This window comes from Thermoanaerobacter sp. X514 (assembly GCF_000019065.1).
Lineage (GTDB): Bacteria > Bacillota > Thermoanaerobacteria > Thermoanaerobacterales > Thermoanaerobacteraceae > Thermoanaerobacter > Thermoanaerobacter pseudethanolicus.
On sequence record NC_010320.1, the window covers coordinates 2,399,214 to 2,456,884 of the forward strand.

Here is a 57,671-nt window from a genome sequence, read left to right on the forward strand (position 1 = left end):
ATGTATATTTTCCGTAATAGTATCTATTGAACTCTTGATCTCATTAAAAGCAGCATATGTAGTTTCCACATGATGTGCTTGGTCCTCCGCAATTTCCTTTACCAAATTTGCTTTTTCAACTGTCTTGTCTGTCTTTTGCTCTATTTCACTTATAATCTTGGCTATTTCACTGGCAGCTTGTCTTGATTGTTCTGCTAAATTTCGAACTTCTTCTGCAACAACTGCAAACCCACGACCTGCCTCACCAGCTCTTGCTGCCTCAATAGCAGCATTTAAGGCAAGCAAATTGGTCTGGTCTGCAATTCCCGTTATCACTTCTATAATCTTTTCAATATGGTGAGAATTTGCTTGCAATTCATTTATCGCACTAACAACTTCATCAATTGACTCTTTTGTAACATCAGTTTTTTCTTTCAAAGAATTTACTGTGTGCATGCCATTTTGACTAAGCTTATCAGCATTTATAGTAGACTCTTCTACGGCTTTGAAAAATTTAGCGGAATTATCAATACTATTCCCAATATTCTGCACCATATCGGCTGCATTAGAAGTATCTTTTGCTTGTTCAGAAGCTCCATTTGCAATCTCTTCCACTGCCTGAGAAATTTGTTCAAAAGTCATATTCCCTTGTTCAATAGACTTAAAAAGAGCATTTGCTGTATCTTTAGTGCTTTGAGCAAAAGTAGAGACGTCTTGTAAAATTGCTCTTACATTTTCCATCGTCCTATTAAAAGTCGTTAGTAATGTACCAATCTCATCTTTTCTCATTAAATCTACCTTAGCTGTAAAATCTCCTTCTTGTGCTTTTTTAAGTTCTTCAATTAATTTTTTAATAGGTCTTGTAATATTTAATGAAATAATTACTGATAAAATTAATGACAAAGCAAAACTAACACTTGCTACTGTAACAAAGACATGCATAACTTTATCGTCAACCGCAAAATAATAAATAGCCCCCACCGGTATGGTCGCTACTATAAGAAATGAAATAGCAAGCCGCCAAAATATGCTTCTCATATGTGTTCCCCCCTTTATAGATTATATTTTCACCCCACCACCCTGCTACTTTACACCTCACCTACCAATCAATTTAAGGATGTATTCAAACAATACTCCTCCAAGGTAAATTCCTATAATGCCAGCTATTCCTGGTAATACATTTGGAGCAGGAAGTGGCAATTTCAAAGATGAAAAAATTAACCCTACAATCATTCCAGTAACTAATGCTAACAATGTTTCTTTCACATTAACACCTCACTTTATTTTTATCGGTATTTTTATTATTTACTTTAACCAATTTTATATTATATCACAATTTTTTGTTATTTGTCAGACGTCTAATCACTTTTTTAGTGAAAATAATATGATATAATAAAAAGGCCTTACCGTTTATTGTAAGGCCTTGGTGCTATCATTCTTTCCCTCTTTGTACTACTGTTGCAGCTTGCTGGAGAGGATCCCACACTGAGTTATATGGAGGTGCATAGGCAAGGTCCAAAGCTTGAAGGTCATCAATAGTCATACCGTGGAAAAGAGCTGTAGCAAGAACATCAATTCTTTTGTCTACACCGCCACCCCCTGCAATCTGACCTCCCAAAAGCTTGCGATTATCTCTATGGAAGTGAAGGCGAAGAGTCAAAACTTCATCTTCCCAAGGATAATAATGGCTTATAGGTCGTGCTTTAATAGAAACAGTCTGATATGGCACACCTAAAGCATCGCATTCCTTTTCACTTAAACCACTTCTAGCTATTGTGCGATCAAAAACTTTTACAATAGCCGTACCGACAATGCCTGCAAATCTTGCATATCCACCCGCCATGTTCACACCGGCAATACGCCCTTGCTTATTAGCCGTAGTACCTAATGGCACATAATCTGGCGCATTTTTTATGCGATGAAAATGAGTAGCGCAATCCCCTGCGGCAAAAATATCTGGAATATTTGTTTGTAGGCGTTCATTTACAAGAATCGCATTTCGAGGGCCTAACTCTATACCAGCTTCTCTGGCAAGCTCACTAACTGGGCGAACTCCTATAGAAATAATGACTAAATCGGCTGGGAAAGAACCATTTTTTGTCACAACTGCCCGTACTCCCTTTTCATCCCCTTCTAAACCTACAACTTCTTCATTTAAGTACACTTCCACGCCGTGTCGCTTAAGAGTATCCTGTACAATTTCAGCAATAGGAGCATCAAAAGTCGGAATAAGCTGAGGAGCTAAATCCAAAACTGTAACTTTAAATCCCCTTGTATGTAATGCTTCAGCTGTTTCTAAACCAATATATCCTCCACCAATGACTACTGCTTTTGTAGGAGTATGCTCTTCAAGCCAAGCTAAAAGCTTTTCTGCATCTCCCATAGTTTTCAATGTGAAAACTCCAGGCAAATCGCGCCCTTCCCAAGGTGGAACAATTGCTGCACTTCCGGTCCCAATAAGGAGAACATCATAGGGAACTATAATCTCTTCTTTTTCTTGCCTACGATATACACGAACTTGTTTGTCTTGTGGCTTAAACTGCAAAACCTCATGATACAACCGCACATCAATATTGTAGCGAGAATGAAAATCCTCAGCAGTACGAGCGATAAGCTTCTTTTTCTCAGCTACTACTCCCCCTACAAAATAAGGAAGTCCACATTGGGCATAGGAAATAACTCCTTCTTTTTCAAAAACAATGATTTCCCCTTCCGGGTCTTGTCTTCTAATTTGTGAGGCAGCACTCATTCCAGCAGCATCGCCGCCCACAATTACATATCGTTTTGCCATGGTTTCCCTCCTTTTATGTACTTATGTCCACATCTTTATTATACTCTCATACCTTATATTTTTTCAAACTCTTTAAAATTGTGAACTATATCGCCAATAAATTGGCAAGCTTAGTGGTCCCGATATAACCATGTTGAAAGTCCCATCGTACGCAACTGGGGTATCCAACCCCACTACTGCTGTGGCAGGTTCCCCTACCCTTTTATTTTAACTATCAAGAATAAGTAGTTGTAAGTAATAACTTATGAGGAGGAATTGAGATGGATTACAGCATAAATTTTATTAATCTTAATCGGCTACTTTCCTAACTCCTCTGTTAATTCAATTATTTCATCTATTACACTGCCAATATACTCAATTGTATCCAATAATGGCTTTTCTGTAGTTATGTCTACACCCGCCATTTTAGCCAGTTCAACTGGTGTCTTAGTTCCACCTGCTTTTAATACCTCTTTCCAGTCCTCCAATGCCTTTTGCCCTTCCTGCAAAAATCTCTTATTTACTTGAGTGGCTATAGTAAGCCCTGCGCTGTAAGTGTAAGGATACAAACCCATGTAATAATGAGGCTGTCTCATCCAAGTAAGCTCTGCTCCTTCATTAATTTTTACTGCGTCTCCCCAGAATTTTTCTAATACCTCTCTTTTTATTTTATTTAAAGTAGGAGCTTGAACAGAGCCACCTTTGTCGATTATTCTGTATACCTCTCTCTGATAGGCTGCTTCTAATAAGTGAGTTACAAAATTATGGTAATAGGTACGAGATATCAAAGTAAAAAGCACCCATCTTCTCATCCTTTTATCTTGTGTATTTTTCATTAGATAATTAGCCATAAGCAATTCGTTCATAGTAGAAGGGGCTTCTATGAAATAGAGAGAAGGCCTTGAATCAAATATATTTTGGTACTGATGAGCTAAATAAAAATGCCCTGCATGCCCTAATTCGTGAGACAGTACAAATACTTCTCTCATTCTATCAGTCCAATTAATCAATATAAAAGGATGAGCTCCATAGGGAGTAGAACAAAAGGCCCCTGTAGATTTGCCTTTGTTTTGAGGAAAATCTATCCACCTTTCCTCGAAGGCCCTTCTTACCATTTCTCTATAATCTTCTCCAAAAACCGATAGTCCTTCTTCTATGTACTTTTTCGCCTCTTCAATCGTTATTTCCGGTTCAAACTCAGGGTCTACCTCTAATTTTAAATCTGCAAAAGTCATTTCCTCTAATCCGTGTATTTTCTGCAAAAGTTTTGCAAACTTTCTCATATGAGGTGCCAAATGTTCCATTATCAAATCAATCTGCCTATCATATAATTCCCTATCTACTTCTTGATGAAATAAAAGGCTGTCAATTACAGAATCAAATTTTCTCAAAGTCGCTATTGTCTTCTCCTTTTGCACTTGTGTCTGGTAAACCGCAGCTATAGTATGCTGATATTCTCTTAATTTTTTAGAAAAAGCCTCAAAAGCCGCTCTCCTAACTTTTGTATCGTTTTCATACTCCCATTTACCTTCAAATAGTGCAAAACTTAAGGGATAATCTTTTCCGTCAACTGTAAAGGTGCCAAAATCCATATCCGCTAATTTTGCCATATTGTAGATATGATAAGGTGCTTCTAAAACACTCGAAAGAGCAGATAAAGTTTTTTCTACTTCTGGAAGAAGAGCATGTTTTTTCTTTCTGATTATTTTTCTGAGGTAATTGGCATTCTCCTTTGATTCTTCTATAGCTTGATTTATTATTTCTTCATCTAATTCTATAATTTCTGATTCTATAAAACTTATCCTGCTTTCAATATCAGAGGCTATGTTTGAAAGTATTGTCCGTCTTTGTAAATTTTCTGTATTAGTCTGGTCAACTGAAACAGCAAGATGTGCATAAGAACCTGCAAGAATCATTAGTTGTGCTAACTTTTTTAGCTTATCCAAGCAGTTGTTAATCATTTGAGGAGCATCAAGCTTTCCTTTAAACTCTTCTTCCAACTCTTTTGCGAGTTTTTGAGCCTCCTCTACTGCCTCCTCATATTCCTTTTCCGTTTTAAAAATTCCCGACAAATCCCACGTCAACCTTACATCTACGTCTTTTCTTTCTAACAATTGCGTACTCAACAAAATTTCCCCCTTCTAATATTTTTTTTACATCTAAACAAATTATAATATTCTTACAAAACTATTGCAATAAAACCTCCTAATCAGGTAACACTCTAAAGTGTTAAGGAGTTTTTACCATATACAGTTTTATTTATTCTTTACTCATGGTAAATAAAACAAATTCAACCCGAATTAATTCGGGTTGTGAGGTGTTAGTAGATGACAATACCTAGAATCGCAGCCATAACTATTATTATGAGCGGATTTATTTTCAACAGGTACAGCCCAACAAAGACCACCGCCGCCACCAGCATATCTTTAATGCCGGTAAAAGAGCTCTTTCCCACGGAATAAGCCGCCTGGACGATAAGGGCGATAACCGCCGGCCTGACTCCCTTAAAAAAGGCATCTAGCCAAGGTAAGTGACGGTACCTAATTATCAAGAGGGCAAGGATGATTATAATCAGGAAAGAGGGGGCCGTAACTCCAATGGTGGCCGCCGCCGATCCCCAGAATCCTCCTACTTTATACCCCACAAAGGTAGCCGCATTTATGGCTATGGGACCGGGGGTCATCTGCGAAATGGCTATTATATCTAGGAATTGGTCCACCGAGAGCCAGTGGTGGATGTCTATAATCTCTTTTTTAATGAGGGGAATCATCGCGTAACCACCGCCGAAGCTGAAGGCTCCCACTTTAAAAAACGCCCAGAAAAGGCTTAAATATATCATTTATCTCCACGCTCCTCCGGATCCCGAAGTCTGTTTTGCAAGAACATTCCGGATATTCCTGATACTAGGATCACTATTATAGGATGAAGGTCAAAAATCAGGAGGGCTGCCAGAGAAAGGACTGCTATTATTACGCCCACAGGAGTTTTAAAAGCGGCTTTGCGAAGGTTAAAAGCAGACGCCAGTATGAGCACCACTATGCCCGGGTATATCCCCTTGAAGGCTTTTTTCACGTAGATGCTGGATTTAATGTCGTCGTAGAACAAAGCTACAAATAGTATTATCAGAAACGACGGAAGTATGGTCCCCAGGACGGCTATGCAGGAGCCCAAAAACCCGTACAGTTTATAGCCTATGTATATGGAAGTATTTATGGCCACTGCCCCCGGGGCCGACTGGGTCACAGCAATTATATCCAAAAATTCCTCTTCCTTTATCCATTTCTGCTTATCCACCATTTCTACCTTCATAAGGGGTATCATGGCAAACCCACCGCCTAGAGTAAAAGCGCCGATTTTAAAAAAAGCCCAAAACATGAGCAAAAGTTCCCTCGGCTCCAGCTTTTTTATTTTCCCATTCAATGGATATCACGTCCCTTTTTATAATTTCTCTTTCAATCAATTATATCACGATTTTTTACCTTACCAGATGGTATACTTAATATAAAAAAGAGTATCAGTATATATCAGTATAAGTGTTAATTATAAAATTTGAAAACCAAGGAAAGTATGAAAAATTAAAATAAAGGGCGGGCATTCAAAAAATACCCACCCTAACTTTTAACAAAAGAAACATGCACTTTATCCCTTCATCACCATTTCCTTTATCTTCATAAGTCTTGTGCGGCTTGAACGTTCGTTTTCGTCCAACTTCATTGTGATGTACTTTATAGTATTTTCAAGCTGCGGTATTAAGACATATTCTAGGGCGTTTACCCTGCGGCGAGTTTTTTCAATCTCATCGGCCATGAGTTGACAAGCCTTTTCAAGCTCAGCCAATTTTAGCATCTTTGGAAGCATGGTCGCCAAAGTACGTATGGCTGCGTCCATTTCCGCTGACGTGTTCGCAAAACCGTAAGGGTAGAGATTTTTACTCTCCTCCTGTAATATCTCTAACTTTGGTACGTTGACGCTCATGATGTTCTCCTTTTTGACGTTTATACTGACCTTAGCAGAGGGAATCATGAGACTCTCTTCAACAACGTTGGCGGACATTTGGCTTCTTGCCATGGTGAAACTTTTAAAAGCACCGATGAGTTCAGCCTCAACCTCCTCCCGCAGAGCTCTATTCTGTTTTACCATGTCCAAAAATTTCTTCACAAGCTCATCCTGCTTGTCTTTCAAAAGCTTGTGGCCACGCTTTGCGGTCACAAGCCTTTTTTTCAAGCTGGTAAGTTCCATTCGGGTAGGATTTACATGTATCATTGTCATTATTCTCCTTTTTCAGGAAGATATTTGTCAATATATTCATCTCTTACTCTTTTAAGCTCGGCTCTCGGCAATATCGTCAATAGATCCCACCCTATCGCCAGAGTCTCCTCAATACTCCTATCCTCGTCTTCTCTCTGGGCCACGTACCTGGCCTCAAACTCATCGGCGAATTTTGCATAAAGCTTATCGGTATCGGAAAGAGCGGCCTCACCCAGGATTACCGCCAGCTCCTTCGCCTGCTTCCCACGTGCATAGGAGGCAAATAGCTGGTTCATAAGGTCAGCATGGTCTTCCCGAGTCTTGCCTTGGCCAATACCTTTATCCTTAAGTCTTGACAGAGACGGAAGCACATCTATCGGCGGATAGATACCCTTCCTGTAGAGATCGCGACTTAAGATTATCTGACCTTCAGTAATATACCCGGTGAGGTCGGGTATCGGGTGGGTCTTGTCGTCTTCAGGCATGGTCAAAATGGGTATCTGAGTAATAGACCCTTTTCTCCCCTTTATTCGGCCTGCCCTCTCGTATATCGTTGCAAGGTCGGTATATAGGTAACCGGGATAGCCTCTTCGACCAGGAACTTCTTTCCTTGCAGCCGACACTTCTCGCAAAGCCTCGCAGTAATTGGTCATATCAGTCATGATAACAAGCACGTGCATCTCTTTTTCGTATGCCAAGAATTCCGCGCAAGTCAACGCCATACGAGGAGTAGCTATACGTTCGATAGCCGGGTCGTTAGCCAGGTTGATAAACAGTACAGTGCGATCTATAGCCCCGGTACGCCTAAAATCTGATATAAAGTAGTCAGCTTCCTCAAATGTTATGCCCATTGCCGCAAATACTACCGCGAACTTACTGTCAGTACCAAGTACCTTAGCCTGTCTTGCTATCTGCGCTGCTAGCTGGGCATGAGGCAGACCTGAACCCGAAAAGATCGGAAGTTTCTGTCCTCTTACCAAAGTATTCAGCCCATCGATGGCAGATATCCCTGTCTGGATGAACTCAGAAGGATAATCTCGGGCCGTCGGATTAATAGGATTACCGTTAATATCCAGCCGCTTTTCTGGTATGATCATTGGTCCTTTGTCCCTTGGACGACCCAAACCATCGAAAACCCTGCCCAACATATCGATAGAAACCCCGAGCTCGATGCTTTTTCCGACAAACCTTACTTTACAGTCGTTTATATTAAGCCCCGTAGAACCTTCAAACAGCTGAACAAGTGCTTTATCCCCGTTGACCTCAAGCACCTGTCCCCTACGGATTTCCCCCGAGCCGGTCTCAATTTCCACCAGCTCATTGTATTTGACACCTTCCACTTTTTCAACCAGCATTAACGGGCCGACAATTTCTCTAACGGTTTTATATTCTCTAAGCATCGGCTGCACCTCCCTCGATGAGGCCTTGCATAGCCTTTTTTATCTCCTTCTCTATTTCGTCGAAAACAGTCAACTTCGACTCTTCAACATATTTAGCACGGGCAATTTTCTCGCGTACTGGGTGCTTCTCTATTTCCGAAAACGGGACACCTTTTTCAAGAGCTTTCTGCGCTTCTTGGTAGAATATCATTATAAGCTTAAGCATTCTGTACTGCTTTTCCATTGACGAGTATGTGTCCACCTCGTGAAAAGCGTTCTGGTGTAAGAAATCTTCCCTGATGGATCTGGCAACTTCTAGCACTAGGCGATCTCTGGTGGAAAGAACGTCGATACCCACTAATCTTACGATTTCCTGGAGGCTTGCCTCTTCCTGTAGTAGCCTCATAGCCTCACTGCGCAGCTCTCCCCAGTCACTGCTCACGTTTTTGTTCATGTAGTCTTCCACAACATCGGAATACAACGAATAGCTCGTCAACCAGTTAATAGCCGGGAAATGGCGCGCATAGGCCAGCTCCGAATCCAGTGCCCAGAACACCTTCACCACGCGAAGGGTTGCTTGAGTAACCGGCTCTGACAGGTCGCCCCCTGGTGGGGATACAGCACCTACTACCGTCAAAGCTCCCTCCCGATTGTCACTGCCCAGGCATATGACTCTGCCAGCTCTCTCATAAAACTCCGCAAGCCTCCTTGCAAGGTATGCTGGATAACCTTCTTCCCCCGGCATTTCTTCAAGCCTTCCGGACATTTCACGCAATGCCTCGGCCCAGCGGGACGTTGAGTCTGCCATCAAAGCCACGCTGTAGCCCATGTCCCTGAAGTATTCGGCGATGGTTATGCCAGTGTATATAGACGCTTCGCGCGCTGCCACAGGCATGTTAGAAGTGTTGGCAATAAGCACTGTTCGTTTCATGAGAGGTTCCTCTGTTTTGGGGTCCTTAAGTTCTGGGAATTCAAGGAGTACGTCGGTCATCTCGTTGCCCCGCTCACCGCAGCCGATATATACCACTATTTCAGCATCGGCCCACTTGGCTAGCTGGTGCTGAACCACAGTTTTGCCGCTACCAAAAGGTCCAGGTATGCACGCCGTACCTCCCTTAGTAACCGGAAAAAGGGTGTCAATGACCCTTTGTCCAGTGGGCATCGGAATTTCGGGGGGCAGCTTCTCTTTGTATGGCCTAGCCTTTCGAACCGGCCATTTCTGCATCATCGTGATTTCCACTATCTGTCCAGAATCGGTTTTTATTCTGGCAATAGGCTCGGTTACTGTATATTCTCCTTCCCTGATGTCTTCGACAATACCTGAAATAGCAGGAGGAACCATTATGCGATGTTCAACTATAACTGTCTCCTGCACTGTGCCGATAATATCGCCACCACTGACCTTGTCGCCAGACTTAACTTTAGGCGTAAATTTCCACTTTTTCTCGCGGTTCAGAGAAGGCACATCTATGCCTCTTGTTATAAAGCTGCCGACTTTTTTTTCTATAACGTCAAGAGGTCTCTGGATTCCGTCAAAAATGCCTTCCAGCATTCCCGGTCCCAGTTCGACGCTGAGGGGTTCCCCTGTGGACACCACAGGGTCCCCAGGGCCCAGTCCAGAAGTTTCTTCGTATACCTGAATTGATACCCTCTCTCCGCGTATTTCAATGATTTCACCTATAAGACCCTGATTACCCACCTTTACCACGTCGAACATCTTGGCTTCAGGAAGTCCCTCAGCTACCACAAGGGGGCCGGAAACTTTGGTTATTATACCCTGGCTCATTCCCTTCCCTCTCTTTCAAAAATGATATCTGCTCCAATAGCTTTTTCCACAGATTTTCTCACGTCATTTATACCGATTCCCAGAGTACCTCGGTTGCTGGGAATCAAAGTAATGATTGGCAAGATTTTATTCCTGAAAAAGTCTATTTTATCCCTTATCTTTTCTGCTAGATGTTCAGTTATGAAGATAACGGCGTAATTCTCCCGAGCTAGTTTCATGAGTGTATCCGATGCTTCTACCTCATCAATGGCCCGGAAAGTATCAATACCCGTTGACTTAAACGAAAGCACTGTATCGTGGTCTCCAATTACTCCTATTTTATACATAGACATCCCTCAGCCTTTCCCTTATCATGTCTTGAGAAATTCCATTAATTTTCCCCACAATTAAAACCCTCAATATTTTGAGTTCGTTCTCTTTGGCCCCAAGATAACCCACAACGGTTTCTAAACCAAAAGGCTTATATAGCCCCCTTCTGAGCATATCAAGTAGGAAATCGTCGGCCAACTTCTCGTAGGCCGCTGGACTACCTGTTGACATCCAGTTTTCCAAGCCTTCTTTAACAACCATAAAATACTTGGAAGATGCCAGTACCTCAATTAGCACTGGCACTGGTTCTTGAAACATTTTCTCGAAAAACTCTGGATCAATACTGCCACCGGGCAGGAGAGATTTCTCCAGGGCCCTTAAATCGGCCTCCATATATTTCAACCTGACCATCGTTTTTATATTTGTGAGATCTACCATCGCGGCCAAATAACTTTTAAGAAAATCGTGGCTTATGTCTTGGACCAAAAGATTGAGTTCTTCATATAAAGCCCTGTCCAGTATGAGGTCCACCTGTTGCGGGTCCAGGGTTTCTTCGTAAACTTCGGCAGCCCTCTCAAAAGCGGCCCGCATCAACTTCGGGAGGGCTACATCCTTCTCTCCTTTATTCAACCTTAAAAGCTCATCGACAGGGACTTCTCCCAAGGTCGAAAGATTTTTCGGCACATCAATGCCGAGTATTCTACTTTTTAAAAGGACTTTTAGATTATGATAGTCGTACTTTAAGGTAAAAAACCTTACGGCCCTATGGTCTTTCAAAGAGCCTTTTATCATCTCCAAAGTTTTTTTCATGCTATTTTCTAAAGCCTTTTCGAAATCATATATATTTTCCAATTCTTCAAAATCTGAAGCATAATCTGTCTCGCTGAGGACCCTGATGACTGCATCCATGTCCTCTACCTCAAGAATCCTCTCGACAATGGCCCTGCTCAACAGCTTGTTTTCCAGAGACCTTATTCTGCCCGATGCATATAAAAAGTCCTGTTCTACAACCATCGCAATCACTCCTCAAAAAGTATTCGGGCCACTTCAGTCTCTAGTTCTTCCCTTTGAACCTTGAGCAGATAATCAAAGGTACAGTTTATCTCGACCGTCGCCGATTTTAATATGAATCCGCCTTTTATGGCTCTTTTTTCTCCCGAAAACCTAATATTGCCTGCTTTCCCTTGCTTTTTCAGGGCTTCGTTAACTCTCTCAAGTAATTCAGGAGTTATCTTTTCCTTATCAGCCTCGGAAACAATAATTTCCTCATTACCGTCAACGGCAGCGGCCAAAATCATGCGGTAAACCAGGTCCCTGTACTTTTCAGACTCTAGATTTAAAAGTTTTTTTTCCGCACTGACGAATGCTTCGTTTATCAAAGCCTGTTTCGCTTCCAAATAGCGCTTTCTCTCTTCCAGTTCGGCAATAGACAGGATTTTCCTCTTTTCCTCTCTGGCCACCTTCTTGGCCTTTTTCTCGGCTTCGGCTTCTAGTTGTACAGCTTGTTTCCTCGCCTTTTCCAGGATTTCAGCTGCTTCTTTTTTTGCTTTTTCGATTATCCGATTTTTTTGCTCTGTGGCCTCTTCAAAAATTTTTTCTTTAATCTTTGCAATACCCTGCATTATAAGCACTCCTTATGCCAGCTTTAAACCAAAAAGCATTAATATCGAAGCGAGCAGTGCCAGCACCGCGTAAGTTTCAACCATAGCAGCATAGGTTATACCTTTAGCCAGTTCTTCAGGTCTTTTTGCAACTATTCCTACCCCAGCAGCCGCAGCTCTAGCCTGAGAGATAGCTGAAAGCAATCCTACTATAGCTATAGGAAGGCAGGCCGCAAAAACTAACAGTCCCTGATAGGTAGTAAGAGGCAACAAATTTCCTCCCAAGATTCCTATCCTTTGCATTACCACAAAACCGGTGAGCAAACCATAAATTCCTTGGGTTCCAGGTAATGCCTGTAATATGAGGGTCTGGCTAAATTTACTGGGGTCTTCGGTAACTACTCCCGCAGCAGCTTCACCTACCATACCGACTCCTTTGGCTGAACCAATCCCTGGCAGAAAAACCGCCATAGCTGCTCCTAACAATGCAAAAACTTGACCAAGTGTGATATCCATATAAACTCCTCCTTCAAAAGTTTGATTTTTTAAATTAATTTTACCTATCTTCCAAATCCACATATTTTGTTTCTATTCTCAGGGGTTGGAAGGGTTTGCCTCCGCCCTCGTAGAACTTACCGAAAAATTCAATATACTGCAGTCGACTACTATGGACATAAGCACCTAAGGCATTTACTGCCACGTTGAAAAGGTGACCTCCTATCAACACCAGCAGCATCGCAATATATCCGAATATATTTACTCCTAACATTCTCGCCATGGTATTGATAACGGTGGCTATAACGCCTGTTGCAAGGCCCAACGCCAGCAGACGAGAGTAAGAGAGCACGTCACTTAAATAACTAGTAACATTGTAGAGGCTTAAAAGTCCCGACGTAAACTTTTTTAAAATGTTCTTTTGGGACCTCCCCTGCGTCAGCACAAGACCCACAGCACCAGCAATAGCCATATATTTTGCTATTCCTGCAAAATTCGGAAAAGCCATCATCACAAGTCCCGTCAGCAACACCAGCCACAGTCCTTCATCCATAAAGGCATCGACAATCTTCCCTTTTCTTATATTTTTATAGGCACTTAGAATTATACCTGTATATATCTGTATCAGCCCTAATCCAAAACTCAAAAACAAAACAGCCAACGGATTGTCAAGGGGATTCAACCAAAGCGGTTTAACCTTAATAAGGTCACCAAACCAGCTGCCAAAAATCATCCCCCAGATAAAAGTTGATATTCCTCCCAGGAACAAAAGTTCAACTAGTTTTTTACCCATCCCCTTTAGTTTGAGCTTCCAGAGGGCAAGTCCTGATAGCAAGGATAATACCAGTCCGTAAGCGGCGTCACTGACCATCATACCAAAAAATACAAAATAGAAAGGTGCCATAAACACGTTGGGATCTATTTCCCTGGGATTGGGAAGACTGTAGAGCTCGGTTATTATCTCAAAAGGCTGTACTAACCTCGGGTTTGACAAAACCACTGGTATGTCGTCCTCTTCTGACGGTTCTGTAAAAATTATGTGAGCAGCACTGGTGACGGAGGTGATCGCCTCTTTTACAGCTCCCACCGAAGGCTCGGGAACCCAGGCTTTCATCAGGAAGACTTTTTCAGTACCTGCCATTTTCATGAAGTTCTCTTTTTTCTGTCTTTCCACAAACCAGTAATCGTAAAGAGCCTTTATGTCTAGTAGCCGATTCACTAGCGTAGAGATTTCTGCCTTTATTCTTTGCCTTTCGGTTTCGATGGCTTTTAACCTTTCCTGAAGCTCGGCAAGTATCTTCGCCGGAGTCCCTGTAAATCCCTCAAATCTCTCTGTATCAACGGAAAATTCCTTAAATACTTCTTGAATATCCGATTTTGCCGAAACGTGATAGACTATTAATAAAAAGCCCTCTTCCCGACCTTCCTCTACCGGGATTATCTCCACGGCTAGTTCTTTTTCAGCCATTTTATCCCTGAATGCTTTAAAATTCTTTTTTGAAACTACCACAGCTCGTGCTTCCACACTACCGGTTTCACCTAGTTCCTCTACAGGGATATCCAATCGCTCCCAAGGTTTAATTAATTCAACCTGGTTTCTTATTCTGGATTCTTCCGTTTTGAGCCTAGAAAGTTTCTGGTCAAGGCCAGAAAGTGAGTCTATTAGATCAAAAACTTCCCTCTCCCGATTAAGGAGATCTTGCAATTTCTCCCTGCTTATCTTGGGTCTACCGTAGATTAATGGATTTAACTCCTTGCCATAAGGTTTCAAAAAATCAATAGCATATTTTAGTCTACTAAGCTTTAATTCGAGCTTCGATAGCTCGTTACCCACTTGCTCTGGAAATTTATGTTCTGTAATGTCTATATCAATATCTTCTTCTTTCAAATCTGCAATTTCAGCTGCTCCCAATTTCTGCAGGACACCAACTATTTTGTCCCGCTCCTCGTTCAGACCAAAGAGATACATTTTTTTCATCTTAACTATTGCCATGGAAAGTCACTATCCTCTCCACAATTAAGTCTACAGCTTTTTGGATACGGCCTTCCGCCTTTTCACGAAGTTTTTTAATTTCGTTTTCATACTGTTCCTTTAAAGCCATCGATTCTTTTTGCGCTTCTTTTTTTGCATCTTCTATAATATTTTTAGCAATTTCTTCCCCTTTTTTGCGAGTTTGAGAAATCAATTCCTCGGCTTCGCGGTTAGCTTCAGCAAATATAGACCTTGCTTCTCGTTCGGCTTCCTCTACCATTGCCCTGGCGCTATTTTCTGCATTTTTGATATCCTCCAGGATTTCTTTCACCCATCCGTCACCTCCACGGTAAGAAAAAATTTTCTTTACAAGAATGCAAGCAATGTTAAATCCTATTTGCGTTAAAAGTGTAATATATTGCTTTAATATTATGCCTTTACACATACGTATTATACAATATTGATAAAAAAAAGTCAAAACAATGAATAAATAAGCAAAAATAAAACGATAATTTCACAACTTAGTGGATATAACATAGTAAATAAAAAAGCAGGGAAATATAATCCCCGCTCAAATTATTCTTTTGGCAGCACCTGGTTTAATATTATGCCGATAATAGCAGCCAGACCTACACCTCCCAACTGAATGCCACCCCACAGGTTCACTACAGCACCACCTATGCCAAAGACTAGAATAGCGCTAGATATTATAAGGTTTCTTGACTTTTTGAAATCTACGGCGTTCTCCACAACGGTCCTGATGCCGATGCTGGCTATCATGCCAAACAGGATTATAGATATGCCGCCTATGACTGGCTCTGGCACTGTCCTTATTAGGGCAGTAAGTTTCTGACAGGTAGAAAGTATCATAGCCATGACTGCTGCCACCCTCATCACCTCGGGTTTCCAGACTCCAGTCAACGCTAAAACGCCAGTGTTTTCAGAATAGGTGGTGTTGGCCGGGCCTCCAAATAGACCCGCCAAGGATGTGGCTATACCATCGCCTATTAGAGTCCTATGAAGGCCTGGGTCTTTTACAAAGTCCTTCTGCACCGTAGCTCCCACAGCAAGCACATCGCCCACGTGTTCCACTATAGTAGCCACCGCCACAGGCGCAATAAGGCCAATGGCCGCCGGGTTGAATTCGGGTTTGGTAAAGGCCGGCACGGCAAACAACGCCGCCTCCTGCACAGGTTTCAAGTCCACGATTCCGAAAATCAAACTCACCCCATAACCTACAATTAATCCCACGAGCACCGGTACCAGTTTGAAAAATCCCCTGCCATACATGCTGACAAGTATTACCGTAGTAAGCACTATCAAGGCAACCATCCAGTTTTGAGAGGCGCTTTTGATTGCTACCGGTGCCAGGTTGAGACCTATGACCATTATTATCGGACCGGTCACCACCGGTGGCAGAAGGTTTTCCATGAATTCGCGCCCCAGAAAGTAAACCAGCACCGCCATCAACCCGTAAAGCAAGCCGGCCACAATGATGCCCCCCTGGGCCGCCGGAACTCCCCACTGTTTTACCACTAGTGCCACTGGTGCAATGAAAGCAAAGGAAGAACCTAGAAAAATGGGAACTTTTCTTTTTGTAACCAAGTGAAACCAGAGAGTCCCAATCCCCGCAGTAAAAAGAGCTACTCCCACATCAAGCCCGGTAAGCAGTGGCACCAATACTGTGGCACCGAACATCGTAAAAGTATGTTGTAATCCTAGAATAAGAAGCTGTAGCAGAGAAATTTTGTCTCCCTCCTTTATCGGACCTGACAATTCTTTTGTACCTACAGTAAGTACTTTCATAATTTTCCTCCTCTCAAAAATTAAGCCTCTGCTGTGAGTAGCAGAGGCTTTTCCTCATCAAAAAAGCCTTTCCCATCAGGCGGAGAAAGGCTTTCTCTCTTCTTTACGTAAATCCCTCTTCGCCTTACTAGCCTCACAGGACCAGTTTAAAGGCCAACTTTATTCACTTTCGCTTCTTTTAGTATATTATCATGAACAAGGAAAGTTGTCAATGGCCTCTTAATCAAACACTTTTGATAAATTTTCTAAATCCTCTTCAATTATTTTCAAAGCAAAAGGAACAGGTCCTATATTCATATAAGCAATATTACCTACTTCCTTCCAGTTACTTTGTGTTTCTATAAATCTCCTAAGAAAACCATCGCCAACATTAAACCAACTCTTATAAAAAATGTTGGTCACTAGTCTTATATTTAAAAAGACCTTCCCTTCTTTTTCATATTGATCAAGTTTTTTATCAATCTCCTCAAATTCTTTTACGCTATCATTCCAGCTTCTAATTATATTTTCTACAGAAACATCATTAGCTTTTAAGTCTCCATAATGTATTATATCTGGGTATTCCATCCAATTTTTTGAAAGTGTCGCAAATATATAGGCAAGTTGGTATTTAATAAGAGCCAATGAATAAAAATTATTTTTTTCTAATTTTTTTGCAGTGTTATAATTTCCTACAGAATATTTATAAAGTTCTTCACCCCATGACTTGCTTTTTATTTTGGCCGATATAGCTTCTACTACTTTTCCTGCTCTTTCTCTGTATAAGTCCAAAATTTCTCTTTTATCTTCTTCAGAATGTTGTCCTATCTTTATGGTATCAATAATTATCTGACTGCATTCAATTTGATTTTTTGCCATTTGAAGAACCGAAAGCGTTGAACCTAAAGCTCTAGCCCTTTGTACTTGTGTCTTTTCATCTGTACCACTTTCTCGACTTAATTTTACATATTCTGATAAAAGTTGTTCTACCTGTTTAAACAAATTAGTTCTAACATCTTCAATAGTATTTTCTACATACGATAGATTGAGCCAGCTCTCAAAATTTATTTTGTTATTATTTTCATACTCTAATGTTTTTTGAGACAACTTTTCTACTTCATATGTGAGTGTCTTGTAAATATCCAAAGCCTCACCATATAGGCTAGGTAAGTCATTGTCCGACAAACTAAATGGCAAGACATAATACCCATCAACCAACACTTCTTTTGCATACTCCCAAGTTTCAATCCAGTTATCATTTTCTTCTGCAGCATCCTTCATTTTCTGCGCAACTAGCTCTAAATTTTTATTTTGATCGGTTAAATAAAGAAGTTTTTTATCATTACCCACTCTTTTAAGAAGATTCAATGCTTGTAGATAATCTTTTTTTGCTTTTTGTATCATATCGCTATTGTTTTCAGCCATAACTACTTTATTAATAAAATCAAATTTTGGAGGATTATTGCCTATTTTCGTTTTTATACTGTTTGCAATTTCTGGCTCATCATTATTTTTGTGAATATTACAACTTGGCAGTATTAATATTAAAATAAAAAAAATGCTTATAAGAGAAAAATATCTCTTATAAGGGTTCTGAAAATTCTTTGCCATAAATTTCATCTCCCGGTTACTGTTTTTTATTGACCAATTTTAAAATCTCCTACAAGCCATATATTTATATCCCCTTCTTTTATCCATGATATACTCATAGTCCTTATCTCATCAGACTTTTGAGCATTAAGTTCTTTTGCATATTGAGTAAGAGGTATATGCTTGATATTTTCTTGCTTATACAAACCTCTAGGACCATTAATAAGTATATTTTCTATTTCCGTATTTGGCAATTTTATTGAATTTATATTTTCTTTTATAGAGTTAGTAGTATAATAAGAATATGGTGTTGAAACTAAAAGGCCGGCTTCTGCTTTTGCATAAACATCTATCCAATAATCGCCATTAGGTACTTGTCCATTTACTTTATCAATATATATTAAGTAATCGCAACCCTGAAGTTTAGGATCACTATTATATCTAAATGTTACACCCATTAAATCCGAATCTCTGGTAATAGTAATTCCAGTATCTTTCTTTACAAGCCCCCATGGTGAGGGTAATGGTAATTTGAGAACGTCTGTAGCATAATTCCATAAAATATCAAGCGCATAATCAACAATTGGAGGAATGGAAGCATCTTGGGAATTATCATAACCAAAAGGGTCACTGTATCTTATAGTGCTTGGATTTGTATGATAGTCAGGAACTTCGGTTCTTATTTGGTGATATCTAGAACTGGGCATAAAAGTTGTTCCCCATGATTGTCTATAACTATCGTATGTTAAAGTAAAGGTATGAGCGCGTCTAACCATCTCGGTTCCAACAGCATAATTTCTTGAATCGCCAACACTATCCGCCGCACTTTCTACTATAAGCCAATCATCTGGGTTTTGCCAATCTGAATATACTTTTTGGTATCCTTTGTCTAATTCTACATAAGCGAACGTTGTAGAGAAGGTAAAAAACAGTGTAAATACCAGAACAACTGAAATAATTCTAAACACTTTACTATTCACCATCACTCTTCTCCCCCCTCTATTCGTTTAAATTTTTTAAAACTTTATCCAGGGGAACTAAGCTTTAAGCAACGATTTCTCTTCATATGACAATTCCCTTTCGGTATTTTCGAAATGATCAAGTTTTTTTATTTCAGAAACCAAAAACTTGGACTTAGTTCAATTAGGCTTTTGCAATCATATTTTCCACTAAATTCAAGTTGCTTACTAATATTTTCTCAAATAATAACCTTTAATGCTAATACAACATCTCCTCTGTAATCTCTAATTCTATCTATTTTATTATCTGTGCCCTAAAAATTAAATTTCAGTGTAAGCTTATGTCACCCCCTTAGAATTACATAATGTAAGTCTATCGCATCCTCTTCTCCTAATGGTACTACCTTTCTATCTCCTATTCTTTTTCATTCCATCCTCACTTCCCTTATTTCACTCAACTTATATGTTGCCATAATAAACCCAAGGCTAAGTAATGGATGCTAGTTAGGCTTTACCAGGGCCGAAATTTTATAATTATTTTTTGAATCGCTCAAGCAAAAGCTTAAGAAGCACTGATATAATCATAACCTCCATTTACTATTACAAAATCCGCATAAAATTCTGCAGCCACAAGCATACCCACATCGCTTACTTTAACATGTGTATAACTGCAATACCCCGTCCCACATCTTACTGTTCCAGTTCCAGGATCTACTACTAAAGGACTAATATCATTTACTCGTGTAAAAGTTTCTACCTTAGCTTTTGATTGCATTTCTGGTTAAATCATCCTCTCCCCAGGTACTATCTTATCACTACTTACCATGTTAAAGTACTATGAGGGCATCAAAATAATAAACACCAAAAAATTATTATTTAGGTTGCTTTTTTATCCTCCCCTCCCTTTACATATTTCTTCCTTAATTATATAATACATGGTAAAAAAATTCAAGCCGATTTGAATCGGCACGGGGTGTTAAAAATAATCAAAGCTGTATTACTCTTCTATCTCCACATATCCATCCTTTATTCTGAATATCCTGTCACATCTTTTTGCAATAGCTTCATTATGTGTTACAATCAATAAAGTTTTACCCTTATCTACCAAACTTTCCAAAATGTCCACGATTTTTTCCCCGTTTTCTGCATCTAACGAACCTGTCGGTTCATCTGCAAGTATTACCTCAGGGTCATTTATTATAGCTCTTGCTATTGCCACCCTTTGCCTTTCTCCTCCTGATAAGTTCCTGACCTTTTCGTTTATTTTAACTTCCAAACCCACTTTTTCCAAAACTTTTTCAACCATTTTTCTTTTCTCTGATTTTGTCTTCTTTGTCAAAGAGTACAAAAGAGGTATTTCTATATTTTGAAATACTGTATCTTCTTCTACTAAGAGAAATTCCTGGAATACATACCCAAAAAATTTATTTCTTAGTTTTGCCCTCTCTTTTTCCTTTAAACTTGATGCTCTTTTCCCAGCTAAGTAAACCTCCCCTTCTGTTACAGGAAGTAATAATCCTATTATATTAAGAAGTGTTGTTTTGCCAGAGCCTGAAGGTCCTACTATAGCAATCTTTTCTCCCTCATTTATTTCTAAGTTTACTCCCTTTAAAACCAGATTCTTTTTCTTTCCACTTATGTATTCTTTTTTTACATTTTCTATTTTTATAAGCATATTTAATTGTCCCTCCTAAAAAATGCTGTCAAATCCTTTTTGTTCAATCTCCCAACAGACAAAATGGATACAAATAATATTGTTATAAAATAAAACGTAAAGACAAACCACCATACCCACTTAGTGCTTGGCAATAAAAGGATATTAGGTATAGCTAAAAACATAGCTAATGGCAAAATGACAACCAAAACCACAAAAATAGTTATGCGCAAATACAAATCTTTTTTAGTAGCTCCGTATATTTGATGAACAACATATTCTGTAAAGTTGCGATCTATCATTATATAAAGGAAAGAAACCAATCCAACTATTATGAATATCCCCATGCTTATAAGAAAGCTTGAAAAAAATATAAAATTTATGAAATCCTCATTATAGCCCTTTTCAACTATATTTCTCAAATTTAATTTTTCAGGAATTAAAGTAATTTTTTTGGTCTTATTTGCCATTTCTACAATTTTATCAATCTCGCCTTCCTCCGATTTTGTAATATGAATATTTTGTATTAACTCAAGAAACCCTCCTACTTGGTACAATGTTGCTACTTCTCTTGATGAAGTCAAAACAAGCACTTTGTCGTCTAAACTTCTATATCTGCCTTTATTTACATAACCCTCTCCCTTTTCTAATCTGCCATCAACCTTGTACGTTTGCCTATTAAAAATTCCCAATTTAATTTCATCTCCAATCTCGAGGCTTTTTACATCAGACCCTATAAAAACGTATGAGGGTTTTTCTGTATCTTTGTATTTATCAATTCCAAAAATTTTATCAAAATTCCCCACCCCTATAACTATTTTTGCATCGGGATGTTCTTGTGAAAATTCTACAGTACCTGCATTTTCCATTACGGAGTACGCATTACCACTCCTATCAAAGAAATTTTCAAAAAAATAATATATCTCCTTGTCAATAAAAGGAGGTTCCCAGTTGTTTAAGTAATCTTTAAAAAAGATTATATTGTTATTTTTTATAATCTTTAGCATCTTGCTGTAGTGACTTAACTGTACAGACTGCTCTAAAATTATAATTGTAAAAAACAAAAAAATTGTCATTTGGAAAATAAATAAAAGAATTTTCCACTTGTTTTTCCTAACATCTTTAAAAGCCAATTTAAATTGCGTAATCATATACTCCATCCTTTCGGTTTAACCTGTAGCCAACAGTTAAAAAAGCCAAAAACCATATTGCATATCCCAATAAGACATTTGCCAATACGACAATTGATAGTGTTTTGATCGAAACATCATAAACAGTACTGGCAAAAAATAGTTTGTAAAAAATTGCAACTAGCACAGAGCTTAAAAATAAGTACTTCAATATTTCTCTTGTATACCTTGCCAAAAGCTTTACATTTGTTGCTCCAAATATTGAATGTATAATCATAACTTTTTTCTGATTACGTAAAAGTATATAATAGAAAAAATACAAATTTACGCATACGAAAATAAAGGCTATAAACACAGGCAAATAAATTTTAGAAAGCAGCATTGAAGAGATAATATTTTTAAGATTGCCCCTGTAAAACCCTTTATCAGTAATGTCATATAAATACCCGTATTTTTGCAGCATTTTTTGAATATCACTAACAATTTGATTTACTTCTTCTTTTGAATTAGAATCAAAATAATAAAACCCAAAAATATTATTAGCCTTGCTAAAATAGTTGTATATATACTCATGAGTTTTGTCATACAGGGGATGTCTTGAGTCGTATACTCCTAATATGTTTAGTTTTTTGCCTTCTATCATGTCCTCAATATAATTTCTACCTAATCTTTTTACATTGTAATCATAAGAATAAGAATCTTCTTTTATGATTATGTCTTTAACAGACACAGCAGAAAACATGTCCCCTTCTTTTAATAAGTTTGATTTGTAAAAGTTTATTGGATCATATAAACCAAGTCCAACATCCTCTATGTCCCAATATACCATTACGATATTTTTATTTTTAACAATTTTATACATTTCCTCTTTGACTTTATGGGCTATTTCAACGTCTAAGGCCAGTTGAGGGTCAAAAGGAGGAGAAATTTGAAGTTCGACAAAATTCTCACTAAGCCCCAAAGGATTTTTTAAAGTCGTATCTGCTCTGAAATATGTAAACAAAGAAAAAATGATAAATGCTACAGAAAAAATAAAAGTCAGTGTGAAAAGTATAAATTTGTTTTTCATTTTTTAATTCTCCTCTCATTATATGAACTACAACATATACAATGTTGTCTTCTCCGAACCGGAAAGCCCTATAAAAAGCCCCCCTTTTAAAACACTCTTATCTGCCAAGTGTAATAAACAAGTGGTTTGTCTTATTTACCAATTTTTATTTCAAAAACTTCCACCATTGGTGTAGATATAGTAAATGGTAAAATTCCGCTACCATATGGTACAGAGTCAAATCCATATTCAAACCGTACTTTTTCAGCAAAGGGATTTAAGGTATCATAAAAAGTAATCTCTTTACTGACGAGTTCCCCATTTAGTGACCAGTCAGTATAACATCTACCAGTATCTTTATCTGTATTAGGAATATAATACCTTATATAGCCTCGTAGTCTACTCCAACCATTATCATTATAAGCAGAGCTCAACTGAATGTAACCAACGTATTTGTATTGATAGTACTCCGTAGACTTAACTAGATTTGGACCTGACTGATATACAATGGTAGTAATTGCCGCATATGCAGAAGTAGTAAAAGTAACTATCAAAAGAATTACAAATAGGCTTATTATTTTCTTGTTCATCACATTCATCTCCTTCTGAAATATTATAAAATTCAAGGGGGGCTTTAATGAACTAATGTCGAATTCAAATTATGAGTTATACACATTTATCACAATTTTTTATTTGGTCTATGGCTTTTTAATCCTTTTCTTTTGTGTATATATCCAACAAAATTATATGAAATTTTCAAAAATTACTAGATTCTTATATTAATATCTAATTTTTTTAATTTGATCTATTTCATGGAGTTATTTTGTATTATGAAAAACTATACAATGTAAGTCTATTGCATCCTCTTCTCCTAATGGTACCACCTTTCTATCTCCTATTCTTTTTCATTCCATCCTCACTTCCCTTTACTTTTTCTTTCCTTATTTATATAATACATGGTAAAAGAAACAATTACTAGCGATATGGAAGTCAGAATATTGATGAATATGGCATTGATAATTGAAAAAAAAGAATCAACTCAAAAAAGTCTTGAGCTGCTTCTCTTTTGCTTAGAAGCTCTCTCACCACAAGATTGGGAAACAAAAATAAAAGTCTATTACAATATTTCTTATCGCTATCACCTTCTATCCATTTACGAAAAGTCTCTCTACTACGCCAATCTAGGTATAGAAACCTGTGTAAAAAATAATACCCTAAGCGGTTTAGGGCTTTTACTCTTCAGAAAAGCAATTGCAGAACTAAACCTTGACAAAGAAGTGTACAAAGATTCCCTCATTAAATCTATACATATATTTGAAATAACTGGTCAGGAGAGGCTTAAAAAAATAACCATAGGGTCCTGTAAAAAACTTTATAAGTTGGAAATTACCAAAGAAAATGGTATGGTCGTGATGAAAGAGTTGTGAATTTTGATTCTTTAAGCATTTGAAATTCCTCCACAAAGCCTCACCTCTTTCTAATACATTCCTATAGCGTTTTTATCTGCTATATCAAAGATTAAAAGGCCAATCACAAAAAACGGCTGTAATTGCAATTAAGAAATTAAAAAATTAATAAAATCCCCCTCCAACCCTACAACTTTAATTTTTACTCCATCATACTATTTGTCCCGCTTGTATTTGGGAAAATGATATCCCTTTCTCCGCCAAAACTACTGCTTCTAGGTATGTCGTATGTTTCCACTACCTTATTTTCTTGGTCTATTAGCTCTATCCCTTTCTCTGTCCTTCGCAAAAGTCCCATCATTTGCCCATCTTTTAGCGCAAAAACATAGAGTTCTGGAGGCTCGGTGGGCTTCACCATTTGAATACCTACAAATAAAATATCTTCATAGCTCCCCAAAATTTCTATATTAACCGGCATGGCTGATTTCAATGTTTCTGAAGCATATTTCTTCTGATACTCTATGATATTGTTGATTGGCTTAAGTTTCATACTATCAATATCTACTTCTGCAGGAACTGTAAGAGTAGGTATAAAGAAGCTTTTCTCAATAGAAGTTGTATTGTCTGGTAAAGGGGGTAACGCCGGTGATAATTCTGCATTTTCTGGAATCTCTACTTCTCCCCATTCTATTTTTTCTGCCTTAAGATCATATTTTGCTATGAAAAGTTTTGCATAGATTTCCCCTGCACCCGGTATAAAGCAGGAATACAGTATAAATACCTCATCTCCCTTTTTGATAATTCCTGCTACAGTGCCTGTTTCTCCTATTCTGTACTCTTTACCGTCATTCCCTTTAAAAAAGTGTGGAGGAATAACCAACTCTATTTCTTTATCCTTACTATTCTCAGTAAAAACCAAAATGTATTTGTCCTTTTCTTTACTGACCAGTTTTACATCTTTCCCCCAAATTATTCTTTCTTGCAAAGGAATTTCTACTTTCTCGACATTTCCTTGATACTCTTGAGAAACTTGTGCATATGATGGAATTACCAAATGTCCTTTTCCATCCCATGAAATTGGAGACTTCTTGTAAATTTCTTTTGGTACCTCTTTCTTTAGAATGGTATGCATGATTTTTGATTCATCTTTTATTTTCTTGTGTTCAAGGTCCCAATAATAAAGCTTCGCTTTTACTTCCTCTTCTTCCTCCTCAAGAATTGCAAAAGGACTTCCATTCAATTTTACCTTCTCTTTTTTCTCCTCAGTGGAACAACCACAGGTCATTATAAAAGTTAATACAAAGATTATAAATAAAGACAAGACTTGTTTAAATTTTTGCTCTTTTTCTTTCATTCTTCCAACCCCTTGTCTTTTAAAATTTAATTGTTTTGGATAATTATGTCCACGCCTAATTATTATCACTGTAGATAATAATACGGTTGCATTACTTTTTTATCATTTATATAGGCGAGCTTTACGTTAACATATGTCAGTATCCAAGCAGAAAAGTTACTCTTGTCAATAAAGCTATACCTTTTTCAATTTTATCCTACCATTCTTGCCTCTTCCAGTAAAATGGCAAAATTGTTGAAGAACTATCCCAATATTTCGTTTTGGCAAAGTTATTCACTTTTTCTTTCTTTTTCTCCTTTTTTCATATATCGTCATTGAAAAAATGATACACTGTAACTTTAAGTTGCATGACAGAAATTTCAGAAAAAACCTCAAGAATAGTAAAATCAATAGTTTAAAAAGAATAAAGGAAATTTTTTGAAATAAATTATCTGAAAATTTAAACTTTATGTGGTAATATTTATGAATATTCCTATTGGCACTAAAATAAAGTCTTTAAGGCTTCAAAAGAAGCTTTCTCAACGTGAACTGTGTGGATTACAGTTTTCTAATAGGCAGCATAATAAAAATCCCCATCTTATGGAGGATTTTTATCTTCATACGTGAGGAACCGCCCCCAGCGTCTGGGCATGACATTGCTACATGATCCCATACCCCATAATTACACTTCATATGTTTAGAGCAGTATGGAGATTATCAGTACTATGCCGTAATCCGACTTCCTGCTAACCTTCCGATATCCTTGTATTTTACACTTGTTTATCGTACTCTTTCTGGGAGTTACAAGACCTCCTGAGTTCCCTATGCGTTAATATTGTATAACATGTCAAGGCCTATGACCCCGAGAAAGCATTGCTATTCCGTTGCTGGCTAGGCTTTACCGGGCAGGATTCGCACCTGTTCTAACGCATGAGCTTTTCTAAGCGCACGGAACCGTCCCCCTTGTCCTCTTTGTCTCTCTCTGATGTACGATAATTCACTTTAAACTTTCATTAGACTTTTTAAAAATACCTGTTTTTATAGAAATTTATATTTTTAGCAATTTTGCAACCGCATAGCTTATCAAATAATAAGGCAGTATTACAAGTATAACTCCTCCTAATATAGTGTAAATAATTAGTATAAACCATTCTACAATCGGATAATTCACAAACACTTTACCCAATGCTTGAAAAGACGAATTGCCATATTTAAAAATACATCCTATGAATCCAATAGTCCATATAGATAAATCTAATCCAACAGCATACGGTAAAAGAAGAAGCTTAAGCAGCCATACTAAATTGTCGGCTCTAATTATATCAACTACAGCAATAAAAGGTTTAGAATCCATTAAATAATTTCCCATAGAAAATTGTCCCCTTCTTCCAGCGACTTCGATAAGCCCAAAAGATATTAATCCCCATAGCAAACCTATTAAAAATATTATTTTCTTATACTTCAACCTTCATCTCTCCTTTCTGTAAAAAGATTAGGGCCTTTCAGAGCCTCAAAAGCCTTAAAAATTCATGGGTTCCGCTATATATTTTCAACTGAATTTCGCTGTTTTTGGTCGTCAAATTTTTATATAGAGGATTAGACTTCAAAACAAACCGAAGGAAACTTTTTGAAAATCAAAACTAAGCAATTATCACTTGCAGATATTTGTGATAATGTCAAATCCTTCTTTGAAAACCTCTGCTGATTTCTCAAGGTTCAGCCATACATCACTGCATGGGTTGTCATTTCAGAGTCTTCTTTCCTGACTTTTCCTTGAGACCCCCCTAGGTAAAAACGATAACTTTCCTCCCATATACCCGCCACTTTTAATGCTCGGAGCTCAAGCAGTGTTGGATTTCGTTTTGATGTACAAATTCGTCCACTCCAAGTCAACCTCATATGTGGTTTTTGTTCATCAGCCCGGAATTCTGCTGCCGACTTCCTTCAGATTCCACCTCACGATGGACGCCCTTGCCTTTGGCTAATGGTTCACACTACCAAGCCCATAGTGCACTTTCACCGCATAGTTATCGCCCATAATGAGCGCACACAAGAGAAGAAGGTGGATTAACACCTTCTTCTCTTATATTAAATTATTTTTTTAATAAATTAAGTCTAATTCGACACATAAATTGGTGTTGAATATATATAATCTGGTCCAGAGATATAAAGGTAATAATAGTGTTGCCCGCCATCAAATATAAAGGAACCAGACATATTATAGGTAACACCACTAGAATACGAACCTGTTTGGCTAAAAATCTCAGAGATTTTGTTATCTTTATAAATTTTTATGGTGTAACTTCCAGAATTAACAGGTTTGAATGTCAAATATATATTAATTCTTGAATTAGCAGGAACTCCAGTAAGTGTTTCACCGATATGCTTTGTTGTCCCATTTCTTTCAAAGTAGAAATAGCCAAGCCCTCCATCTCGGCTTGCCACGGTTTTACCTCTGAGCAATGCTGAATCTACCGCGAACTTGCTAGTTGAACCTGAGGTATTAATAAAAGTCACATAACCCTCTGGATTGGGCTCATAGAATTCCGCATGCCAATCGTCTCCAGTGCGAGCAGAAGGGCGATAGATATAATTAAAGGCATCAGGCAAAAGCCTCGTGAGTTCCGAACGCCATCTAACCATTGGGCTTGCCCCATCATCAAATTTGAGCTGCAAATATCCCGACATCAGTTCGATACCCGAGTATCTGACAACAGACCAGTCAGTCCACGGAGGATTCCCTGTAGGATGAGCAATAGCTGCAGAAGATAAGCTTGAATTTCCCCATATATTATCAATGCCTCTTTGAGGACTATAAGTTTTATTTTCTAAACCATTAAGACTTACTATGCCGTAAGCTAAAAGATCCCCTTGTACTTCTCCAGTAGAAGAAACAACGGTCATTTCTGCTCCTGGATATACTGGAATCCCAGATGCACTAGAAGCATTAGCCATTGCCTCACTGTAACTTGACCACCCTCCATGTTGTGGTATAAGATCTGTGTGATCGGTTATATAAACAACTTTATAACCCATCCCCTTGTAGATATTTACTATTTCTTGTGGAGTCTTTTTACCATCAGAAAAGTTTGAGTGAACATGAAGCTGGGCCGGTATCCAGCTGCTATCAGAAGGTATGGATTGGATAAATACCTCGGTTGTAAATGTTTGAACCTCCTGTCCATATTGAATCTCAACTTGTAAGGGATAGATTTCCCCTTTCTCCATAGAAAAAGGTAACTTTGTAGGATTTATTTTAAGTTCAACAATTCCTTCGGCTTTCTCTACAGCTCCTTTCAAAGCCTGATTTAATGACCTGAACTCAGTTAATCCATCTTTATTTAATGTTCCTTTATGGTAGGCCTTACGAAGTTCATTCCAACGCTTTAGCTGGCTCGTGGTTAATCCTTTAAATTTGTTTATCGGAAATTCAGACGGTACAACTGCTAGGGATTCTTTTATATCTACACCATTTACAGATATAGATTTTAAAATTGGCTTAGATTTTAAATCTGAAACCGTAAGCAAAGAAAATCCTAGATTCCAAGAATCTGCATTTGGTTCGTAACGAATTCTATCGGATGTTACAACAATAAAATTCTGTTCTTTATTACTTTCTTGTGCTCCTAAAGTTGTAACCATCCCTAATATTAAGCACAGAATGGTAATTACAACTAAAAATTTTTTCATTTACTATCCTCCTCTCATTACGGTTCAATTTATAAACTTAATAAAGGTTCAGGACTTCAATCCTTTCGGATACAATGTTTTGCAGAAACAATAAATACCTCAACAAAATATGAAGTTCTCATTTTTTCCATCATTGGCTTAACATTCACCTAAGTAACTGGATTACATTTTCTCCTATTGTTCCCTTATACCTATTTTTTCTGCAAATATTTTTACTACTCCTTAAGAAAGCAACCTAATTTATTGATTTATTTTCACAACCCATCCCAGAGATAAAAATCATTACAAATAATTGAAAATACTCTAATACTTTATCCTCTCTGTTGGTTCTCTTTCTTCCGCTACCAAATATTTTTGTACCGTTTTTACATCTTTTATATGGGTACCCTCCTTTACTTATAATTCTCTTCTACTTAATTACTAATCACTTCTTTCTTTTCCATGAACTCTTGGCTCTTTCTCATTTGCGATAAAATATTTGTAGGATGTGTTATTGTGCACAGGACTTATATTTACCTTAAAATAACTAAACACACCTGTAAGTAGCACCACTAAACTCAACAATGCTATAATTTTTCTCAGTTTTTCTCACCCCCATACATTTCCTCTACTTTCATAATAACATTTTTATACTTTCAAGTAAAAGTGATATAATATTAGAAAATATTGATAAGAATCTTTTACAGCCGGTTACATAAATTTACCTCTCTCATCTTTGATTTTTTAAACATTTTCATATATCGCCATTGAAAAAATGATAAACTGTAACTTTAAGTTGCATGACAGAAATTTCAGAAAAAACCTCAAGAATAGTAAAATCAATAGTTTAAAAAGAATAAAGGAAATTTTTTGAAATAAATTATCTGAAAATTTAAACTTTATGTGGTAATATTTATGAATATTCCTATTGGCACTAAAATAAAGTCTTTAAGGCTTCAAAAGAAGCTTTCTCAACGTGAACTGTGTGGATTACAGTTTTCTAATAGGCAACATAAGGAAGTACCCTATTTTAAGGAGGAATTTTTGTCTTCATACATAAGGAACCCTCCCCAGCGTCTGGGCAATGTTCTCAAAAGTCTTTAAACATATCTTTATATTTATTGTTAATTGATATTTTAGCACTTTTTAGATATTCATCTATTATACTGTCCACATACCTTTTGTATTCATTTTGTACGTCGTTTGTCATATCTTCGGCTTTTTTCAATTTCCCGCTCTTTATCCCTTCTTCTATAATAGAATCGTACAATTTGTTAAACAACAATATCCTTCTTGCATTGTATTTTTCATAAGTATTCCAATATTCATCTTCTGTCATTCCACTTGCAGCAATCAATTCATTTAATTTTTTCTTTGCTTCGGGATACTCGTTAAATTCCTTCTTTTCTTTTTCTATATATGCATTTATCTCATTTTGCGAAACTTTTATATTGTATTTACTTGCCAGATATTCTTGTACTTTTTCTCTAATCAATTTTTGCAATATATAATCGTCTATATTATCTGCTTGCACTCCAGAGGCTAATGCTAATCCCTTCCTCAATTCAAATTCATTTTTGTATATCGGTACACCATTAACTTCTGCAATTATGTCACCTTCACCAATCTGCAATTTATCCTTGTTGTTTTTAAAAAAAGCAGATACTTTTTTCACAACATTATTAAATTGTAATTCATTTGCTTTTTCTTGCGGATTTGCTGCTGAAAATGAAAAAGCAACAATAGCTAAAATAAATATCAGAAAAACACTCAAACTAACTAAAATTAAAGTTTTTCCTTTTTTCACTTCAATTCACCTCCTCAAAAGCTAAATGTTAAAGTCGTATAGTCAGTCCAACTACTCGGTATCCAACTAGGATCTAATTGGAAAAGGGTCTTTGCAGTAGAATTAACAGTTTTTGTTGTCGTAGAATAATAATTGATTGTATAAGAACTATACAAATCAAAATATATTAATGTATTTGGATTCCAAATCGAACCATTCGGATTTTTTACGAATTTTGAAGTATCTATTGTACCAATTAAAACTCCAGAACTAGCATCAACAACATCAACACCTACCAAGTGACAATTGCCATTACCTATTTCAGGATGATTTGGCAAGTTGTTAAAAGCAGCAACATAATGATCATCAATAGACTTCATGGGGTAATCAATGTAATTAGAAGCACTGTAATTTACGTAAAAAAGAAAATTTTCATGCCCCAATCGCTTGACCATGCATAATGACGTATATAATTCTGGGTAAAAGCAGCAAAACTTGGAATAATATTAATACTAATCAGTAAAACTATAATTACATTTTTTTAAAACTTTTATCCAAGAAAACTAAGCTTTAAGTAACAATTCACTCTCATATGACACCTTCCATTCTTTTTATCGAATCTTTAATCTCTTGTCTTTTCTATTTTATGATCAATGCCCTAAAAATTAAATTTTAGTGTAAACTTACGTCACTCCCCTTGGAATTACATAATGCAAGTCTATTGCATCCTCTTCTCCTAATGGTACTACCCTTCTATCTCCTATTCTTTTTCATTCCATCCTCACTTCCCTTTACTTTTTCTTTCCTTATTTATATAATACGTGGTAAAAGAAACAATTACAAGCCGATTTGAATCTGCATGGGGTGTTAAAAAATGGATGGGTTTTATTATGACCTGGAAGGCTTTGGGGAAGAATTGAAAAATATAAGAAAATCTTTAGGCCTTTCTCAAATTGATGTTTCTGAGTATAGTTTTATTAATAGGGATACTCTTAGAAAAATTGAAAAAACAACTTTTATTTCTCGCCGAATCTGTTTTTGAAAAAACTGTCAATAAAGATTATGAAAAGGCTATGAAAAAGCTTGAAGAAGCAATGAAAGTTACTATCCCTGCTCTTTCCAATTACGCTGATTTTGTTTACAGTGATATGGAAGTTAGAATTTTAATGAATATCTCTTTGATACTCAAAAAAACAGAAAATCCTCAAAAAAGTCTTGAAATGAACTTTATGTGGTGATATTTATGAATAGGGTTGTCTTAAGCAGAATTGAAAATGGCAAAACATTGCCTTCTTTAGAGCAACTTATTTATATAGCTGAAAAACTTGAAGTGCCTGTAGGTTATTTTTTTAGTGATTGGAAGGAAAAATATCACTACAACATCTCTTTAAGCCTTTCTATATCTTTAATTATTATTTTCTGCCTATCAAGATGTATTATCCCCTCTTTGTCCATTTGGCTTAAAATCCTTGTGACGTTTTCTCTTGATGTGCCGACTATGTTGGCAAGGTCTTGTCTATTGAGATTTAAGTTTAATAAAATTCCTTCTTTTGTGTTTATTCCTCTCTCTTTTGCAAAAGTGAGAAGGACAGAAGCCGTTCTGCCAATGGAATCTCTTAAAGCAAGATTTTCTATTATGACAGCTACATTTTTTAGCCTTTTTGCCATAAGTTTAATAATGCTTAAGGCTATTTTGCTGTTTTTTAGTATCAAGTTTTCTATGTCTTGGTTTTTAAGCATAATCACTTCGGAGTCCTCTATAGCCTCTGCAGTTGCAGGATATTCTCCACCGACAAATAGAACAGATTCAGCAAATATGTCCCCTTCTTCCATGATTTTAATAATGTGTTCTTTCCCGACAGAAGAGGTTTTTGATATTTTAACTTTGCCGGATTTTACAAAATATATGGCTTCTCCCTTTTCCCCCTCCATGAAAATAATAGAGCCTTTTTTAAAAGATTTTATGATTAAAATCTTATGTATCTCTTCAAGGGATTTGTCCTCCAGTTCATTAAAATAAGGGACTTTTTTAAGATAATCGAAATTGCCCATAATAACTTTCATCCCTTCATAAGAGTAAACTAAAGATTATTCCATTCTATATTTATCAAGACTTACAAATTTTGTATACTGTGCAAGCCACAAAAGTTCCACTGTACCTGTGGGTCCATTTCTGTGTTTTGCAATTATAACTTCTGCTATGTTTTTCTTTTCAGAATCTTTATGATAGTAATCATCTCTGTACAAAAACATTACTATGTCAGCGTCCTGCTCTATTGCTCCAGATTCTCTCAAATCGCTCAAAATAGGTCTGTGGTCTGACCTAGACTCAGGTGCGCGAGACAACTGTGAAAGGGTAATTACAGGAACATTGAGTTCTCTTGCTAAACTTTTAAGAGACCTCGATATTTCTGAAATTTCTTGTTGCCTGTTTTCTGCCCTTCCTCTTCCCTGCATAAGCTGCAGATAATCTATCATCACCAAGCCCAATCCTTTTTCTAGTTTAAGGCGCCGGCACTTCGCCCTTATGTCCATTACGCCAATTCCAGGGGTATCATCAATATAGATAGGAGCTTTAGAAAGAGGAGTCATCGCGGCTGCCAGTTTCATCCAGTCATCTTCATCAAGGTTTCCTGTCCTAAGCTTTTGGCTATCTATATTGGCAGTAGAACAGATAAGCCTGTTTACCAACTGCTCTTTTGACATCTCTAAGCTAAATATGGCAACAGGAAGGCCTGTCAAAAGAGCTGCATTTTGAGCAATATTTAAAGCAAAAGAGGTTTTTCCCATTGAAGGTCTTGCTGCGACTAATATAAAGTCAGAGGGCTGAAAGCCAGCAGTTTTTAAGTCAAGGTCAGGAAAGCCAGAGGGAATTCCCGTAAGCTGGCCTTTGTTTTTGTAAAGTTCTTCTATTTTATAAAATGTATTCATTAAGACATCTTTTATAGGTGAAAAATTAGTAGTGTTTCTTCCTTGAGCTATATCAAATATTTTTTGTTCTGCTATGTCAAGGACAGTCTCTACATCATCCCCTTCGTAACTTAACTCCATAATCTCTGAAGAAGCCTCAATGAGTCTTCTCAATGTAGCTTTTTCCTTTATTAGCTTTGCATAGTAAGATACATTAGCAGTGGTGATGACATTGGAAGACAAACTTGCTATATAATCGATTCCGCCAACAGCCTCCAGCATGTTGCGCTTTCTGAGTTCATCAACCACTGTCACAAGGTCAACGGGGATGTCTTTTTCAAACATCTCCATCATTACGTCAAATAATTTTTTGTGGGATTCTTTATAAAAGTCATCAGCTTTTATTATTTCAGACACATCTATTATAGCATCTCTAGATAAAAGCATTGACCCTAAGACGGATTGTTCAGCTTCTATGTTTTGTGGAGGGATTTTGCTCCACTCCATCCTTATTCCCCCTTGATTTAAATTACTCTGCCACAACATCTACCTTCACTTTTGCAGTAACCCCTTGATAAAGTTTTATGTCTACATAATATGTCCCTGTAGTCTTGACATTTTCATTAAAGACTATTTTCTTCTTATCAATGTCAAAGCCTTTTTCCTTTAAAGCCTCTTCCACGTCTTTTGAAGTGACAGAGCCGAAAAGTTTACCATTTTCTCCTGCTTTTACTTTTAAAACTAAGCTTAAATTTGAAAGCTTTTGTGCCATTTCTTTTGCTTCCTCTAATTCTTGCTGTCTCTTTTTCTCTTCTGCCTTTTTCTTTTCATTAAGTGCTTTTACGTTAGATTCTGTAGCCTCTATGGCAAGTCCTCTTGGAAGGAGATAATTTCTCCCATAGCCGTCACTGACATTTACAATTTCTCCTGCTTTTCCTACATTTTTAACATCTTTTACTAATATAACTTTCACTTGCCTTCACCTTCCTCCTCAAAATATTCTTTAATAGCATTTTTTAAGTCTTGCAGTACTTCCTCTATAGGTTTTTTGACCTGAGCTCCTGCAACAGTTAAATGTCCTCCTCCACCGAGCTTTTCAAGGATAACTTGAACATTTATGTCTCCAAGAGAGCGTCCGCTTATGGCTACATCTTCTTCTCTTTTTAAAAGGACAAAAGAGGCTTGTACTCCCTTTATTGTAAGGAGCTCATCAGCAGCCTGGGCTATGATGAGATTGTTGGCATTTGGAGGGCTAACTGCTATTGCAATGCCGTTATCCAGTATTTCGGCATTTTTCACTATTGAAGCCTTTATAATATAAGAGTCTAAGTCATTTTGGAAAAGCTGCTTAACAGATGTTGTATCTGCGCCTTTTCTTCTTAAAAAAGAGGCTGCTTCAAAAGTCCTGGAACCTGTCCTGAAAGTGAAATTTTTTGTATCCACTGATATTCCTGCCATTAAAGCCTCAGCTTCTATAGGTTTTATGTCAATCTTGTCTACTATATACTGCAAAATTTCTGTGACTAATTCGCTAGCAGAAGAAGCATAAGGCTCTAAATAGACAAACAAGGCTTTGTCAATAAACTCTTTCCCTCTTCTATGGTGGTCTATTACAACTATTCTATCTATAATATCTACAATTTCGGGATAAGTAAGATAACTTGGTCTATGGGTATCAACCACTATTAAAAGGCTGTTTTGGTCCACCTTGTTTTTAACTTCACTGCTTTTTATAAATAAATCTTCATAGCCTTTTGTATTTTGTATTTTCTTTACCAATTCATCTATCGCTACATTAGACTTATCTAAGATTATATAGGCTTTTTTGCCTAAAGACATGCAAGCTCTATACATGCCAATTGCAGCACCTAATGAATCAAAGTCCATAAAGTTATGACCCATTATGAAAATGGTAGAGGATTCTTTTATGAGCTCTTTTATAGCGTGGGCAATTACTCTCGCCTTTACTTTTGTCCTCTTTTCAACAGCTTGTGTCCTTCCTCCATAAAATGAAATTTTATCTCCTCTTTTTATTACTGCTTGGTCTCCGCCTCGCCCTAATGCTAAATCTAAAGCGCTAGAGGCGTATTCATTTAAGGTTAAAAAGTCATTGGCATCTGCTCCAATTCCTATGCTTAAAGTCAAAGGGATTTTTATCTCTTCTCCAATTTCTCTTACTTTATCCAATATTTCAAATTTATTTTCTTCTAAGCTTTTTAATCCTTCCTCTTTAAATACGACAAAGTATTTATCATCATCATATTTTTTCATAAAAGCTTTTATTGAGGAAGCCCATTCTGAAAGTTTTTTTCTATTTCTGAAGAAACCACCGCTTTTTTAATGTCTTCTATTGCCATCATCGCTTCTTCGTAGTTGTCAATTATTATATGCCCTACCACCGGTCTATCGAAAGCTAAAGATTTCTTAAGCTGAATGTATTCAGTGTTATCAAGGAATAAAAGAGTACAGCTTAGATCCTTCCCTTTTTTTCTTTTTGCTTGAGAATCTACTTTTAACGTGGAATAGTACCGACCATTGAACTCTATTTGGTTTTTTTTGTCATCTATTTTGTTTCCAGCATATTTTTTTATCAATTTCTTTATCTCTTCATTTTCATTAAAAACCTGAGAATAGCTTAAGTTATACCACAGGATTTCTCCGTTATCATTTAAAATAACGGCGGGAATTGGCATTTTTGCTAAAACGCTTTTTGATGCCTTGTCAACATTGAAAAATATATCTTCTATATATTTATCTAACTCTAACCGTTTTTTCTTTACGCCGTAGTATTCACTTAAAAGCACATAAAGAAAGATGATTAATGAAATAGAAGCAATTATCTCGTTGTAGTAAAACATTAAAGCTATTAATAGAGCTGATAGCAAAATATTTATCACATTGACAGAAGAAATTATTTTATAAAATTTCTTATCCACAAAAACACCTCTCGTTTTCTAACTCATGTATTTTCTTAAATCCATGCTAGTATCCACAATACCTATTACGGTAAGTAGCCAAGAGGTAAGAGGAAAAAGAAATAAAAATACAAGGATTAAGTTAGCAGCCATTGATTTCATCTTCAATCTATGAATTAAATAATATCTTACTACTGCCAAGCCTCCTAACGTAAAACCTAGAGAAAGCAATACTATTATATTAGTAGTTATTGCTTCAGGCTGCTTTAGAAAATATTGATATAACAACACTCCAATAAAAATCCATCCTGTGACATAAGGCATTTTCCATTCTTCAAAAGAGGGAAGTGCATCTATATAAACCCTTTGAGTTTTCAAGATTTTGTATATAATTATATAATTAATTAAAATGACAGCCACAACTGTAACTAGTATGGATGCAGGTAAAATCATCTTTAATATTTCTTGAACCGCTAATAAATTGCTTTTTATAACCGAAAAGTTTGGAAGTCCCTGATAAATAGATAATACTTCTTTTGTGCTCATATCAATTGCCTTAAAAAACTGATCGACTACATTTATTTTGAAGGCCGCTTTTATGAAATAAAATATTACAACTACACCAAATATTGACACAATAGAAGTATCTATAAGTGTCTCACTAGCTTTACGTTTTTGCGATATTAAATACCCCATAACAAATCCTTGTAAAGCAAAAAATAAACTTGTAAAAGCTGTACCTATGTCTGTAAAAATTACATTTACAATAAATACAGCAAAAGATGATGCAATAGCATAAGATTCAGAACTTCTTATACAAGTTATAGCAATGGGAGCTGGTACTAAAAAAAATAGCACAAATAGGGGTGGAATATACACGCCTATTAATGTCATTACTACAGCCATTGCTGTCATCATTGACGCATTGGTAAGTTTTCGTAAATCCATTAAATCACTCCCGTTTTCTACCCTTTATGTATCTTTCTAGCTCAGAAAAATTATATTCTCCTTCAAAGTTTTTATCAATAATTTGAAGCTTGAGTTTTTTTTGAAGCGCTTCATCTATTTCTTCAAAGTCATAACCTAATTTCTCTCCTAATAAATAGGCAAAAATTAAAATATCACAAAGATTATCTATTAATACTTCTCCATCTTCATCTTCGTTAAAAGCTTTAAAGAGAGAATATACTTTCCCTAAAAGGTTTATTTTTAAATTTTCAATGCTCATAATATTTTTGGCAATCTCAAGATTATTTTTCATACTTTTATTCCACCTTTATTTTTGACAGCTATTTTAAATAGTAAACTAAAAGAGGGCATCGCCCTCTTATAATTATATCATTATTCTACTGTATATGGTAGTAGTGCAATCTGTCTTGCTCTTTTAATAGCTTTTGTAAGCTGCCTTTGATGCCTTGCACAGTTTCCTGTAATTCTTCTCGGCAGAATTTTTCCTCTTTCTGTGATGTACTTGCGCAACCTTGCTACATCTTTGTAATCAATTTTGTCTATATTATCTGTGCAAAAAGCACAAACGCGCTTTTTCGCTTTTCTGCCTCTTTTTTTGGTAGCTGCGTTATCTTTTGCAGTAGTATTAGCTGTTGTCATTCTCCAACCTCCTTTTTAAAAAGGTAAATCATCTTCACTCTCTATAGGTGTAAAACCCTCAAACTCTTCCGGTATATCTTCAAATACACTGTCAAAGTCTTCATCAAAATCTCTATTTTCTTCAGCATTGCCACTGCTGCCAAAACCAGATTTCGGCTCTAAAAATCTCACGTCATCTGCTACTACTTCAGTAACCCAATGTCGATTGCCGCTATTATCATCCCATGTTCGGGTTTGAATGCTTCCAGTTACCGCTATTAACCTGCCTTTTTTTAAATTGTTAGCGCAAATTTCTGCAAGTTTTCTCCAAGTTACGATGGGTATGAAATCTGTAGGCCTTTCCCCGCTTTGAGTAACATAATTCCTGTTAACCGCTAATGTAAATGTGGTAACAGGAACCATGTTAGCACTATACCTCATCACAGGGTCTTTTGTAAGACGGCCTATTAAAATAACCTTATTTAACATTTTTAACCCACCTTTTTATATTAATAAATGATCATTCGTCAGTTCTTATTATTAAATATCTCAAAACGCCATCTGTGATCTTATAAACTCTCTCCAATTCCTGAGAAACCTTTGAGTCGCTGTTAAAGTTCATCAGTACATAATATCCCTCAGGCTTTTTGTCAATTAGATAGGCTAATTTTCTCTTACCCCATTCATCAAAATTGGTTATTTCTCCACCATTTTCAATGATGAGGTTTTTAAATCTTTCTATTAAGCCTTTTCTTTCCTCTTCACTTAAATCTGGAGAGAGAATGTACATTGTCTCGTATGACCTCATCTTTTCACCTCCTTTTGGACTAAACGGCCCCAAAAAGGGCAAGGCGGCAATCCATATCCATATTCTATCATTGTCCAGAGGGATTTTCAACTGTTTTTAAAATTTTTTTGATGCTCTTTTCAAATTTAGCTCTTGGCATCAAAACCATTCTTCCGCATTTCAAACATTTTATTCGAATATCCATACCCACTCTTAAAATTTCCCATTCATCAGAACCACAAGGATGCTTTTTTTTCATCTTTACAATATCTCCTACATGGAGTTCTTTTGGCAAAGCAATCACCTCTAACCAATCTATGAACTTAATAAATCAACCGAAAAGGTGCTTTGATTTTCACACATTACTAACCAAGTTATGTGTCAATATTTGTTATTGTAACATCTGTATGCGGATACGGGAATGTAATCTTTTCTCTATCAAATACTTTTTTTATCCTGTATCTTATATCCCTTTCAACTTCCCATTGTTTCATAGGCTCTGTTTTCGCAATAATCGTTATTAAAACTTGCGAGTCCTGAAAATCCGTAATTCCCAAAACTGTAGGGCCCTCTATCACATCATTCCTGGATTTTTTTATATCTTCACAAATTTGAGTGAGCACATTTATTATTCTATCAACGTCTTCCTCATAAGGAATACCTACATTTACAAGCGCTCTCATACTGCCTCGTGTATGGTTTGTTACAGTCTTTATTTCTCCATTTGGTATTATATGTAAATCGCCTGAAAAATCCCTTATTTTGCTTATTCTAAGTCCTACTTCTTCAACAAGACCCGAAAAATTATTTATCGTTATATAATCCCCAACTCCAAACTGATCTTCAAATATTATGAAAAACCCAGAAATCACGTCTTTGACTAGATTTTGAGCACCAAAACCTATAGCCAAACTGCCAATTCCGGCAACTGCCAATATTGATGTCATTTCTATGTTGAAAATTTTTAGTATTGAAGCAACCGCAATGAAATAAATGACATATCTCAATATATTTTTGGTAAGGGACATTAAAGTGCCTATCTTTCTTTCAGGAAGCTGTATTTTTCCTTTTGTGTGTAATTTGTAAAACCTTGATATAAGTATGTCCCCTATTTTTATACCTATAAAAGCTATAACTAAAATTTTTATGATATCGAAAGTTACTTTTAATATTTTTATATCATATAGATTTAAAAATTTTTGGTATAGTTGATCTATTGCCTCCATTCCATCACCCACTTTATTTTCTTTATATTTTTATATTACACAAGTAAAAAAGGTTTTTCAACAATTAAAACCGTAAATTACCTGTATTTAATTTTACATAGTTGACAAAAATATATTTGTAAGGCTTATCAACTCAAGAAAGGAGAAGCATATGGAGCTTATAAATATAGAAGACAAAAGTGCTGTAGGACATTTTTATAAATTTTTCTCTAGCTACTTGACAGAGCTATATGATTATCGAAAAGAAATAGTTTTGCTGTGTATAGGGACTGATAGGTCCACAGGGGATAGCTTAGGACCTTTAATTGGTCATAAACTAAAGCCTCTTCTTAAAGGAAAAGCCCATGTCTTTGGTACTTTAGAAGAACCACTACATGCAAAAAACATACATCAGGTTTTAAAGTACATAAATTTAAATTATGGACGTCCTTTTATGATAGCGATAGACGCTTGTTTGGGTTCTTTAAACCACGTAGGTCATATCTCTGTTGGAAAAGGACCTATAAAGCCTGGAGCGGGGGTTTCTAAAGACCTGCCTCCTGTAGGAGATATGTTTGTTACAGGAATTGTCAATATCTCTGGTTTTATGGAATACATGGTGCTTCAAAATACAAGACTTAGAACTGTAATGAAAATGGCAGATATAATTTCTGTGGGAATATACAAGACAATAAATGAAATATATGAAAAAAGCAAAGTAAGGGCTCAGTTTTAAGCCCCTTCAGATTATAGACAAACCTTTTTATGAATAAAATGTGGTTGTTAGCGTTTTGCACAAGTGAAGCGACTGTGATAAAGTAGTTACTAAACTTAGCGAGACCGACAGACGAAGGCGAGGCCGCAGCCAAGGACGGCGGAGGCGGGCACCTGAGACAGGGAAGTCGTATGTGCCTGGAACCCCGCCTGAGTCCGAGGTCGAGTTTTAGTTTAGTCTACTTTATCACCCTGAGCAAACTGTGCAAAAATGCCAATAAATAATAATACTTTGTCAACAAACTGAGGGCTTAGTTTTAAACTCTCAGACTGTAGACAAACTTTCGTAAAGGAGATATTTTGCATAAGGAGCGACTTGTTACAAAGCGGTAACAAAACTTAGCAAGACCGAGGGTGGAGTCAGGGCCGAAGCCATGGATGGCGGAGGCGGGCACCTTAAGGCATGGATGCCGATTGTGCCCGGTACCCTGCCGGAGCCCGAAGGTCGAGCTTTAGTTTTGTCGCTTTGGAACATCGGAGCGACGATGCAAAATATCTCCTTTGAATATTTTTTAACTTTGTCAACAAACTGAGGGCTTAAACTCAAGCCCTTTCTAATTTTATTTCAATATTTTTCAAATCTTTGTTTTTGATAAACTCCTCTATCACCTCTATAATTGGCTGATATTTTTCATAAAAGACTACTATTAAATCTCCTGCTTCAGCATTGTACATAGCCGCCCTTAATGCTTCTGTCTCTTTTAAAATAGTCTTTATTTTTTTCCTATCTATACCCCCTTTTATTGCACCTTGTTCTAATAATTTAGCTACTTCTCCCGGTTTTCTACCTCTTAAATCTAAATCTTCTTTTATATATATAAAGTCAAATCCTTGACCACAAATTTCTCCTACTTTTAATATGCTGGAATTTATTCTATCTCCTGGAACTCCTATCACACCGATGAGCCTGTTCGCATCAAGTTTTTGTGCTGCTTCTATTACACTTTTTATTCCAGCTATGTTGTGGCCATAATCTACTAATACACGGAAATTACCTACATTAAATAAGTTAAACCTCCCAGGATTGTGTGTAGTATCGCAATAAAATGTCTTTATACCTTTTGCAATGATATTTATAGGCACTTTTACTCCATAAGAAGCAGCGATAGCTGCAAGAGCATTTTCCACGTTGTACAAAACTTTCCCTGACAAAGCTGCAGGAATCTCCTCTATCTTTACAACAGGAATTATTTGCCCATTCGCTATAACGATGACACCGTCTTTAACATATACTGCGATTCCGCCTTTTTCTATATGTTTTTTTACAGTGAGGTTATTATCATACATTGAAAAATATATTATTTTCCCTTTTGCCCTTTGGGCCAAATAAGGGGTCATCGGGTCATCAGCATTTAAAACACTATAACCGTCTTCCTTTACCGCTTCCACCACCAAAGCCTTAACAAAAGCCAAGTCTTCTAAAGTCTCTATCCCATCAATGCCAAGATGGTCTTCTGAAATATTGGTTATTACACCCACATCTGCCAAATCATAGCCTAAGCCTTCCCTTATAATACCTCCTCTTGCTGTTTCTAACACTGCAGCATCTATGTTTTTATCAGCAAGACAAGTTTTTGCACTTTTAGGGCCAGTATTGTCACCTTTGTAAACACAGGTGTCGTCGATATAAATGCCGTCAGTACAAGTCATTCCTACAGTATAGCCATAAGTTTTTAAAATATGAGCTGTCATCCTGGTGACTGTAGTTTTCCCGTTTGTGCCTGTAATAGATATAATAGGTATAGTAGCTTTGCTTCCTTTAGGGAAAAGCATATCTACAATCGCCTTTGCTACATTTCTAGGTTTACCTTTGCTAGGATAATGGTGCATCCTTATGCCCGGAGATGCATTTATTTCAATTATTGCTCCATTTTCTTTAATTAGAGGCTTTTTTATGTCCTCCATTGTAATGTCTATACCAGCTATATCAAGGCCAATGGCTTTTGCCGCTCTTACAGCAATTTCTATGTTATATGGATGAATGTCATCTGTTTTGTCTATTGCAATTCCTCCTGTACTTAAGTTTGCGCTTTCCCTTAAAAACACTTTTTCCCCTTTTTTAGGGATATTTTCTAGGTCAAATCCTTGTTTTTTAAGGGTCATTTTAGAAATAGTATCTATTGTGAGTTTTGTGAGGGGTTTTTCATGGCCTTTTCCTCTTAAAGGATTTTTATTTTCCATTTCTACTAATTCTTCAATAGTGTGAATTCCATCACCTATTACATGGGCAGGAATTTTTTCGGCTACCGCTACTACTTTTTCACCTACAACTAATACTCTGTAATGTTTTCCCTGTATATGTTTTTCTACAATAACAAGGTCACTATAGCTTTTGGCGTTTCTGTAGGCTATACTTACTTCTTCTCTATTGGTTATGTTTAAATGAACTCCTTTGCCTTGATTTCCGTTGTAAGGTTTTATAGCGACAGGATATCCAATTTCTTCTGCAATAGCAATTGCTTCTTCTTCATTGTAAGCAACATCTCCCTCCGGCACAGGAAATCCATGGTCTTTTAGAATCTGTTTTGTCAAGATTTTATCTGATGCTATGTCTACTGCAATGCAACTGGTATTTTGTGAAATTGTGCCTTCAATCATTTTTTGATATTTCCCATAACCTAACCGCAAAATACTTCCATTTCCTACCCTCGTAACTGGGATTCTTGCTTTTAAAGCTTCGTTCTTTATGGCCATTGTACTAGGCCCTAGTTCTATTTCAGCAATTATATTACGTATTTTTTCTAATCTCTCTTCTAAATCAAATTCTTCCCCTTGTATAAATTTATTTACCATTTCAACCGCTAATTTCCCTACTCTTATGCCACACTCTTCTAATCCATATTCATAAATTATATAATACAGGTCCCCTTCTATATTTCTCGCTCTTCCAAATTTTATATCATATCCTAACATATTTTGTAGTTCCAAAATTATATGCTCTGTCACATGGGGTAAATAGGTGCCTTCCTCTAATCTTTTTAGAAACCCCCCTTCATATCCGTAAGAACAACTATGTTTTGACAGGCCAGGAAGCCATTTTATCAATTTCTCATTAAAGTTGGGTATATCTTTTGTAGGAATATCCAATCTCTCTATATCTACTACCATTTTTATTACAGGTCTATGGCTGTATATATTTCTCCCTCGATATACCCTTATATCTTTAATAATCATACTTTATCCTCCTTGAATTTGACTTTGGGTACCCAATTTTCTAAATCATAACCATAACCGGGAGGTAATATGTGAAGTATAATATTGGTGAGGGCTAAAATTTCATTAGGACTTGATTCAGAAACATTAGAGTGTTTTAGCTTTCTTCCCTCCACTACTGTCACAGCATTTGAACCTATTACTCTAAAACTATTTTTCTCCACAACTATAGCTGTATCTTCATCAATCCCTATTCCGAGATTGTTTGGGTTTTGAGCAATTGCTGCAAGAAGCCTTCCAATGCGCCCTCTTTGTGCAAAATGTTGGTCAATTATTACGTCTTTTAATAAACCTAATCCAGGAGCCATTTTGATAGTGCATTTCCTGGGAGAATCTTCATCATTTCCTTCCACAATCATAGTTTGTGACATCACCGAAGCTCCTGCACTTGTACCTACAATTAAAGTTCCTTCTTTATACAATTGTTTTAACAATTTATCTATGCCACTTCCTCCTAAAATACTGGTTATCCTCAATTGGTCACCACCTGTAAAAAAAACGCAACTGCAATCTTTAAGTACATCCCTTGCATAGTTTATTTCTTTGTCTTCCCTTGAATTTATATTTACAACTTTTACATCATTTGCCCCCAATTTTTTAAAAATAGAAATATACAAGTTGCCGACTTCCACTGGTTTTTCTGTGGCTGTTGTCATTATTACTATTTTACTTTCTCTCCCTCCGGCTAAATTTACAACCTCTTTCAGTATTTCGCACTTGTCCTCTTTGTCTTCTGCTCCTCCTATGATAACCAACTTTCCTTTTACTTCCTCCGCCATTTATCCGCCTCCAAAAAATAATAAACTCTCAGGTTTCATAATTTATTATTCCTGAGAGTTTAACGCAATATACTCTATTAAATTTACAGAGTGCATAATTTTATTGCATCTTTTTCCACTTTTATTTCCAGATTTTTGCTATATAATATTTCACCATCGACAGTAACCGGTACTTCTCGATCTGCCTCTATTTCTACTTTTTTTGCTCTATAAACTTCTACAATTTTAAGTTTAGTATGGGTTCCAAAAAGAACTAAGGGCAATAAAACCAATAATTTAATCTTACTTATTTTGTCAACAATCATGACATCTAAATAGCCATCATTAGGATCAGCACCCGGCAAAAGCTTTAATCCGCCTCCATAATAGCTTAAAACTCCCGCTGCAAAAATTGTTATTTCTCTATTTAACTCTTTATCATCCATTTTTATTTTTACAGAATAGGGCTTGTATTTAAAGAGGACATTTAAAAGGGCAGTCAAATATACCCATATCCCTGATAAAAATTTTTTGAACCGCACAGCCATTACCGCTGTTTCAGAAGCGATGCCTGTGCTTGTAATATTTCCAAAAGTTAATATATCGTTTATCACAGCTCCGTCTATAATTTTAATATTACCCATTATAAGCACATCAATAGCCTTTTCTAACTTTCTAGGTATGTGGAAAAATCTCGCAAAGTCGTTTCCTGTCCCTACAGGAATAATTCCCAGTGCAGCCTGTGTACCTTTTATTCCATTTACTACTTCAAGTACAGTACCATCTCCTCCTACTGCCGCCACAACTTTAAATCCACTAAGAGCTGCTTTTCTTGCTAATATTTTCCCTTCTCCTGCATATTTTGTTATAAAAATTTTGTAATTGATTAATTTCTTTTTCATAATTCTTCTAATTTCTGGAATCTTCCGATAGGCCCTTCCTCCACCTGCCACCGGGTTCACAATAAACGCAATCATGGTTATCACTCCCTGTTTTTTATAAAGCTTTTCTTTTGGCTCTTTCTATAGCTTGTACTTCTTCAGCAGAAAGAGGATATTTAGATTGCCCTCTTTCAATAGGCTTTGCAAAAGTAGCCGTCTCATTCCTGCCGTATATTCCCGACAAAACAATACCATTGTCATTGCTATCTAATAAGGCAATAGAAAAGCTTAAATCAGAACCAACATCAGAAAAAGCATTATACCGCACTATTCCCACTTTTTTAATTGCTGTTTTTGTTTCTTTATCTAAAGAATTTAAATCCATTCTTAACTTATCTAGTTTGTTTTTTATCTCTTCATTCTCTGTAAGGATTCTAGAAAAAATATCAAAGACATCTCCTTTTTCCAATGTTTTAATTATCTTATTATAAGTCCTGTTTAATCTTAAAAATTTCCCATTAATTATAAGTATGAAAATTAATTCTATAATTGATAAAACTGATAAAAACAAAATAATCAGCGTAGCATTTTGAGAAATAATATCTAAAAAATTTTGCATAAGTTTCTCCTCCAATTCGTCAGAATGCTTTTTGCGAAATTATTTCAATAGCTTTTATAGCTTTTTCTACTTCTTCTTCAGTGTTAAAATATCCAATTCCAAATCTTAAAGTACCAGTCTTTAATGTGCCAATTGTTGAATGGGCTAATGGAGCGCAGTGTAATCCCGCTCGAGTGGCTATATCAAAGTCTCTATCCAAAATATAACTTATTTCTCCTACATCTCTATCTTTTAATGTTATTGAAACTACTCCAACTCTTTCTTCTATTTCGTGTGGACCATATATTTTAACTTCTTTTATTTGCTCCAATCCTTCTATCAACATTTTAGTAAGCTTTCTTTCATGTTGATATATAGCATTTACACCTATGTTTTTTACAAATTTCACTCCTTCCTTTAGTCCTGCAATCCCTGGAGTATTAGGAGTACCACTTTCTAACTTGTCTGGCATCAAATCAGGTTGATACATTGATTCTGACTTACTTCCCGTTCCCCCTTCTTCAAGAGGCAATACATCTATACCTTCTCTTACATATAATCCTCCTGTACCTTGAGGGCCGTACAATCCTTTGTGGCCAGGAAAAGCTAAAAGGTCGATGTTTTGTTTTTCTACATCTATAGGCAATATTCCAGCCGTCTGGGCTGCATCCACCAAGAAAATTAAATTCATTTCCCGGGCAATATTTCCTATTTCCTCAATAGGCATTATTGTACCTGTCACATTGGAAGCATGGGTTATGGCAATCATTTTTGTTTTTGTTGTAATTGCTTTCCTTATATCCTCAGGGTCAATCTTTCCTTCCTCATTTGCTTTCACGATTGTAACTTCTATCCCCTTTTCTTTCAACGCCATAAGGGGTCTTATCATAGAATTGTGCTCCATACTAGAAGTTATTACATGATCTCCTTCTTTCAAAAGGCCTTTTAACGCAATATTCAAAGCTTCTGTTGTATTAGATGTAAATACCACTCTCATAGGGTCTTTAATATTGAAAATGCTGCATATCTCTTGCCTGGCTTCAAAAATAACCCTTCCTGATACAAGTGCCATTTTGTGTCCGCCTCTTCCAGGGTTTCCGCAGTTTCTTAAAACTTTCTCTACTTCCCTATACACTCCATCGGGTTTAGGCCAAGAAGTAGCAGCATTATCAAAATAAATCATAGTCCTATCTCCTTTAAATTAAATCTCCCGATATTATAATATATGCAAACCTCCTTTTAGGGTTCTTAACTATATTTTATATTTATTTTTTCTCATTAGCAACAAAAAACTAATTAAAGTGTGTGTCAAAAGTTAATAGGTAAATAATATGCTGACATTTTGCACAGTTTGCTCCAGTGACATCGCAGGCTAAACTAACGCTCGACCTCGGACTCCGGCAGGGTTCCGGGCACATTCGACATCCTTGTATTAGTGCCCGCCTCCGCCCTCACAAGGCTCCGGCCCCGCCGACCTCTCTCAGTCTCGCTAAGTTTAGCTTCTGCTCTGTCAAGTCGCTTCTCTTGTGCAAAATGTCAGCAACATTACCTACTGAAATTTTACACGTACCTAATTAAATCTCTCGTTTTGCTTTAAAAATGGTAAAATTACTGCAAAATTGGATAAAATTAAAAGCCTCCATAAAAATAGGAGACTTTTTAGCCCTTTCCATAAATGATTTCAATAATTCTTGTCAAATCTTCCTCACTGTAATATTCTATTTGTATAATTCCCCTATCTTTACTTTTTTGAGATATTTTTACTTTTGTTCCTAAAAAACTGCATAAATTATCTTCTATTTCCTTAACATGCACATCTATCTTGTTCGACTTTAGCTTTTTCGTGATTTTTTCATTTTTACGCAATAGATTCTTTACTAAATCTTCTGTTTCTCTTACGTTTAAATTTTCTGTAACAACTTTTTTTGCTGCCTCGTACTGTAAATTTTTATTTGGCAAAGAAAGTATAACTTTTGCATGGCCTATTGTTATATCACCTTTCACTAACATTTCTTGTACTCTATCGTCAAGATTTAGAAGCCTTATGCTATTTGCAATTACTGAACGGCTCTTGCCAATTTTTTTAGATATCTCTTCTTGTGTAAGATTAAATTGTTCTATCAATGCTTTATATGCTTTAGCTTCCTCGATGGGATTTAAATCTTCCCTTTGCAAATTCTCAATCAAAGCTATTTCCATAACCTGTAAATCATCAAAATCCTTCACAATTGCTGGTATTTCAGAAAGTCCCGCAATTTTAGCAGCTCTCCAACGTCTTTCCCCTGCTACTATTTGATATCCAGAATCTACCTTTCTTACTATAATTGGCTGAATAACCCCATGTTGTTTAATAGATTCTGATAATTCTTTTAAACTATCTTCATCAAACTGTTTTCTCGGTTGGTATTGATTGGGATGAATATAGGCTATATTTATCGTTTCTACCCCTTGGGGTTCCTCTGTTCGATATTCCGGTATAAGAGCCTGCAATCCTCTACCTAACCCCTTTTTACCAGCCATTTCATCACCACCTTTGTAAATTTTTCATATCCCTGCCCTTTCTATCACTTCTAATGCCAATTCATCATAAGCCTCTGCTCCTTTAGAATTAGGGTCATATATAGAAATTGGTTTTCCAAAACTTGGTGCTTCCCCCAAGCGAATATTTCGTGGAATAATTGTTCCATAAACTTTGTCTTTAAAAAATTTTTTCACCTCATCTACCACTTGTATAGATAAGTTTGTCCGAGCGTTAAACATAGTAAGAACTACACCCTCTATTTCCAATTCAGGGTTCAGACTCTTTTTTACAAGATTGATTGTATTCATAAGCTGGGTAAGTCCTTCTAAAGCATAATATTCACACTGAATTGGAACAATTACTGAATCAGCAGCAGTAAGAGCATTTATAGTCAAAAGTCCAAGTGATGGAGGACAATCTATTAATATATAATCAAATTCATCTTTAATTTGATTTACAGCATTTTTTAATTTATATTCTCGTGAAAGCATAGGGACCAATTCAATCTCTGCCCCTGCCAATTGAATACTAGATGGAACAATTGAAACTTTTAAATCCTTTAAAGGTATTATTGCATTTCTTATGTCTTCATCTTCAATCAGTACCGTATATGTAGTGTGCTTTAAAGAAGCCGGGTTTATCCCAAAGCCACTCGTCATATTACTTTGAGGATCTATATCTATACATAAAACTTTTTTCCCTTGTGTTGCTAAAGAATATCCTAAGTTTATAGTTGTGGTGGTTTTACCAACTCCACCTTTTTGATTTGCGATGGCAATAACTTTGCCCATTTTTTCACCCCCTTTTGCATGCAAATACCGGTTTAAGAGTTATCAATTTATATGTTTATTATATCATTGTTTATATCAATGTTCCACATGGAACATTATCAAGGGGGGTGAAAAAACTTTTACTTTTTTGAAATTTTGATTACAAACTCTATATACTCTTCCTTATCATTTTCAATATACTCTGCCGGCACACCAGATTTTTTCATCAAATCTACAGCTTGTTTCACTGTATTTACAAAAATTCTTATGTCCTTATAAAATTTCATCATTTTTTTGTTTTCTTTTTTAACTTGTTCCTGTTGCTTTGTTATTTTGTCTATCATGTCTTGTATCAATTTTTCTGTTTGACTCACGTTTAATTTTTTCTTTATAATTATTTCTAGTGCCTTTTTTTGTAGCTCTTCATCAGGAAGTCTCAAAAGTGCCCTGGCATGCCGCTCCGTTAAATCATTTTCCAATAGCTGTTCTTTTATCTCTTTGCTAAGCTTCAAAATCCTTAATTTGTTAGCAATAGTTGATTGGCTTTTACCCAAAATCCTTGCTAATTGTTCCTGTGTTAAATGGTGGTCGTTTATTAAATTGTAATATGCTTCCGCCTCTTCAATAAAATTGAGATTTTCTCTTTGTAAATTTTCAATTAAAGCTAAAACAGCCGAGTCTTCATCTTGCGCGTTTATAATTATCGCTGGTATCTCCGCAAGACCTGCCAATTTAGAAGCCCTTAACCGCCTTTCCCCCGCTACTAACTCATAAAAATTATTGTACACCATTCTTACAGTAATAGGTTGCAATACCCCATAAGCTTTAATGGACTCTGCTAATTCTTGTAAATTCTTTATATCAAAGTTCTTTCGCGGCTGATATGGATTAGGCCTTATTGAATCAATAGGCAAATAACAAATTTCTTGTGTTTTACTCGATACCACTTTTACACACCCCGCTCTTAAAACAATTAAAAAATTTTTCTACAATATATATTCGACAAATAATGTAAAATTCCTCCTTAAATTCAAATATATTGTTAAAAATTATAAAAAAGTTTCGGGAATTGGAATAAGGTTATTAAAAAAATTTTTTTGCTGTATAAGCTCTGCCAATTTTTGGGGATAAACTTGATAGTTTTTCAAATCCTTAAGGTCAATCCATTTTACCTCTTTTAAAATCTGTTTCTCTTTAGGAAATTCAGGGTCACTCCCTAAGGTCAAATTTCCCCCAATAATAGAAGAATAAAAATACGTCACATAGTAAATATCATATTCCTGAATATAACAGACACCTTTAAGTTTAATGTCATAGCCTGTCTCTTCTTTACATTCTCTTATAGCAGCTGCTGCTACTGACTCATTTTCTTCTACTCTGCCTCCAGGAAAAACCCATGCTATTTCCTCCCCATCTTGATGTTTTACTAAGAGAACTTTTCCTTCTTCAACAATGACCACTCTCGCAACTAAAAAGCTCGCTCTAAATTTTAACATTTTTTCTTCCCTCATTCCAAGATTGGTAAGTTATTTAGGATATTTATATTAAAATTATACCACAAAAAATTTTATAAAAATAAAAAAAACAGTCTAAAAGTAATTTTAGACTGCCAGACTGTAGACAAACCTTTTTTCATATAAAAGAAGCATTTTGCATTTGTGAAGCGACTTGTTACAAAGCAACAACTAAACTTAGCGAGACCGAGGAACGGAGGCAGGGCCGAAGCCAAGGAGGGCGAAGGCGGGCACTAAGGCAAGGACGCCGAATGTGCCCGGAACCCTGCCGGAGTCCGAGGGGAAGCTTATGTTTAGTCGCCGAAATTTTCTCCTTTAAGTTTATAAAGGAGATCTTTGTATAGCATTTGCCCTTCTAGGATACTTTGTAGGGCAATTGTCTATTTTTTTAATAATCACCAAATGATGAACTATATCACTATAAGGAAGTTTAATTTCCTTTACTTCCTCGATTTCCCCCTTTAATTCCTTCAAAGCTCTTTGACTATTTTCTATTTCCTCTTCAATCTCTCTTCCTTTTAAAGCAATAAAATAACCATCTACTTTTACAAAAGGAAGAGTGTACTCCAACAAAATATTTAAAGGTGCAACAGCTCTTGCCACGGATAAATCAAATTGTTCTCTATATTTTATGTCTTTTCCTATATCTTCTGCTCTTCCGTGAATTAATTCTATTTCATTTATACCCAATTTATTTATAACCTCTTCTAAAAAAGTAATTCTTTTTTTAGAAGAGTCTAAAAGAGTAGCTTTTAATTTAGGGAACACAATTTTTAAAGGAATACAAGGAAAACCAGCACCTGTACCAACATCTATAATTTTTTCTTCCTCTTTTATTTTTCCACTCTTAACCACAGATAAGCTATCTAAGAAATGCTTAATCACAACTTCACTTTCTTCTGTAATTGCCGTTAAATTCATCTTCTGATTCCATTCCAATAAAAGAGCATAATATTTTTGGAAATGTTCCACATGGAACATTTCCAAAAATATACCCCACTCTTTAGCGCCCTCAATTAGCATTTCAACCGATTTGTTCTTCATCTTCTTTATTTCTCCTTAACTGCTGCATGTAAATTAAAAGCACAGAAATATCAGCAGGCGAAACTCCTGAAATACGAGAAGCCTGTCCAATTGAAGTAGGTCTTATTTTTGTCAATTTTTCTTTTGCTTCATTGCTTAAACCATGAATTTGATAATAATCAATATCTTCTGGAATCTTTTTGTTTTCTAATGCTTTAAAGTGTTCAACTTGCCTTAGTTGTTTCATTATATATCCTTCATATTTAATATTTATGTCTATTTGTTCAGCAACACTGTCTAAAATATCATCGGGCCTGTTTTTATCCAAAAATTTAGTAGACTTATAATCAATTTCAGGTCGCTTTAGCAAAGTATAAAGGTCAACTCCTGTAACTAAAGGAGTACTTCCTTTAGATATGAGAAAATTGTTGACTTCCTCAGAAGGTTTTATCATAACGCCAAGAAGTCTTCGCATTTCTTTTTCTAACTGGATCTTCTTCTTTAAAAATTTTTGATATCTTTCTTCTGTTACAAGGCCGATTTTATACCCTAGTTCTGTCAATCTAAAATCTGCATTATCTTGTCTTAATAAAAGTCTATATTCAGCTCTCGAAGTAAGCATCCTATAAGGCTCATTTGTACCTTTTGTAACTAAATCATCAATCAACACTCCTATATAAGCTTGAGACCTATCCAAAATCACAGAAGGTTTGTTTAAAAGCTTCATAGCAGCATTTATTCCCGCCATCAAACCTTGAGCAGCCGCTTCTTCATATCCAGATGTACCATTGACTTGTCCTGCAAAGTACAACCCTTCAATTTTTTTAGATTCTAAAGTAGCTTTTAATTGCGTTGGGTCTATACAGTCATATTCAATAGCATAAGCTGGCCTCATCACTCTTACATTTTCAAGGCCAGGAACAGTCCTCAAAAATTCCAGTTGCACATCTTCAGGCAAACTAGAAGACATACCTTGTACATACATTTCATAAGTATTTAATCCTTCTGGTTCAATAAAAATTTGATGTCTTTCTTTGTGAGGAAACTTTACAACTTTATCTTCAATAGAAGGACAGTATCTTACTCCTACCCCTGTTATTTCACCACTAAAAAGAGGAGAACGGTGAATATTTGCCATTATTATTTCATGAGTTCTTTTATTCGTATAAGTGAGCCAACAGGGCAACTGTTCTATTTCGATTTTATCATGCATATAGGAAAAAGGAGTAATGACTTCATCCCCCGGCTGTATTTCCATTTTGGAAAAATCAATACTTCTTTTATCAACTCTCGCAGGAGTACCTGTTTTAAATCTCATCAATTTAAAACCTAATCTTTTCAAAGTCTCAGAAAGCTGATTAGCTGGAAAAAGTCCGCTAGGTCCACTGTCAAAACTTACATCACCAATTATAACTCTTCCTTTTAAGAAGGTACCTGTAGTAATAATACAAGCTTTACATTTATATATCGCACCTAATTTTGTTACAACCCCTGTAACTTTGTTGTCTTCTACCAAAATGTCTACAATTTCCGCCTGTTTTATATCAAGGTTTTCTTGTCTTTCTAAAGTGTACTTCATGTTCATCTGGTAAAGTTTTTTGTCAACTTGTGCTCTCAAAGACCTTACAGCAGGGCCTTTACTGGTATTCAAAGTACGAATTTGTAATAAAGATTTGTCTGTATTTATAGCCATTTCCCCACCTAAAGCGTCAATCTCTCTCACCAACTGAGCCTTGGCAGGGCCTCCAATAGAAGGATTGCAAGCCATCAAAGCAATAGAATCTAAGTTGACAGCAAAACCCACTGTTTTAAGTCCCAACCTTGCACAAGCGAGAGCAGCCTCACTGCCCGCATGTCCCAACCCAACAACTGCAACATCGTATTCACCAGCAATAAAATTCATACTTTCACCTACTTTCCCACACAAAATCTCTCAAAAATTTCATTTATTAAATCCTCAGTTGCCGTCTCTCCAGTAATTTTACCTAATTGGTCAAGAGCCGCATTTAAATCAATTGTAATTAGGTCTTCACTATACCCCCCTTCAATAGCTTCAACACAGCTTTCCATATACTTTTTAGCATTAATGAGCGCTTCTTTGTGCCGCGAATTTATGACTATTTCATCTTCCCTCAAACTTATGTCTCCTCTAAACACCAAATTATAAATAGTGTTTTCTAATTCTTCTAATCCAATTTTTTCAACAGTCGAAACCTCTATTATTATACCATCTTTGGTAAGATCTTTTAATTCTTTTTCATCAATTTTTTTAGGTAGATCTATCTTATTCAACACAAATATGATGTTTTTACCTGTTAAAATGTCAAAAATTTCGTAGTCTTCTTTAGTCAACTCTCTTGAGGCATCCAGCACAAACAATATTAAATCTGCTTCAGCCAGAACTTCTTTGCTTTTAGTAACCCCTATTTTTTCCACCAATTCATCTGTATCTCTAATTCCTGCTGTATCAATAAGCTTTATTGGAATACCTTTTACATTAACATATTCTTCAATAATGTCTCTGGTAGTTCCTGGTATATCTGTGACAATGGCTCTATTTTCTTTTAATAAGGCATTTAAAAGAGAAGATTTACCCACATTTGGTTTACCAATTATGGCAGTTTTAAGTCCTTCTCTTATAATCCTTCCACTTTCAGAAGATGCAATGAGTTTATCGATATCTTCTACTATTTCCTTAGCAGTTTCTAATATTTCTTTTCTCTCAAGTTCTTCCACATCTTCTTCAGGAAAATCTATTAAAGCTAAAAGATGGACTAATAGACCCATGATTTTATCTTTCATTTCCTTTATTTTACTTCCAACATATCCAACCAACTGTTTCTGAGCATATCTATTAGCAAGCATAGTTTTTGCCCTTATTATATCTATGACCGCTTCTGCCTGAGACAAATCAATTCTTCCGTTTAAGAAAGCCCTCTTTGTAAATTCTCCTGGCTCCGCTAGTCTCGCTCCTTGCTTTAATACTAGTTCAAGAATTTTGGAAGTAACTACTATACCTCCATGACAATTTATTTCAACTATATCTTCCCTCGTATAAGTATTAGGTTTTTCCATAATAGATACCAAAACTTCATCATAAACTTCTTCTGTTTCAGGGTCTACTATATGTCCATAATGTAAAGTATGACTTTTCACTTTTTTTATATCTTTAGACTTATAGGGTTTAAAAATTTTTGAAATTATTTCTAAAGCATCATCTCCACTTAATCTAACTATTCCAATTCCTGCTTCCCCTGGAAAAGTGGAAATAGCTGCAATTGTATCAAAAACCATTTTCATCACCAACCAAAAAATTGTCTTATAAAATAATATACCAATGTTTTCACTTTTTCAATCAGAAATATAAAAAAAACCCTTGACAGGGTATTATTTTAAAGCTATTATGACTCTTCTATTAGGCTCCTCTCCTTCACTATAAGTCTCTACATATGGATGGTCCTGCAAAGCCATGTGAATTATTCGCCTTTCATTAGGACTCATAGGCTCTAATTCAACGCTTTCTTTTGTCTCCATTACTTGTTTGGCTAATTTTTTCGCAAGCCTAATTAGAGTCTCTTCCCTTCTTTTTCTATAATTTTCTGCATCTAATATAATTCTTCTATATCTATCATATTCTCTATACTTGCTGGCAACAACATTTACAAGATATTGCAATGAATCTAATGTCTCACCCCTATGACCTATCAACAACCCCACATTTTTTCCATATAAATTAAACTTTATAGTATCCTCATCTTCTTCTATATCAAACTTAACATCTAATTTCATCGCCTCAATTACTTGCTGTAAAAAATTTTTAGCGCTCTCCTTTATTACATCTTTTAAAATTACTTTGACTATCGCCTGCTTGCTTATAAGACCTAGAAAACCTTTACCCCCTTCATCCAACACTTCCACTTGTACCATTTCCCTCGGTACGCCAAATTCCTGTAAGGCAAGATTTACAGCTTCTTCCACCGTCTTGCCTGTCCTTATAAGCTCTTTCAACTTATGATTCCCCCTTAGCAGTATTTGTCTCTCTCATAAAAATATACTGCTGCACTATCTGAAATATATTGCTTGTAACCCAATATATTCCTACTCCTGCCGGCAGAGAAACAGTTATCCATCCCATAAAAATTGACATCATTATATTCATAGAATTTTGACTTTTGTCTGTTGCTACCATGGCAGAAGATATATAAGTAGTCACAGCAGCTAAAATAGGAATTATATAATAAGGGTCCTTTTGTGCAAGACTATGTATCCATAAAAAAGAAGCAGTTGAAAAAGCTGGATAAGTTCTAAGCATTGTAAAAAGCGGCCACAATATTATCAAAGGCAAAAGCATAGGTAAACATCCACCAAAGGGATTTACTTTCTTCTCTTGATACAATTTCATTGTTTCCATGTTTAATTTTTGAGGGTCTTTAGCATACTTCTTTTGAAGCTCCTGCACAAGAGGTTGTATTTCTTTCATCTTTTTCATCGTATTCATTTGCTGTATATAAAAAGGCAAAAGAAGTATTCTTATTAAAATAGTAAAAATAATTATAGCGATACCATAATTTCCTACATAATGATGTATAAATTCTAACAACTGTCCTAAATACACAGCAATTGTTGTCATAATAATACCTCCAAAAATTTATTTTACAGGGTCATATCCCCCGGGATTAAAGGGATTGCACCTTAAAATCCGCCAAATTGACATAATTCCGCCCTTTAAAAGTCCATACTTTGATATTGCTTCTATAGAATATTGAGAACAAGTTGGGTAAAATCTACAGCTCCTTGGCTTCATAGGCGAAATATATCTTTGATACAACTTAATTAAAAAAATAACAACATTTTTCATTTTTCATTCCCCGCATAAAGAGGTGTTTTCATAATTAATTTTCTCATGGAATTTTTTAAAGTGTGAAAATCAGCCTCTACAATTTTTCCTCTTGCGACAAAAATTATATCAAAACCTGTTTTTATCTCAATATCTAAAAGTCTAAAACTTTCATGTAAAAGCCTTCTAACTCTATTTCTTACCACACTTTTACCTATTTTTTTACTCACTGAATAGCCAACTCTATTAAAACCTAAATTATTTTCCATATAATACATTACAACAAACTGATTAGCAACAGATTTTCCATTTGAATAAACCTTTTTAAATTCATAACTTTTTTTAATTTTTACAATCTTTCTCCTCATTTATACCTCCGGATTGTAAAAAAGGCCCTAAAGGCCTCACGCTGTCAATCTATGTCTACCTTTTTGTCTTCTTCTTTTTAAAACATTGCGACCGCTTTTGGTAGACATTCT

At 36.1% G+C, this 57,671-nt stretch carries 57 protein-coding genes and 3 pseudogenes (2 of these 60 cut by a window edge); 4 read left to right on the plus strand and 56 right to left on the minus strand.

Annotation, left to right across the window (positions count from 1 at the left end):
• The 23 genes from TETH514_RS11830 to TETH514_RS11940 form a co-directional block, all read right to left on the minus strand.
• Positions 1 to 1,017: the 5' portion of a methyl-accepting chemotaxis protein gene (locus tag TETH514_RS11830; RefSeq protein WP_009052091.1), read on the minus strand. The gene continues 231 nt to the left of window position 1, outside the view; only the first 1,017 of its 1,248 coding nucleotides appear in the window; the start codon lies at positions 1,015 to 1,017; its stop codon lies off the left edge, out of view.
• 57 nt (positions 1,018 to 1,074) lie between these two features.
• Positions 1,075 to 1,245 carry a XapX domain-containing protein gene (locus TETH514_RS11835; protein ID WP_003871185.1) on the minus strand — a complete coding sequence of 57 codons (171 nt, stop codon included), beginning with the start codon at positions 1,243 to 1,245 and terminating at the stop codon, positions 1,075 to 1,077.
• A gap of 166 nt (positions 1,246 to 1,411) precedes the next feature.
• Entirely contained in the window at positions 1,412 to 2,770 is a 1,359-nt protein-coding gene (locus TETH514_RS11840) for an FAD-dependent oxidoreductase (RefSeq protein WP_009052090.1), read from the minus strand.
• A gap of 296 nt (positions 2,771 to 3,066) precedes the next feature.
• Positions 3,067 to 4,875, minus strand: coding sequence for an oligoendopeptidase F (gene pepF / locus TETH514_RS11845; protein ID WP_009052089.1), 1,809 nt, complete (start codon positions 4,873 to 4,875; stop codon positions 3,067 to 3,069).
• A gap of 194 nt (positions 4,876 to 5,069) precedes the next feature.
• On the minus strand, positions 5,070 to 5,588 hold the full coding sequence (locus TETH514_RS11850; protein WP_003867841.1) for a chromate transporter: 519 nt from the start codon (positions 5,586 to 5,588) through the stop codon (positions 5,070 to 5,072).
• Positions 5,585 to 6,124 (minus strand): chromate transporter, encoded by a 540-nt coding sequence (locus tag TETH514_RS11855; RefSeq protein WP_012268795.1) that lies wholly within the window; start codon positions 6,122 to 6,124, stop codon positions 5,585 to 5,587. Before TETH514_RS11855 ends, TETH514_RS11850 begins: the two co-directional genes overlap by 4 nt.
• Positions 6,125 to 6,388: 264 nt before the next feature.
• Positions 6,389 to 7,018 (minus strand): V-type ATP synthase subunit D, encoded by a 630-nt coding sequence (locus TETH514_RS11860; protein ID WP_012268796.1) that lies wholly within the window; start codon positions 7,016 to 7,018, stop codon positions 6,389 to 6,391.
• Positions 7,018 to 8,397 carry a V-type ATP synthase subunit B gene (locus TETH514_RS11865; RefSeq protein ID WP_009052086.1) on the minus strand — a complete coding sequence of 460 codons (1,380 nt, stop codon included), beginning with the start codon at positions 8,395 to 8,397 and terminating at the stop codon, positions 7,018 to 7,020. The genes TETH514_RS11860 and TETH514_RS11865 overlap by 1 nt, the downstream gene beginning before the upstream one ends.
• Complete coding sequence (locus TETH514_RS11870; protein ID WP_009052085.1) at positions 8,390 to 10,162, minus strand: ATP synthase subunit A; 1,773 nt, start codon at positions 10,160 to 10,162, stop codon at positions 8,390 to 8,392. Before TETH514_RS11870 ends, TETH514_RS11865 begins: the two co-directional genes overlap by 8 nt.
• The gene (locus tag TETH514_RS11875; RefSeq protein WP_003867836.1) at positions 10,159 to 10,488 is read right to left on the minus strand and encodes a V-type ATP synthase subunit F; all 330 of its coding nucleotides are present in this window, start codon (positions 10,486 to 10,488) and stop codon (positions 10,159 to 10,161) included. The genes TETH514_RS11870 and TETH514_RS11875 overlap by 4 nt, the downstream gene beginning before the upstream one ends.
• Positions 10,481 to 11,485: a V-type ATP synthase subunit C gene (locus tag TETH514_RS11880; RefSeq protein WP_009052084.1), complete on the minus strand. Its 1,005-nt coding sequence runs from the start codon at positions 11,483 to 11,485 to the stop codon at positions 10,481 to 10,483. Before TETH514_RS11880 ends, TETH514_RS11875 begins: the two co-directional genes overlap by 8 nt.
• Before the next feature lie 5 nt (positions 11,486 to 11,490).
• Positions 11,491 to 12,093, minus strand: a complete 603-nt coding sequence (locus TETH514_RS11885; RefSeq protein WP_009052083.1) for a V-type ATP synthase subunit E — start codon at positions 12,091 to 12,093, stop codon at positions 11,491 to 11,493.
• Positions 12,094 to 12,105: 12 nt separating this feature from the next.
• Entirely contained in the window at positions 12,106 to 12,588 is a 483-nt protein-coding gene (locus TETH514_RS11890) for a V-type ATP synthase subunit K (protein ID WP_003867833.1), read from the minus strand.
• A 40-nt stretch (positions 12,589 to 12,628) separates the two neighbouring features.
• Positions 12,629 to 14,560, minus strand: a complete 1,932-nt coding sequence (locus TETH514_RS11895; RefSeq protein ID WP_009052082.1) for a V-type ATP synthase subunit I — start codon at positions 14,558 to 14,560, stop codon at positions 12,629 to 12,631.
• Positions 14,547 to 14,870: a hypothetical protein gene (locus TETH514_RS11900; protein ID WP_003867831.1), complete on the minus strand. Its 324-nt coding sequence runs from the start codon at positions 14,868 to 14,870 to the stop codon at positions 14,547 to 14,549. Before TETH514_RS11900 ends, TETH514_RS11895 begins: the two co-directional genes overlap by 14 nt.
• 245 nt (positions 14,871 to 15,115) lie before the next feature.
• Entirely contained in the window at positions 15,116 to 16,345 is a 1,230-nt protein-coding gene (locus TETH514_RS11905) for a uracil-xanthine permease family protein (protein ID WP_009052081.1), read from the minus strand.
• 219 nt (positions 16,346 to 16,564) lie between these two features.
• Positions 16,565 to 17,935 carry a hypothetical protein gene (locus TETH514_RS11910; RefSeq protein ID WP_009052080.1) on the minus strand — a complete coding sequence of 457 codons (1,371 nt, stop codon included), beginning with the start codon at positions 17,933 to 17,935 and terminating at the stop codon, positions 16,565 to 16,567.
• 26 nt (positions 17,936 to 17,961) lie between these two features.
• The gene (locus tag TETH514_RS11915; protein WP_009052079.1) at positions 17,962 to 18,897 is read right to left on the minus strand and encodes a hypothetical protein; all 936 of its coding nucleotides are present in this window, start codon (positions 18,895 to 18,897) and stop codon (positions 17,962 to 17,964) included.
• Between the two features lie 538 nt (positions 18,898 to 19,435).
• Positions 19,436 to 19,648, minus strand: a complete 213-nt coding sequence (locus tag TETH514_RS11920) for a hypothetical protein (protein WP_009052078.1) — start codon at positions 19,646 to 19,648, stop codon at positions 19,436 to 19,438.
• A 222-nt stretch (positions 19,649 to 19,870) separates the two neighbouring features.
• Positions 19,871 to 20,548: an ABC transporter ATP-binding protein gene (locus TETH514_RS11925; protein WP_009052077.1), complete on the minus strand. Its 678-nt coding sequence runs from the start codon at positions 20,546 to 20,548 to the stop codon at positions 19,871 to 19,873.
• A gap of 2 nt (positions 20,549 to 20,550) precedes the next feature.
• Positions 20,551 to 21,678, minus strand: coding sequence for a hypothetical protein (locus TETH514_RS11930; protein ID WP_009052076.1), 1,128 nt, complete (start codon positions 21,676 to 21,678; stop codon positions 20,551 to 20,553).
• On the minus strand, positions 21,662 to 22,726 hold the full coding sequence (locus TETH514_RS11935; protein ID WP_009052075.1) for a hypothetical protein: 1,065 nt from the start codon (positions 22,724 to 22,726) through the stop codon (positions 21,662 to 21,664). Before TETH514_RS11935 ends, TETH514_RS11930 begins: the two co-directional genes overlap by 17 nt.
• Before the next feature lie 131 nt (positions 22,727 to 22,857).
• Positions 22,858 to 23,295, minus strand: coding sequence for a hypothetical protein (locus tag TETH514_RS11940; protein ID WP_009052074.1), 438 nt, complete (start codon positions 23,293 to 23,295; stop codon positions 22,858 to 22,860).
• Between the two features lie 393 nt (positions 23,296 to 23,688).
• On the opposite strand from TETH514_RS11940, the gene TETH514_RS11945 reads away from it, so the two are divergent.
• Complete coding sequence (locus tag TETH514_RS11945) at positions 23,689 to 24,132, plus strand: hypothetical protein (RefSeq protein WP_009052073.1); 444 nt, start codon at positions 23,689 to 23,691, stop codon at positions 24,130 to 24,132.
• Between the two features lie 181 nt (positions 24,133 to 24,313).
• On the opposite strand, the gene TETH514_RS11950 is transcribed toward TETH514_RS11945, so the two are convergent.
• From TETH514_RS11950 to TETH514_RS11975, 5 genes are all read right to left on the minus strand, one after another.
• Positions 24,314 to 25,465, minus strand: coding sequence for a hypothetical protein (locus tag TETH514_RS11950; protein ID WP_009052072.1), 1,152 nt, complete (start codon positions 25,463 to 25,465; stop codon positions 24,314 to 24,316).
• 1,027 nt (positions 25,466 to 26,492) lie between these two features.
• Entirely contained in the window at positions 26,493 to 26,909 is a 417-nt protein-coding gene (locus TETH514_RS11955) for a hypothetical protein (protein ID WP_009052071.1), read from the minus strand.
• A 650-nt stretch (positions 26,910 to 27,559) separates the two neighbouring features.
• Positions 27,560 to 29,134, minus strand: a complete 1,575-nt coding sequence (locus tag TETH514_RS11960) for a PHP domain-containing protein (protein WP_009052070.1) — start codon at positions 29,132 to 29,134, stop codon at positions 27,560 to 27,562.
• Between the two features lie 1,069 nt (positions 29,135 to 30,203).
• Positions 30,204 to 30,920 (minus strand): SurA N-terminal domain-containing protein, encoded by a 717-nt coding sequence (locus TETH514_RS11970; protein WP_009052069.1) that lies wholly within the window; start codon positions 30,918 to 30,920, stop codon positions 30,204 to 30,206.
• Between the two features lie 14 nt (positions 30,921 to 30,934).
• Positions 30,935 to 31,354 carry a hypothetical protein gene (locus tag TETH514_RS11975; RefSeq protein WP_009052068.1) on the minus strand — a complete coding sequence of 140 codons (420 nt, stop codon included), beginning with the start codon at positions 31,352 to 31,354 and terminating at the stop codon, positions 30,935 to 30,937.
• Positions 31,355 to 31,773: 419 nt separating this feature from the next.
• Between TETH514_RS11975 and TETH514_RS13215 the strand changes: the two are divergent.
• Positions 31,774 to 32,122 (plus strand): annotated as a pseudogene (locus TETH514_RS13215) (helix-turn-helix domain-containing protein); the annotation flags it as partial.
• Positions 32,123 to 32,142: 20 nt separating this feature from the next.
• A pseudogene (locus TETH514_RS13005) lies at positions 32,143 to 32,202 on the plus strand (hypothetical protein); the annotation flags it as partial.
• 71 nt (positions 32,203 to 32,273) lie between these two features.
• On the opposite strand, the gene TETH514_RS11990 reads toward TETH514_RS13005, so the two are convergent.
• The 11 genes and pseudogenes from TETH514_RS11990 to TETH514_RS12040 form a co-directional block, all read right to left on the minus strand.
• A complete protein-coding gene (locus TETH514_RS11990; protein ID WP_009052067.1) occupies positions 32,274 to 32,951 on the minus strand; it encodes a Crp/Fnr family transcriptional regulator in 678 nt (225 codons plus the stop codon).
• Between the two features lie 36 nt (positions 32,952 to 32,987).
• Positions 32,988 to 34,316 (minus strand): replicative DNA helicase, encoded by a 1,329-nt coding sequence (gene dnaB / locus TETH514_RS11995; RefSeq protein ID WP_009052066.1) that lies wholly within the window; start codon positions 34,314 to 34,316, stop codon positions 32,988 to 32,990.
• 22 nt (positions 34,317 to 34,338) lie between these two features.
• Positions 34,339 to 34,782: a 50S ribosomal protein L9 gene (rplI, locus tag TETH514_RS12000; RefSeq protein ID WP_003867437.1), complete on the minus strand. Its 444-nt coding sequence runs from the start codon at positions 34,780 to 34,782 to the stop codon at positions 34,339 to 34,341.
• Positions 34,779 to 36,745, minus strand: a pseudogene (locus TETH514_RS12005) (DHH family phosphoesterase). The gene rplI and the pseudogene TETH514_RS12005 overlap by 4 nt, the downstream one beginning before the upstream one ends.
• A gap of 18 nt (positions 36,746 to 36,763) precedes the next feature.
• Positions 36,764 to 37,672 (minus strand): YybS family protein, encoded by a 909-nt coding sequence (locus TETH514_RS12010; protein WP_009052064.1) that lies wholly within the window; start codon positions 37,670 to 37,672, stop codon positions 36,764 to 36,766.
• A gap of 4 nt (positions 37,673 to 37,676) precedes the next feature.
• Complete coding sequence (locus tag TETH514_RS12015; RefSeq protein ID WP_003867433.1) at positions 37,677 to 37,985, minus strand: MazG-like family protein; 309 nt, start codon at positions 37,983 to 37,985, stop codon at positions 37,677 to 37,679.
• 80 nt (positions 37,986 to 38,065) lie between these two features.
• Positions 38,066 to 38,332, minus strand: coding sequence for a 30S ribosomal protein S18 (gene rpsR / locus TETH514_RS12020; RefSeq protein WP_003867432.1), 267 nt, complete (start codon positions 38,330 to 38,332; stop codon positions 38,066 to 38,068).
• Positions 38,333 to 38,347: 15 nt separating this feature from the next.
• Entirely contained in the window at positions 38,348 to 38,800 is a 453-nt protein-coding gene (locus TETH514_RS12025; protein WP_003867431.1) for a single-stranded DNA-binding protein, read from the minus strand.
• Positions 38,801 to 38,831: 31 nt separating this feature from the next.
• Positions 38,832 to 39,119 (minus strand): 30S ribosomal protein S6, encoded by a 288-nt coding sequence (rpsF, locus tag TETH514_RS12030; protein ID WP_003867430.1) that lies wholly within the window; start codon positions 39,117 to 39,119, stop codon positions 38,832 to 38,834.
• Between the two features lie 67 nt (positions 39,120 to 39,186).
• Positions 39,187 to 39,393 carry a DUF951 domain-containing protein gene (locus tag TETH514_RS12035; protein ID WP_003867429.1) on the minus strand — a complete coding sequence of 69 codons (207 nt, stop codon included), beginning with the start codon at positions 39,391 to 39,393 and terminating at the stop codon, positions 39,187 to 39,189.
• 79 nt (positions 39,394 to 39,472) lie between these two features.
• A complete protein-coding gene (locus TETH514_RS12040; protein WP_009052063.1) occupies positions 39,473 to 40,324 on the minus strand; it encodes a mechanosensitive ion channel family protein in 852 nt (283 codons plus the stop codon).
• Positions 40,325 to 40,475: 151 nt separating this feature from the next.
• On the opposite strand from TETH514_RS12040, the gene yyaC reads away from it, so the two are divergent.
• The gene (yyaC, locus tag TETH514_RS12045; RefSeq protein WP_009052062.1) at positions 40,476 to 41,039 is read left to right on the plus strand and encodes a spore protease YyaC; all 564 of its coding nucleotides are present in this window, start codon (positions 40,476 to 40,478) and stop codon (positions 41,037 to 41,039) included.
• A gap of 581 nt (positions 41,040 to 41,620) precedes the next feature.
• Here the strand turns inward: yyaC and cphA are convergent.
• From cphA to rpmH, 17 genes are all read right to left on the minus strand, one after another.
• A complete protein-coding gene (cphA, locus tag TETH514_RS12050) occupies positions 41,621 to 44,251 on the minus strand; it encodes a cyanophycin synthetase (RefSeq protein ID WP_009052061.1) in 2,631 nt (876 codons plus the stop codon).
• A complete protein-coding gene (locus TETH514_RS12055; protein WP_003867424.1) occupies positions 44,248 to 45,069 on the minus strand; it encodes a cyanophycinase in 822 nt (273 codons plus the stop codon). Before TETH514_RS12055 ends, cphA begins: the two co-directional genes overlap by 4 nt.
• A gap of 83 nt (positions 45,070 to 45,152) precedes the next feature.
• On the minus strand, positions 45,153 to 46,025 hold the full coding sequence (locus tag TETH514_RS12060; protein ID WP_009052060.1) for a diacylglycerol kinase family protein: 873 nt from the start codon (positions 46,023 to 46,025) through the stop codon (positions 45,153 to 45,155).
• A 19-nt stretch (positions 46,026 to 46,044) separates the two neighbouring features.
• Positions 46,045 to 46,548 (minus strand): DUF4446 family protein, encoded by a 504-nt coding sequence (locus tag TETH514_RS12065; protein ID WP_003867422.1) that lies wholly within the window; start codon positions 46,546 to 46,548, stop codon positions 46,045 to 46,047.
• Between the two features lie 19 nt (positions 46,549 to 46,567).
• Positions 46,568 to 47,710, minus strand: coding sequence for an aminotransferase class V-fold PLP-dependent enzyme (locus TETH514_RS12070; RefSeq protein WP_009052059.1), 1,143 nt, complete (start codon positions 47,708 to 47,710; stop codon positions 46,568 to 46,570).
• Positions 47,711 to 48,186: 476 nt separating this feature from the next.
• Entirely contained in the window at positions 48,187 to 49,047 is an 861-nt protein-coding gene (locus TETH514_RS12075) for a ParB/RepB/Spo0J family partition protein (RefSeq protein WP_003867420.1), read from the minus strand.
• A 24-nt stretch (positions 49,048 to 49,071) separates the two neighbouring features.
• The gene (locus tag TETH514_RS12080; protein WP_003867419.1) at positions 49,072 to 49,839 is read right to left on the minus strand and encodes a ParA family protein; all 768 of its coding nucleotides are present in this window, start codon (positions 49,837 to 49,839) and stop codon (positions 49,072 to 49,074) included.
• Between the two features lie 119 nt (positions 49,840 to 49,958).
• The gene (gene noc, locus TETH514_RS12085; protein ID WP_003867418.1) at positions 49,959 to 50,765 is read right to left on the minus strand and encodes a nucleoid occlusion protein; all 807 of its coding nucleotides are present in this window, start codon (positions 50,763 to 50,765) and stop codon (positions 49,959 to 49,961) included.
• A 102-nt stretch (positions 50,766 to 50,867) separates the two neighbouring features.
• Positions 50,868 to 51,314: an NUDIX domain-containing protein gene (locus TETH514_RS12090; protein WP_003867417.1), complete on the minus strand. Its 447-nt coding sequence runs from the start codon at positions 51,312 to 51,314 to the stop codon at positions 50,868 to 50,870.
• Positions 51,315 to 51,653: 339 nt separating this feature from the next.
• A complete protein-coding gene (gene rsmG / locus TETH514_RS12095; protein WP_009052058.1) occupies positions 51,654 to 52,376 on the minus strand; it encodes a 16S rRNA (guanine(527)-N(7))-methyltransferase RsmG in 723 nt (240 codons plus the stop codon).
• Complete coding sequence (mnmG, locus tag TETH514_RS12100) at positions 52,357 to 54,258, minus strand: tRNA uridine-5-carboxymethylaminomethyl(34) synthesis enzyme MnmG (protein ID WP_003867415.1); 1,902 nt, start codon at positions 54,256 to 54,258, stop codon at positions 52,357 to 52,359. The genes rsmG and mnmG overlap by 20 nt, the downstream gene beginning before the upstream one ends.
• 8 nt (positions 54,259 to 54,266) lie before the next feature.
• On the minus strand, positions 54,267 to 55,649 hold the full coding sequence (gene mnmE / locus TETH514_RS12105) for a tRNA uridine-5-carboxymethylaminomethyl(34) synthesis GTPase MnmE (protein WP_012268801.1): 1,383 nt from the start codon (positions 55,647 to 55,649) through the stop codon (positions 54,267 to 54,269).
• A 93-nt stretch (positions 55,650 to 55,742) separates the two neighbouring features.
• Positions 55,743 to 56,363 (minus strand): RNA-binding cell elongation regulator Jag/EloR, encoded by a 621-nt coding sequence (gene jag / locus TETH514_RS12110; RefSeq protein ID WP_009052056.1) that lies wholly within the window; start codon positions 56,361 to 56,363, stop codon positions 55,743 to 55,745.
• A gap of 1 nt (position 56,364) precedes the next feature.
• Entirely contained in the window at positions 56,365 to 56,985 is a 621-nt protein-coding gene (locus tag TETH514_RS12115; RefSeq protein ID WP_009052055.1) for a YidC/Oxa1 family membrane protein insertase, read from the minus strand.
• A gap of 18 nt (positions 56,986 to 57,003) precedes the next feature.
• Positions 57,004 to 57,213, minus strand: a complete 210-nt coding sequence (gene yidD, locus TETH514_RS12120) for a membrane protein insertion efficiency factor YidD (RefSeq protein WP_009052054.1) — start codon at positions 57,211 to 57,213, stop codon at positions 57,004 to 57,006.
• Complete coding sequence (rnpA, locus tag TETH514_RS12125; RefSeq protein ID WP_009052053.1) at positions 57,210 to 57,560, minus strand: ribonuclease P protein component; 351 nt, start codon at positions 57,558 to 57,560, stop codon at positions 57,210 to 57,212. Before rnpA ends, yidD begins: the two co-directional genes overlap by 4 nt.
• A gap of 36 nt (positions 57,561 to 57,596) precedes the next feature.
• Positions 57,597 to 57,671, minus strand: partial view of a 50S ribosomal protein L34 gene (rpmH, locus tag TETH514_RS12130; protein ID WP_003867410.1) — the 3' portion only. The gene runs 60 nt beyond the window's last position; 75 of the gene's 135 nt are visible here — the last part of the coding sequence; the start codon falls outside the window, past its right edge; the stop codon is at positions 57,597 to 57,599.

Bases quoted from the DNA above. Each gene is read 5' to 3' on its own strand.
- TETH514_RS11895 (WP_009052082.1), bottom strand. From the start codon at position 14,560: ATGGCAATAGTTAAGATGAAAAAAATGTATCTCTTTGGTCTGAACGAG.
- TETH514_RS11930 (WP_009052076.1), bottom strand. From the start codon at position 21,678: ATGATTACGCAATTTAAATTGGCTTTTAAAGATGTTAGGAAAAACAAG.
- TETH514_RS12055 (WP_003867424.1), bottom strand. From the start codon at position 45,069: ATGGCGGAGGAAGTAAAAGGAAAGTTGGTTATCATAGGAGGAGCAGAA.
- TETH514_RS11990 (WP_009052067.1), bottom strand. From the start codon at position 32,951: ATGGGCAATTTCGATTATCTTAAAAAAGTCCCTTATTTTAATGAACTG.
- TETH514_RS12015 (WP_003867433.1), bottom strand. From the start codon at position 37,985: ATGAAAAATAATCTTGAGATTGCCAAAAATATTATGAGCATTGAAAAT.
- TETH514_RS11910 (WP_009052080.1), bottom strand. From the start codon at position 17,935: ATGGCAAAGAATTTTCAGAACCCTTATAAGAGATATTTTTCTCTTATA.
- TETH514_RS11860 (WP_012268796.1), bottom strand. From the start codon at position 7,018: ATGACAATGATACATGTAAATCCTACCCGAATGGAACTTACCAGCTTG.
- mnmE (WP_012268801.1), bottom strand. From the start codon at position 55,649: ATGGTTTTTGATACAATTGCAGCTATTTCCACTTTTCCAGGGGAAGCA.
- TETH514_RS11855 (WP_012268795.1), bottom strand. From the start codon at position 6,124: ATGTTTTGGGCTTTTTTTAAAATCGGCGCTTTTACTCTAGGCGGTGGG.
- TETH514_RS12060 (WP_009052060.1), bottom strand. From the start codon at position 46,025: ATGATTGCGTTTATTGTGAACCCGGTGGCAGGTGGAGGAAGGGCCTAT.
- cphA (WP_009052061.1), bottom strand. From the start codon at position 44,251: ATGATTATTAAAGATATAAGGGTATATCGAGGGAGAAATATATACAGC.
- TETH514_RS11905 (WP_009052081.1), bottom strand. From the start codon at position 16,345: ATGAAAGTACTTACTGTAGGTACAAAAGAATTGTCAGGTCCGATAAAG.
- rpsR (WP_003867432.1), bottom strand. From the start codon at position 38,332: ATGACAACAGCTAATACTACTGCAAAAGATAACGCAGCTACCAAAAAA.
- TETH514_RS12115 (WP_009052055.1), bottom strand. From the start codon at position 56,985: ATGACAACAATTGCTGTGTATTTAGGACAGTTGTTAGAATTTATACAT.
- TETH514_RS11915 (WP_009052079.1), bottom strand. From the start codon at position 18,897: ATGGTGAATAGTAAAGTGTTTAGAATTATTTCAGTTGTTCTGGTATTT.
- rsmG (WP_009052058.1), bottom strand. From the start codon at position 52,376: ATGAAGAACAAATCGGTTGAAATGCTAATTGAGGGCGCTAAAGAGTGG.
- TETH514_RS11940 (WP_009052074.1), bottom strand. From the start codon at position 23,295: ATGAACAAGAAAATAATAAGCCTATTTGTAATTCTTTTGATAGTTACT.
- dnaB (WP_009052066.1), bottom strand. From the start codon at position 34,316: ATGGAGTGGAGCAAAATCCCTCCACAAAACATAGAAGCTGAACAATCC.
- rpsF (WP_003867430.1), bottom strand. From the start codon at position 39,119: ATGAGGTCATACGAGACAATGTACATTCTCTCTCCAGATTTAAGTGAA.
- TETH514_RS12010 (WP_009052064.1), bottom strand. From the start codon at position 37,672: ATGGATTTACGAAAACTTACCAATGCGTCAATGATGACAGCAATGGCT.
- TETH514_RS11880 (WP_009052084.1), bottom strand. From the start codon at position 11,485: ATGGTTGTAGAACAGGACTTTTTATATGCATCGGGCAGAATAAGGTCT.
- yyaC (WP_009052062.1), top strand. From the start codon at position 40,476: ATGGAGCTTATAAATATAGAAGACAAAAGTGCTGTAGGACATTTTTAT.
- TETH514_RS11960 (WP_009052070.1), bottom strand. From the start codon at position 29,134: ATGAAAAAATTTTTAGTTGTAATTACCATTCTGTGCTTAATATTAGGG.
- TETH514_RS11935 (WP_009052075.1), bottom strand. From the start codon at position 22,726: ATGAAAAACAAATTTATACTTTTCACACTGACTTTTATTTTTTCTGTA.
- TETH514_RS11925 (WP_009052077.1), bottom strand. From the start codon at position 20,548: ATGCTTATAAAAATAGAAAATGTAAAAAAAGAATACATAAGTGGAAAG.
- TETH514_RS11840 (WP_009052090.1), bottom strand. From the start codon at position 2,770: ATGGCAAAACGATATGTAATTGTGGGCGGCGATGCTGCTGGAATGAGT.
- TETH514_RS11950 (WP_009052072.1), bottom strand. From the start codon at position 25,465: ATGAAAGAAAAAGAGCAAAAATTTAAACAAGTCTTGTCTTTATTTATA.
- TETH514_RS11870 (WP_009052085.1), bottom strand. From the start codon at position 10,162: ATGAGCCAGGGTATAATAACCAAAGTTTCCGGCCCCCTTGTGGTAGCT.
- TETH514_RS12075 (WP_003867420.1), bottom strand. From the start codon at position 49,047: ATGGCTGGTAAAAAGGGGTTAGGTAGAGGATTGCAGGCTCTTATACCG.
- TETH514_RS11865 (WP_009052086.1), bottom strand. From the start codon at position 8,397: ATGCTTAGAGAATATAAAACCGTTAGAGAAATTGTCGGCCCGTTAATG.
- TETH514_RS11885 (WP_009052083.1), bottom strand. From the start codon at position 12,093: ATGCAGGGTATTGCAAAGATTAAAGAAAAAATTTTTGAAGAGGCCACA.
- TETH514_RS11890 (WP_003867833.1), bottom strand. From the start codon at position 12,588: ATGGATATCACACTTGGTCAAGTTTTTGCATTGTTAGGAGCAGCTATG.
- TETH514_RS11875 (WP_003867836.1), bottom strand. From the start codon at position 10,488: ATGTATAAAATAGGAGTAATTGGAGACCACGATACAGTGCTTTCGTTT.
- TETH514_RS12025 (WP_003867431.1), bottom strand. From the start codon at position 38,800: ATGTTAAATAAGGTTATTTTAATAGGCCGTCTTACAAAAGACCCTGTG.
- TETH514_RS11850 (WP_003867841.1), bottom strand. From the start codon at position 5,588: ATGATATATTTAAGCCTTTTCTGGGCGTTTTTTAAAGTGGGAGCCTTC.
- TETH514_RS12065 (WP_003867422.1), bottom strand. From the start codon at position 46,548: ATGCAAAATTTTTTAGATATTATTTCTCAAAATGCTACGCTGATTATT.
- TETH514_RS12090 (WP_003867417.1), bottom strand. From the start codon at position 51,314: ATGTTAAAATTTAGAGCGAGCTTTTTAGTTGCGAGAGTGGTCATTGTT.
- TETH514_RS12040 (WP_009052063.1), bottom strand. From the start codon at position 40,324: ATGGAGGCAATAGATCAACTATACCAAAAATTTTTAAATCTATATGAT.
- TETH514_RS11920 (WP_009052078.1), bottom strand. From the start codon at position 19,648: ATGCAATCAAAAGCTAAGGTAGAAACTTTTACACGAGTAAATGATATT.
- TETH514_RS11975 (WP_009052068.1), bottom strand. From the start codon at position 31,354: ATGGTCAAGCGATTGGGGCATGAAAATTTTCTTTTTTACGTAAATTAC.
- mnmG (WP_003867415.1), bottom strand. From the start codon at position 54,258: ATGAATTTTATTGCTGGTGAATACGATGTTGCAGTTGTTGGGTTGGGA.
- rnpA (WP_009052053.1), bottom strand. From the start codon at position 57,560: ATGAGGAGAAAGATTGTAAAAATTAAAAAAAGTTATGAATTTAAAAAG.
- yidD (WP_009052054.1), bottom strand. From the start codon at position 57,213: ATGAAAAATGTTGTTATTTTTTTAATTAAGTTGTATCAAAGATATATT.
- TETH514_RS12080 (WP_003867419.1), bottom strand. From the start codon at position 49,839: ATGGGCAAAGTTATTGCCATCGCAAATCAAAAAGGTGGAGTTGGTAAA.
- TETH514_RS11945 (WP_009052073.1), top strand. From the start codon at position 23,689: ATGGAAGTCAGAATATTGATGAATATGGCATTGATAATTGAAAAAAAA.
- TETH514_RS12070 (WP_009052059.1), bottom strand. From the start codon at position 47,710: ATGATTTATTTTGATAATGCTGCTACTTCTTGGCCTAAACCCGATGGA.